Raw genomic sequence first — 56,981 nt, forward strand, 5'->3', positions numbered from 1 at the left:
TCGGTCTATGCCGGCTCGCCTGTCGCGGTGTTGCCGGTCCTCCTGCCGAACAGGCCCGACGTAGCGCCCATGGACACGAACGTCGTCGAGATTGCGCAGACCCTGGGCGAGGCGATGGCGGACCGCCGGGCCGTCGGCATGGACGAGCTGGTGCTGGCGCGGGCGCTGCTCGACCAGATCCCCGACATCCTGTTCATCAAGGACCAGAACAGCCGCTTCCTCCTGGCCAACCGCGCGCTCTGCCACGCCTATGGCTTCGCCGACCAGGGCGGGATCGTCGGCAAGTCGGATTTCGACCTGCATCCCGAGCCGGTCGCGCGCGGCTTCTTCGCCATCGAGCAGCAGATCATGGCGCGGGGCGATGCCGTGACGGATCTCGAGGAGTCCTTTCCCGACAGCCGGGGCGCGTGGCGCTGGTACCTGACCACCAAGCTGGCGCTGCGCGGCCGCGACAGGACGGTCGTCGGCCTGATCGGCATCGGGCGCGACATCACCGAGCGCAAGCTGGCGGAGCGCTACCGCTTCGAGCAGGGCGCCATCCTCGAGATGGTGGCCAAGAACGAGCCCCTGCCGGCGGTGCTGGAGCGGCTGGTGCTGTTCACCGAACGCCAGCTCGAGGGCATCCGCGGCTCGATCCTGCTGATGGACCGGGAGTCCGGGGTGCTGCGGGCGGGCGCGGCCCCGCGGCTCTCGCCCGACTATACCGCCGCGCTCGACGGCCTGCCGGTGGGGCCGGGCGTGGGGTCCTGCGGAACGGCGGCGTTCCGGCGCGAAACCGTCCTCGTGGCGGACATCGCCACGGACCCGCTCTGGGCGGGTTTCCGGGACCTCGCGGCGGCGCACGGGCTGCGCTCCTGCTGGTCGACCCCCATCCTGTCCCATGACGGGAGCGTGCTCGGCACCTTCGCCACCTATTCCGATCGGGTGCGCCTGCCGAGCGCGGCCGAGACCCACTTCATCGATGTGACGACGCGCATCGCCGGCATCGCGATCCAGCGCCAGGCCTCGGAGGACAGGATCCGCTTCGTCGCCCACCACGACGACCTGACCCGCCTTCCCAACCGCACCCTCCTCGAGGGGCGGCTGATGGCCGCCATCGCGGCGGCGCGGCCCGACGCCGGCGAGGTCGCCGTGGCCTTCATCGACCTCGACGACTTCAAGGTCATCAACGACGGGCTCGGCCACAGCGGCGGCGACGAGGTGCTGCGCGTCACGGCGGCCCGCATGGTCGAGGCGCTGGAGCCGCAGGACAGCGTCATCCGGCTCGGCGGCGACGAGTTCGTCGCCATCCTGCCGCACCGGCCCGGCGGCCCCCCGGCGCTCGAGCGGATCGCCTGCCTCAACGAGGCGATCTGCCGGCCCGTCGCCATCGCGGGGCGGGACGTGCGCATCACCTGCAGCATGGGGATCGCGCGCTTCCCGCGGGACGGCGCCGACCCCGAAACCCTGCTGACCAACGCCGACGACGCCATGTACGTCGCCAAGGAGGCGGGGCGGAACAACCGCAAGCTCTACGACATCGGCATGAACGCGGAGAAGCGCCACCGCGCCATGCTGAACGACCTCATGCACGGCGCCATCGATCGCGGCGAGATGCACCTCGTCTACCAGCCGCAGGTGGAGGTCCGCACCGGACGCATCTTCGCCGCCGAGGCCCTGCTGCGCTGGAACCATCCGGGGCTCGGCCTCATCCCGCCCTCCACCTTCGTCCCCATCGCCGAGGCTTCGGGCCTCATCGGGCGGATCGGCGACTGGGTCCTGGAAACCGCCTGCCGCCAGAACCGGGCGTGGCAGCAGGCCGGGGGCGAGGCCATCACGGTGTCGGTGAACGTGTCGGCGCGCCAGTTCATGGAACGGGACTGGGCGCAGACCGTCGGCCGCGTCCTCGCCGCGACGGGCCTCGACGCCCGCTTCCTCGACCTCGAAGTCACCGAAAGCATGCTGATGCGCGATGTCGGCCGCGCCGTCGCGACGATGCGCGAGCTGAAGGCCCTCGGCGCCCAGCTGTCGATCGACGACTTCGGCACCGGTTATTCCAACCTCAGCGCCCTCAAGCGCTTTCCGGTGGGCCGGCTGAAGATCGACCAGTCCTTCGTGCGCGACCTCGCCTCCGACGAGAACGACCGGGCCATCGCCTGCGCGGTCATCTCGCTCGGCCGCAGCCTCGGGCTGCGCATCATCGCCGAGGGGGTCGAGACCGAGGAGCAGGTCGCCTTCCTGACGCTGCACGGCTGCGACGAGGTGCAGGGCTATCACTTCGGCCGCCCCATGGAGGCGCGAGACCTCGCCCGCCTCCTGGGCTGCCGCGACGGGCCGGGGCGCCTTCCGGATCAGGACGGCGCGGCGGCGGAGGCCGGCGCCGGGCTGCGGCGGGCGCTCGGCCGGGACTGCGCCCTGCCGATGACCCCGTAGACGGCCGGCGTACCCGGCCGGCCGCGCCGCCGCGCCGTCAGAACCGGTGCGCCACGCCCGCGGCGACCTGCAGGTCCGGCGCGGCGCGGTTGAGGCCGACGAAGCCGCCGAGGTCGATCTGCGTGTCGGGCGTCACCAGATAGGCGATGGCGGTCTCGATGGTGGCGGTGTCGGGCGTCTTGCGGTCGCCGTTGACGACCGACGTCACCTCGAGGCTCGCCGTCAGCCCGTCGACGCCGGGCACGGGGTGGGACAGGTTGACGATGTTCGTCACGCTGGCGAAGGCCGGCCCGGTGCCGGCCCGCATGGCCTGGACCTGGCTCTGCAGCTCGAGCGTGAAGTCGTTCGGCAGCTTGAGCGAGAAGGGCGCCACCACGCCGCCGATCACCCGCTGGTTGCCGAAATGCGGGTCGCCGCTCGGCAGGGCGACGAACGGCGCCAGGGCGAAGGCCGCCCGGCCGCCGTCGTTGCCGAAGAGGTTGTAGCGGCCCTGGAGCGTCACGGCCCCGGTGCCGACGTCCCGCTCCTGGACGTGTCCGGTGCCGTCCGCCACGGTCCTGTCCGCCATCACGCCCGCCGTGAAGAGGTCGAACTCGAAGGACGGCGTGAGGCCGACGCGGATCTCGGGATCGGCGGCCTGCCAGGTGGTCGTGGTGGCGCCGTGGTCGCGGGACTGCAGGACGTTGGCGAGGTCGCTCTCGACTTGGATGCGGCCGGGGTCGAGGGTGAAGGGCGACAGGCTGTTCAGCGGCCGGTCCGGCGAGAAGCTGCGCAGCGCGGCATCGGGCGTCGGGTCGACGATGCTGTAGACGGACGTGTCGGCGGCGAAGGCCGGGCCCCCGAAGGCCAGCAACCAGGGGGCGAGCCATCGACCCGCCTTGGCTTTCTCACGCATGTTGTTCACCGGAACTCCGCCGCACTTCGTGGCGCGGCCGGACTATGGACGCCGGCAATGACGGATTCCAGCTCGAATCGAGGGCCTGTGCCAGCCAGCGTCGGGCTGTGGCCGGGGCGCGTCAGCACACATGCGCGTCGGGGACGGCGGCCCGGAAACGCCCGCTCCGAAACGACATCGCCCGCCACCGGGCGACCGGTGGCGGGCGATGCATGGGGTCGGACGCGTCCGGCGTCCGACCGCGGCGGGATCAGTACAGGCGAACGCGACGGCCGGCGTTGTCCCGGCTGCCGAGCGTGCCGGAGTCGAGGCCGGTGCCGGTCCCGAGGCCGGTGCCGGTCACGCCCGGCTCGGCGCGGGTCGGGGTTCCGCCGAACCCCGTGCCGGCGGGGCGGCTGTCCGGCGTAACGGCGTCGGCGACACGGGCGCCGGCCCGCTCCACGGCGTCCTTGGCGCGGGTCGCGCCGTCGGCGATCCGCTCGCCGGCGGTGCGATCCTCGGGCGCCCTGGCGAACGTCGTCTGCGGCCCGGCGGTCCAGCCGTCCTGGCCCCAGGCGGTGCGGCGCTCGTCGAGGTCCACGGCGCCGTCGACGTCGAGGATCTGGGTGGCGCGGTCGATCTGGGCCTCGTCGGCCCGCACCGTCACCAGCGTGCCGCCGCGGCGTACGCCCTCGGCATAGGCGTCGGCGTCGCCGTGGTCGATGCCGGCATCGGTCAAGGCGCCCACGAGGCCGCCGGCCGCAGCGCCGACGCCGGCGCCGACCAGGGTCGAGGCCAGCCAGCCCGCCGCCACCACGGGGCCGAGGCCCGGGATCGCCAGCATGCCGAGGCCTGCCAGCAACCCGGCGCCGCCGCCCAGGACCGTGCCGAACGAGGCGCCGGCGCCGGTGCCCGGATGGTCGCTGTATTGGCCGGTGTTGGCCTCGTCGTTGGAGACGATGGAGATGTTGTCGTGCGGGATGCCCGCAGCTTCGAGCTTGCCGACGGCATCGGCGGCGCTAGCGTAGCTATGGTAGAGTGCGGTCGCGGTTCTCGTGGCCATGATCAGTCCTCCAATGTCGACGGATGCGATGCGGCGCTCACTGCGCGCCGATGTTGCCCTTGTAGTCGAAGCCGATCTGCTCCTGCTTGCCGCCGCGGGTGGCGGTTCCGCGCCAGATGCCCTGGTCGTCCTTCTTGAGGTCCGACACGTCGGTGAAGCCCGCGCTGGAGATGCGGGACTTGGCCTGGCCTTCGGTGAAGCTGTTGGCACCCTTCTCGAGGGCCGTCATGGCGAGGACGTTCACGGTGCCGGACGCATTGACATTCGAGCCGGCATTGCCGGACCCGTTCACGGCTCCGTTGGAGGAGTTCGTCATCGTGCCGCTGCCCGGCGAGGCCGGGGTGGCGTTCTGCGCCAGCGCCGGGCCGGCGGCAAGCGTCAGAACGATCAAGGACGGTAGCAGCGCGCGCATTGTAAGTCTCCCGTGGTGACGTATCGGCAAAATCATCGAGGGCACCGGATGGTTCCGTATGAAGCAGCGGCTGCCCGGCCGTTAAGCAACAGGTCATTTTCAAGGCAGTCCGCGCCGTGACGGGACCGGCTTGTGCTCGGTCGGTCGGCCATGGGACGCGGCGGTTGCAGTCCCGGCCGTCCGGTGGCGGCGGGGCTTGCCTTTTGCGGGGTGCGGGACCCTTATCGGGTTGCAGGACCCCGTCGGGTCGCGGCGCCGCCCCGGGCGGACGGGCGGCGTGAGATCGAGGCCAGATGAAGCGGGACAGTGCGGGGGACGGCTCCACGGTGGACTACCGGCTCGACGAGCAGATCGGCTTCGTGCTGCGCCAGGTCGTCCAGCGCCATGCCGGCATCTTCGCGGCCGGCATGGACAGCGAGATCACGTCGACGCAATGGGCCGCCCTCGCCAAGCTGCACGAGCGCGGGCCGCTGAGCCAGAACCTGCTGGGGCGCATGATCGCCATGGACGCCGCGACCGTGAAGGGCGTGATCGACAGGCTGACGGCCCGCGGCCTGACCGCCACTCGCCCCGACCCGGTCGACCGCCGGCGGCACCTCGTCGCCCTGACGCAGGGCGGCGAGGCCCTGGTGCTGCGGCTCCTGCCCCGCGCCATCCGCATCACCGAGGACACGCTGGCGCCGCTCGACGGCGCGGAGCGCGTCGCCCTGGCGGGGCTGCTCGCCAGGCTGTGCTGACGCCCGGAGCCGTCAGCCGGCGACCACCTCGGGCACCGCCACGGCCGGCGGGGTGTTCCGGCTGCGTCCGGTGCGGACGAGCCCGTCGATCATCACCATGCCGATGCCCGGCAGGTCGCCGAGTTCGACCGCCTCGAGCAGCGTGCGGCCGGCGCCGTGCTGCGGCCGGTCGAGGAAGGTGAAGTCGGCGGCGCGGCCGACCTCCACCAGGCCGCAGTCCAGCGCCCGCATCCGCGCCGTGTTGCCGGTGCCGAAGCAGAACGCCACCTCGGCCGGCACCTCGCCGAGCGACGACAGCATGGCGATCATCCGCAGGATGCCGAGCGGCTGCACGCCCGAGCCGGCCGGCCCGTCGGTGCCGAGGATCACGCGCTCGAGCTGGCCCATCTCGCGCGCCGTCCGCAGCGTGTAGAGGGCGGCGCGCTCGTTGCCGTTGTGGACGATCTCGAGGCCGCGCCGGCAGCCCTCGCAGATGCAGCGGATCTCGCGGTCGGGCAGGGCGGTGTGGCCGCCGTTGACGTGGCCGACGACGTCCGTGTCGGCTTCCAGCACCACGGCGGCGTCGATGAGGCCCGAGCCCGGGATGGAGGGGCCGCCGGTGTGGATGGTCGACTGAATGCCGTACCGGCGCGCCCATCCCACCATGCGCCGCGCCGTCGGCCCGTCCTTGACGCCGCCGAGCCCCACCTCGCCGAGCAGCGTGACGCCCGCCTCGGCGAGGTCCTTGAAGTCCTGCTCCACCATGTCGGGCTCGATCACGGGCGCGCCGGCGTGGATCTTCATGCCGCCCGGCCGGAAGGCCGTGAACATGCGCTGCGCCGCGATCGCCATGGCCTTCAGGCCCACGACGTCGCGCGGCCGGCCGGGGGTGTGGACCTCGCCGGCCGAGATCATGGTGGTGACGCCGCCGTGCAGCGTCGAGTCGATCCAGTTGAGCTGGCTCTGGCGCGGCGTCCAATCGCCCGCCACGGGGTGGACGTGGCTGTCGACGAGCCCCGGCACCAGCCCGCAGCCGTGGGCGTCGATCACGGTGCGGGCGCCCTCGGCGTCGACGTCCTTGGCGCGGCCGACGGCGGCGATGCGCCCGTCCATCACCACCACCGTGTCGGCATCGAGGATCGGACGGGCGATGTCGCCGCTGAGCAGGAGGCCGATGTTGCGGATCACCACCTTGCCGGAGGCGGCGGCGGCGGGTGCGTCGTGGGCCATGATGCGGTCCTTAGTCTGAGGGGAATTCCACGATGGCGGGGTCGCGCGGCGCGTCCAAGGCGGCGCGCACCCGTGCCACGGCGGCGTCGAGGTCGGTCCAGGCGGGAGCGTCGGGCGCGAAGCGGGTGCGGAGGTAGCGCAGCAGCGCCGCGACCTGCCCGTCGGAATAGACGCGGCCGAAGGCCGGCATGGTGCCGAGGTCGGGATGCGCCGGGTCCATCAGGCCTTCCAGCACCACCCGCACCAGGTTGTCGGGCCGGGCGGCATGCAGGCTCGTGTTGAGCGCCAGGGCCGGCCGCACGCCGAACAGGGTCGGCCCGTCGGCCTCGTGGCAGGCCGCGCAGGCGCCGCGGTAGATCTGCCGGCCGAGCGCCGGGGCGCCCTGCGGCTCGGCGGCCGCGGCGGCCAGGAGGGCGGCGGCGCGGCTTTCGGGGGCGACCGCGGCCGGCGCCTGCAGCGCCGCGAGGTACTCCGCCATGGCACGGCGGTCGGCGTCGGGCAGGGCCGCGAGGCTCCGCACCACAGCCGCCATCGGGCCGGCCGCGACGCCGTGGGCGGGATCGTGGCCGGTCGACAGGTAGGCGTGGAGGGCGTCGGCGGTCCAGGGCACGGGCGCGGCGGCGAGGCCGGCCAGGGCCGGCGCGTCCCAGCCGTCGACGGTGCCGCCCGCGAGGTGGAGCGCGCCGCCGCGCTCGGCGCCGAGCGCGTTGCGCGGCGAATGGCAGGCCGAGCAATGGCCGAGCCCTTCGACGAGGTCCCGGCCGCGGTTCCACGCGGCGCTGCGGGCCGGGTCCGGCGCGGGCGGGCCGCCGCGCAGGAAGAGCCAGTTCCACAGCCGCATCATCCGGCGCTCGCCGAAGGGCGCGGCGAGCCGGGTCGGGGGTGGAACCTGCGCTTCGGCCGGCTCGGCCATCAGGAAGGCGTAGAGCGCCTGGATCTCGGCCTCGGGCGCCCTGGCGAAGCTCGTGTAGGGGTGGGCGGGGTAGAGGTTGCGGCCGTCGCGGCTCACGCCCTCCTGCATGGCGCGGGCGAAGGCCGGGTAGGACCAGGCGCCGATGCCGGCCTCGGCGTCGGGCGAGATGTTGGAGGCGAAGACCGTGCCGAACGGCGTGTGGATGGCCCGTCCGCCCGCCAGCCCCGTCCCCGACGGCCCGGCGTGGCAGACCGCGCAACCGCCGAGGGCGGCGGCGAGGCGCCCGCGCGCGATCGTCGCGGCCGAGAAGGCGGCGGGATCGGGCCGGGGCACGGCCGGGATGGCGGAGCGCAGCGGCAGGCAGGCGGCCGCCAGCGCGCCCAGCGTCGCGGCGCCGGCCGCCAGCAGCGCCGGGGCGAGGCGGGGACGCCAGCGCCGTCGCGCCGTCGGTTTCGCCGCCGCCGGCCCCGCCGCTTCCGGCCCCGGCAGCGGGTTCAGGGCGGCGCGGACCCGCTCGGCCGTGAAGGGCGGCTCGCGGAAGCGCACGCCGGTGGCATCGAAGATGGCGTTGGCGATGGCGGCGGCGCTCGGCACGGAGGCCGATTCGCCCACCCCGAGCGGCGGCTCCTCGGGCCGGTCCATCGTGACGACGTCGATGGCGGGCAGCTGCGCGAAGGTGAGGATCGGGTAGGCGCCCCAGTCCCGCGCCGCCGGCAGGCCGCCCTCGAAGGGTACGGCCTCGTGCAGCACGCGGCTCGTCGACTGCACCACGTTGCCGTGGATCTGGTGTTCGACCCCGGCGGGGTTGATCATCAGCCCCGAGTCCTGGCCCACCACGATCCGCTCGACCGCGACCTCGCCGCTGGCGCGGTTCACCGCCACGTCGGCCACCCAGGCCGACCAGGCGGCGGCCGTGCCGGGGAACTTGCCGTGCACGTAGACCGCATAGGCGAAGCCGCGCCCGCGCAGCCAGTCCCCATCCGCCGGCAGGGTTTGGGGAACCGCGTGGGGCTGCCAGCCGGCACGGTCGGCGACGGCGCGCACGAGGTCGACGGCGCGCGCGTCGCTGAGGTGGCGCAGCCGATATTCGACGGGGTCGACGCCCGCCGCCGTGGCGAGTTCGTCGATGAAGCTCTCGTGCGCGAAGGAATTCGGCAGCGCCGACACGCCGCGGATCCACGAAGCCCGGGCGATCGGCGGCATGTCGTGCACGGTGACGCGGGCATCGGCATAATCGTAGGGCGGCACGGCGGTGCGGTCCCCCATCTCGAAGACCTGCGGCACCGGCTCGGCGATGCCGGTCAGCAGCAGCGCCAGGGTCGGGGCGCCGTTGGACGGGTAGCGCGTCTCGAAATCGTAGGCGGCGGGAGCGCCCTCCGCCGTGAGGCCGCCCGCCACGTCCATCACCTGGGCGGTGCCCTTGGGCTCCCACAGGTGTTCCTGTTCGCGCGTCAGCTGCACCCGCACCGGCCGGCCGACGGCCCGCGACAGCAGCACGGCATCCGCCCCGACGTCGTCGGCGCAGTTGCGGCCGTAGCAGCCGGCCGCCTCGTGCCGGACGATTGCGATCCTGTCCTCGGCCACGCCCGTCAGCCGGGCGATGTCGGCGCGCAGCATCAGCGGGTTCTGGGTGCCGGACCAGAGCGTGATGCCGTCGGGCCGCACGTCGGCCACCGAGCAGGAGGGGCCGATGGAGCCGTGGAGCTGGTAGGGCCAGGTGTAGGTGCGGCGCATCGGCGTCGCCGCCCCGGCGAGCCCGCCCGCGACGTCGCCGCGGTCGAGCAGCACGCGGGGCGTCGACGGGTTGTCGCGCAGCGCGGCCTCGCCCGCCCCGGGATCGCGTCCCGGCGCGAAGCCGCGCCAGCGCGTCACGAGCGCTTCGGCGGCGCGCCCCGCCTGCTCCTCGCGCTCCGCCACGACGCCGACGAAGTCGCCCAGCACCACGACGGCGACCACCCCCGGCACATCCGCCACCGAGCTTTCGTCGACCGCGACGAGGCTGCGGCCGACGAAGGGCCCGTGGTCGAGCCCGGCATAGGGCGGGCGCACGACCCGGCCGTGCAGCATGCCCTCCACCCGCACGTCGTGCACGTAGGTGAAGGCGCCGGTCGCCTTGGCGGGGATGTCGCGGCGCGGCACCGATCGGCCGACCAGCCGGTGCTCGGCGGCGGGTTTGACCGCGCCCGCCTCGTCGAGCCGCAGGTGGATGCGCCGGCCGCGCAGCAGTTCGCCATAGCCCACGGCGGCATTGGCGCCCGGACGCCGCACGATCCCGTCCTCGACGGCGAGGTCGGCGACCGGCACGTCGAGGGCGGCCGCCGCCAGGGCCACGAGGTGGCGGCGCGCCTGGGCGGCGGCGCGGCGCAGCGGCACGGCCGTGACCTGGACGGTCTCGCTCGCGATGGTGGCGCCCTGGTTCGGCGTCCGGCCGGTGTGGCCCAGCACGACCGTCACGGCGTCCAGGGCGACGTCGAGCTCCTCGGCGACGATCTGGGCCAGGGCGGTGCCGATGCCGGTGCCGAGGTCGACGTGGCCGTTGTAGGCGGTGACGCGGCCCTCCGCGTCCACCGACAGGAAGAGCTCGGCCCCGTGCCCGGCGGGGTCCGGCGAGGCGGCCTCGGGCTCCTCGTGCAGCGGGCCGGCCGGATGGTCGCCGCGAAAGACGCGGAGCACGCCGGCGGGCGGGCGCGGGTCGGCGGGACCGCTCACGGGCGACGCCCCGCGTCGGCGCCCGCGTCGCCGGACGACCCCATCAGCTCGGCCGCGCGCCGCACCGCCTTCAGGATCTCCACGTGGGTGCCGCAGCGGCACAGGTTGCCGGAGAGTTCGCGGCGGATCTCGGCCTCGCCGGGCGAAGGGTTGCGCGCCAGCAGCGCCACTGTCGTCAGGATCATGCCGTTCAGGCAATAGCCGCATTGCGCCGCCTGCGCGTCGACGAAGGCCTGCTGCACGGGGTGGAGGCCCGGCGCCGAGGCGAGCCCTTCGAGCGTCGTCACGCGGCGGCCGCGCGCCACCGCGAGCGGCAGGATGCAGGCCCGGGCCGGGACGCCGTCGACCAGCACCGTGCAGGCGCCGCATTGGCCGAGGCCGCAGCCGTATTTGGCGCCGTTGAGGCCGAGGTCGTTGCGCAGCAGGTCGAGCAGCGCCACCGTGCCGGGCCGGGCGAACGCGACGGCGGTCCCGTTCACCTCGAGGGTGATGGTGCCGCTTTCGGGTGCCGTGCTGGTGGGAGCCATGCCGGTGTCGCCGCCGCCGATCGTTCGTACACCAACATCAAAGCACGCGCGGCGTCGCGGCAGAAGCCCCAATGTGACGCGGCGCGATACTGTGCAGTGCAGCGCCTCGACAATCATCGCGCTGCACAATCCATCGTCGGACTGCCTTGGCGATGGACAGGCAAGTCGAGGGCGCGCAAACGACTTGACAGCCGTGGCAGCCGGGGCGCAGCTTGTTCGCATACGAACGATTGCGCCGCTCACCGAGGAGCCGGTGATGTCCCTTGTGCCAGACAGCGCCGGCCCGGCCGCGGACAAGATCCGCTGCGACGCCTGCCCGGTGATGTGCTACATCCGGCCCGGCCAGCGCGGCGCCTGCGACCGCTACGCCAACGCGGCCGGCCTGCTCGTGCGGGTGGACCCGCATGTCGTGCTGGAACGGACGCTGGAGGACGGGGGCCGCCTCGTGCCCTTCGGCGCCGGGGCGCTCGACTGGGACGGCACGGTGGTGGGCCAGCCCCAGGCCTTCGTCACCGCCATCGGCGCCGGCACCACCTATCCCGACTACAAGCCCGCCCCCTTCATCGTCGCCTCCGAGGTCGAGGGCGTCGACATGGTCACGGTGGTGACGGAGGGGATCTTCTCCTACTGCGGCGTCAAGGTGAAGGTCGACACCGACCGCCACCTCGGCCCCGAGCGGGCGCTGGCCCGCGTCGACGGCGAGCCGGTGGGCCACGTCACGACGGGGGAATACGGCTCGCAGATGCTGTCGCTCGGCGGCGTGCACCACCTCACGGGCGGCTCGAAGCGGGAAGGCCGCACCACCTGCGAGGCCCTGCTGGCGCTGTGCAACGGCGAAGCCGTCACCCTCGCCATCGACGGCGGCGCCACCGTCGAGGTCCAGTCCGGCCGGCCGCCGCGGGTCGACGGCGCGCTGGAGGAGCGCATGCGCGTCGGCTGCGGCTCGGCGACGATCGGCATGTTTGCCAAGCAGTGGCACGGGCTCGTCGACGAGGTGGTGGTGGTGGACGACCACATCACCGGCGTCCTGTCCGAGCATCAGGCCGGCGTGCTCCTGGGCATCGCGCCGACCGGCATCAGGCTCAAGGGGCGGCGTTCGACGCCCGGGCGCTATTTCCAGGTCGCCCAGCCCGGCACCGGCTGGGGCGGGACCGACATCGCCGACCCGCTGCAGATCCTCGGCGGCTTCGACGCCCGGGCGGCCCGGCCCGGCCAAACCCTGCTGATGGTGTCGACCACGGGCGAACATGCCGGCTTCTACGCCCTCGACGAGGCGCTGCGCCCGGTCGAGCGCGACATGCCGGCGGCGCTCGCCGCCTCCGTGGCGCTGATCCGCGAGAACTGCGAGCCGGCCCTCGCCACCGTGCTGTTCATGGGCGGGGCCGGCGGGTCGCTGCGGGCCGGCGTCACCGAGAACCCCGTGCGCCTCACCCGCTCGGTCAAGGACGCCCTCACGGTCGTGACCTGCGGGGGGGCGCCGACCTATGTGTGGCCGGGCGGCGGCATCACCTTCATGGTGGACGTGTCGCGCGTACCGGCGGGCGGCTTCGGCTCGGTGCCGACGCCGGCCCTCGTGGCGCCGATCGAGTTCACGCTGCGGCTCGCCGACTATGCGGCGCTCGGCGGCCACATGGACGAGGTCCGGCCGCTGTCGGACTTCCGCGGGCCCGGCGTTCACCGCCGCCAGGTGCCGCACCGCGCCGGCGACCCCTGGCCGCTGTCGCCGGTCGCGCGCCCGTGAGCCGGCTCCGGGCCCGCATGCTGCCGGACGGGCGCCGCCTGCACCTCCAGGACGGGCCGATCGACCTCGTGATCCGGGCCGACGGCGCACCGGCGGCCGTGGCGGCGGCCGGTGCGGCGGCCATCGCCGCCCTCGACGGGCTGCTCGACGGGCTTTGTGCCGAGATCGCGGCGCTGCGGGCGCCGCCCGGCGCCGCCCATCCGGCCGGCCCGGTGGCGCGCCGCATGGCGGGCGCCGTCGCGCCCTTCGCGGCCGAAACCTTCATCACCCCCATGGCGGCCGTGGCGGGCGCGGTGGCCGATGCCGTGCTGGACGCCATGCTGCGGGCCGCCCCGCTCGACCGCGCCTTCGTCAACAACGGCGGCGACATCGCGCTCCATTGCGGGCCCGGCGCGAGCCTTTCGATCGGCCTCGTCGACCGGCCCGACCGGCCGAGCCTGTTCGGCCGCACGGCGGTCCACCACCGCGACGGCATCGGCGGCATCGCCACCAGCGGCTGGCGCGGGCGCTCCTTCTCGCGCGGCATCGCCGACAGCGTCACGGTGCTGGCCCGCACGGGCGCGGAGGCCGACGCCGCCGCGACGGTGGTGGCCAATGCCGTCGACCTGCCGGGCCACCCGGCCGTGCGGCGCGCCCCGGCCGACAGCCTCAACCCCGACAGCGACCTCGGCCCGCGCCTCGTCACGCGCGATGTCGGGCCGCTCGCGCCGGCGGAGGTCGCGGCCGCGCTCGCCGCCGGCGTCGCGCGGGCCGACGAACTCGTGGCGCGCGGCCTCATTGTGGGTGCGGCGCTGCAATTGCAGGGTATGGTCGACACGGCCGGCCGCCCCGGCATCTTCGCTCCCCCGCTGCCCGCCATCCGCCCGGAGGTCGCCCACCATGCCTGAGGTCGCGGTCCGCAAGAGGATCATCACGGTCGAGGAGGTGTTCCACGAGGGCGGCCCGCCCGCCGCCGTGCCGCTGAAGCGCGGCGCCATCGTCACCGTCATCGCCAACCCCTTCGCGGGGCGCTACGTGGCCGAGATCGCGCCCTTCATGGAGGACCTGAAGCCGCTCGGCGCCGCCATGGCGCGGGCGCTGGTCGACGCGCTCGGCGGCGATCCCGCCCTGGTGCAGGGCTACGGCAAGGGCGCCATCGTGGGCCAGGCCGGCGAGATCGAGCACGGTGCCCTGTGGCACGCGCCCGGCGGCTACGCCATGCGGGCGGTGCTGGGCGACGCCAAGGCCATCGTGCCCTCCACCAAGAAGGTCGGCGGCCCCGGCACGCGGCTCGACGTGCCCGTCACCCACATCAACGCCTCCTACGTGCGGAGCCACTTCGACGCCCTGGAGGTCGGCGTGCCGGACGGGCCGCGGGCCGACGAGATGGCGCTCGTGCTGGTGATGACCACCGGGCCGCGCGTGCACGACCGCGCCGGCGGCCTCGCCGCCGCCGACATCCAGGGCCGGGACGGGCTGCGATGAGCGCCGCCATCCGCAAGATCGTGACCCTGGTCGACGAGACCCTGGTCGAGATGGGCCGGCCCGTCGATCCGCCGGTGCGCCGTGCCGCCGCCGTGGCGGTCATCGCCAACCCCTTCGCGGGCCGCTACTCCGAGGACCTCGAGGCGCTCGTCGCCGCCGGGGAGGAGCTCGGCGACCTCCTGGTCCGCCGGGCGGTGGCGGCGCTCGGCCTGCCGGGCGACGCCGTGCAAAGCTACGGCAAGGCCGCGCTCGTGGGCGAGGACGGCGAACTCGAACATGCCGCCGCCCTGCTGCATCCCCGCATGGGCGCGCCGGTCCGCCGGGCGCTCGGCGGCGGGGCCGCGCTGATCCCCTCCTCGAAGAAGCGCGGCGGCCCCGGGGCGCCGCTCGACATCCCGCTCGGCCACAAGGACGCGGCCTTCGTGCGCAGCCATTTCGATGGGATGGAGGTGCGGGTCAACGACGCCCCGCGCGCCGGCGAGATCATGGTGGTGGTGGCGGTGACGAGCGGCGGCCGCCCGCATCCGCGGGTCGGCGGGCTGACGATCGACGGGATCAAGGGCGAGGACGGGCTGCGATGACGGGACGGGCACGCGTTTCACGACGGGCATCGGCGGCGGGCCTCGGCGCCCTGGCGGTCGGCCTCGGCTGGCTGGGCACGGCCGGCGCCGCGCTGGCGGCCGACATCAAGGTCGGCGAGATCAACTCCTACTCGGCCCTGCCGTCCTTCACCGAGCCCTACCGCAAGGGCTGGCAGCTCGCCGTCGACGAGATCAACGCCCACGGCGGCATCGGCGGCAAGACGCTGGTGGTGGTGTCGAGGGACGATGCCGGCAAGCCCGGCGAGGCCCTCACGGCCGCCAACGAACTCGTCTCGCGCGAGGGTGTCGTGCTGCTGGCCGGCGGCTTCTTCTCCAACGTCGGCCTCGCGCTCGGCGACTTCGCCAAGCAGCACAGGATCGTCTACGTCGCGGGCGAGCCGCTGACGGACGCGCTCGTCTGGTCGGCCGGCAACCGCTACACGTTCCGCCTGCGGCCCTCGAACTACATGCAGGCCGCCATGCTGGCCGAGGAGGCCGCGAAGCTGCCGGCCAAGACCTGGGCGTCGATCGCGCCCAACTACGAATACGGCCAGTCCGCCGTGGCGGTGTTCAAGAAGCTCCTGTCGGCGCGGCGGCCGGACGTGACCTGGGTCGCCGAGCAATGGCCGACGCAGGGCAAGATCGACGCCGGCCCGGTGGCCCAGGCCATCGCCGCCGCCAAGCCCGACGCCATCCTCAACGTCGAGTTCGGCCCCGACCTCGTGAAGCTGGTGCGCGAAGGCGACACGCGCGGCCTGTTCAAGGGCCGCAGCGTCGTGAGCTTCCTGACGGGCGAGCCCGAATACCTCGACCCTCTCAAGGACGAGGCGCCCGAGGGCTGGATCGTCACCGGCTACCCCTGGCAGGCGATCCACACACCCGCCCACGACGCCTTCCTCAAGGCCTACCAGGACCGCTACCACGACCATCCCCGGCTCGGCTCGGTGGTGGGCTACGCGCTGATCCAGGCCGTGGCCGGCATCCTACGCAAGGCGGATTCGACCGACCCCGAGACGATCGTGGCGGCCGCCGAGGGGCTCGGCTTCGACACGCCCTTCGGCCCGGCGAGCTTCCGCGCCATCGACCACCAGTCGACGCTCGGCGCCTTCGTGGGCACGACGGCGCGCCGGGACGGGGCCGGCGTGATGGAGAACTTCCGCTACGTCGACGGCGCCGCGGTGCTGCCGCCCGACGCCGACGTGAAGGCCCTCCGCCCGAAGGAGTGAGGCGCGTCCGCCCGTCGCCTGGCGAGGCGGCGGGCGCCCCCAGCCGACGCCCATCGCCCTCCCGCTTCCGGGCGGAGGGGCCGGCCCAGGACCGAAGGAGACCCGCGTTGGATTTCGTCTTCGCCCAGTTCCTCACGGGCCTCGCCGGCGCGGCGTCGCTGTTCCTCGTGGCGTCGGGCCTGTCGATCATCTTCGGCGTCACCCGGGTCGTGAACTTCGCCCACGGCGCCTTCGCTATGCTGGGCGCCTACGTGGCCTACACGCTGACGGCGCGGTTCTCCGGGCCTTTCGGCTTCTGGGGCGGCATCCTGGGCGCCTCGGTCCTGGTCGCGCTGTTCGGCGCCGTCATCGAGATGGCGCTGCTGCGCCGTCTCTACCGGGCGCCCGAGCTGTTCCAGCTCCTCGCCACCTTCGGCCTCACCCTCGTCTTCGAGGACCTCGTCGTGCTGGTCTGGGGACCCGACGACCTCCTCGGCCCCCGTGCCCCGGGCCTCGCCGGGGCGGTGGAGCTCTTCGGCCAGGCCGTGCCGAGCTACGACCTCCTGCTGATCGCCCTCGGCCCCATCGCCTTCGGGCTCCTCTGGCTGCTGTTCCACAGGACGCGCTTCGGCGTGCTGGTGCGGGCCGCCACGCAGGACCGCGAGATGGTGGCGGCGCTCGGCGTCGACGGGCGCTGGCTCTTCACCGCGGTCTTCACGCTCGGCGTCTTCATGGCGGCCTTCGGCGGGGCCGTGCAGTTGCCGCGCGACGCCGTCAACCACACGATCGACCTGCGCCTCATCGTCGACGTCTTCGTCGTCGTGGTCATCGGCGGCCTCGGCAGCGTCGGCGGGGCCTTCGTGGCGTCGGTGCTGGTGTCGGAACTCGACGCCTTCGGCATCCTGGTGCTGCCCGGCGTGTCGCTGGTGCTGGTGTTCGTCGTCATGGCGCTGGTGCTGGTGGTGCGGCCCTTCGGGCTGTTCGGCCGCGCCGAGGCGCCGAGCCGCGCCGTGCCGGAGCCGGGCCGCAAGCCTCCGGCCCCGCTGTCGGCGCCGGCGCGCCTCGCCGTCGCCGCGCTGGTGGCGGCGACCGCCACCGTGCCGCTCTGGGCCGGCGACTATCTCGTCACGGTGGGGTCGGAGATCCTCATCGTGGCGATCTTCGCGGCGAGCCTGCAGTTCATCATGTCGGCGGGCGCCATGGTGTCGTTCGGCCATGCCGCCTATTTCGGCCTCGGCGCCTACGGGGCGGCGCTGGCCGTGAAGCTGCTCGGCCTGCCGATGCTGCCGGCGCTCGCCTGCGGCATGCTGCTGGCCCTGGCGGGGGCGGCGCTGTTCGGCTGGTTCTGCGTGCGGCTGTCGGGCGTCTACTTCGCCATGCTCACCCTGGCCTTCGCCCAGATCGCCTGGTCGGTGGCCTTCGGCTGGACGGGTGTGACGGGGGGCGACAACGGCCTCCTCGGCCTGTGGCCGGACGGCTGGGCGGCCTCGCCGCGCGCCTTCTTCTGGCTGTGCCTCGCGGCCGCGGCGGCGAGCGTCGCGCTGATCCGGGCCCTGGTCTTCTCGCCCTTCGGCCTGGGCCTGCGTGCCGTGCGGGACTCGGCGTTGCGGGCCGAGGCGCTGGGTCTCGGCCGCGCCCCCGTGCAATGGGCGGCCTTCGCGCTGGCCGGCACCGTCGCCGGACTGGCGGGCGGCCTCTTCGTCTTCCTGAAGGGCAGCGTCTTCCCCGACAGCCTCGGCATCGGAACCTCGGTCGACGGGCTCGTCATGGTGCTGCTCGGCGGCATCGGCACGGTCTCGGGGGGCGTCGTCGGCGCTGTTGTCTACAAGGCCCTGTCGGTCTGGCTGATTTCGCAGACGGATCATTCCAAGCTCGCCCTCGGCCTCGTCATCCTGGCCCTGGTGCTGCTCTTCCCCGCGGGCCTCGGCGGGCTCGCCTCGCGCCTCGCGCCGCGCCGCCGGAGGGCTGCGGCGCCCGCGGTCCACCCTGCCGTCGGCGTCGGGGGTGCGCCGTGACGGGCCGCCCGGCGATGGACCTGCTGGCGGTCGAGGGCCTGGCTAAGTCCTACGGGGGCGTCGGGGCCGTGCGGGGCGTGTCCTTCGCGCTCGCCCCCGGCGAGGTGCTGGCGCTGATCGGACCGAACGGCGCCGGCAAGAGCACCTGCTTCAACATGCTGAACGGCCAGATCCGCCCCGATGCCGGCCGCATCCGGCTCGCCGGCACCGACGTCACCGGCATGGCGCCGCGCCGCATGGCGGGCCTCGGCGTCGCCCGCTCCTTCCAGATCGCCGCGACCTTCGGGTCGATGACGGTGCGGGAGAACGTGCAGGCGGCCTGCCTCGTCCACGCGGGCGGCATGGCCAGGCCCTTCGGCCGTGCCGACCGCCGCTTCCGGCCCGAGGCGGAGCGCTGGCTCGACCACGTCGGCCTGCTCGCCCAGGCCGACAGGCCCGCCGCCGAACTCGCCTACGGCGACGTCAAGCGCCTCGAACTCGCCATGGCGCTGTCGGGCGCGCCGCGGCTCCTGCTCATGGACGAGCCGACGGCCGGCATGGCGCCGAAGGAGCGCCACGGGCTGATGCGCGCCACCGTGGACCACGCGCGCCGCAACGGCATCGGCCTCATGTTCACCGAGCACGACATGGACATCGTCTTCACCCACGCCGACCGCGTCCTGGTGCTGAGCCGCGGCCGCCTCATCGCGGCGGGGCGGCCCGAAGCGGTGCGCGAGGACCCGGACGTGCGCGCCACCTATCTCGGCGGCGGCCTGACCTTCGCGGCGGCGCCCGGCCGGACGGAGGCGGTCTCGTGACGGCGCTGCTCGCGGCCGAAGGGCTGAACGGCTGGTACGGCCGCGCCCAGGTGCTGTTCGGCATGGGCGTCACGGTCGGGCCCGGCGAGGTCGTGGCGCTGCTGGGCCGCAACGGCGCCGGCAAGTCGACGACCTTCAAGGCCATCGCGGGGCTGCTCGACCGGCGCGAGGGGCGCGTCGCCTTCGCGGGCGAGGACGTGTCGCGCCTGCCGACCCCGGCGCTGGTGCGCCGCGGCCTCGCCTACGTGCCGGAGGACCGGCGCATCTTCGCCGACCTCACCGTCGAGGAGAACCTGTCGGTCGGCCGCCAGCCGGCGCGGGCCGGTTCCGCCGCCTGGACCCCGGAGCGGCTCTTCGCGCTCTTCCCCAACCTCGCCGAGATGCGCCGCCGGCGCGGCGGCGCCATGAGCGGGGGCGAGCAGCAGATGCTGTCGATCGCGCGATCGCTGATGGGAAACCCGCGCCTCGTGCTGCTCGACGAGCCCTCCGAAGGGCTCGCGCCCAAGATCGTCGAGGACCTGGCCCTCGCCATCCTGGAGCTGAAGCGCGAGGGGCTCGGCATCCTCCTGTCCGAGCAGAACCTGCATTTCGCCCGGCTCATCTCGGACCGCGCCGTGGTGATCGATCGCGGCCACGCGCGGCTTTCGGCCACCATGGCCGAGATCGCCGACGATGCCGAGGCCTGTGCCGCCTACCTGGCGGTGTGACGAGTGGGGTCGCCGCCATGTCCACGGGGTCGTCGAACGGGGCCGGGCGCGCCCGAGACGCCATCGACGACCGCGGCGTGGCGCCGTGGCGTCGGTATGCCTACAATTCGACCGTGATGGGAGACAGCGTGATGTCAGGATCGCAGTGGACTCGCCGTGATGTGGCCCGCGGGCTCGGGTTCGGCGTGGCGTCGGCCGCGGCCGCGACTTGGCCGGGCGGTGCCCGGGCCGCCGAGGCCAAGAGCATCACGGTCCTGAACTGGCAGGGCTACGGCACGGACCTCGCCGCGGGTGTGCAGCACTTCAAGTCCGCGACCGGGATCGAGGTCAAACACGACTATTACAATTCCGAACCCGAGATGCTGACCAAGCTGCGGACCAACCCCGGCGCCTACGACGTCGTGCTGGTCAACTCGGCCCGCGACGCGCAGGCCAAGGCGGACGAGCTGATCGACCCCGTCGATCTCGGCAAGCTGCCGAACGCCGCCGGGCTGGCGCCGGCCTTCAAGACCAACCCCAACATCGTCATCGACGGGCAGACCTACGGGGTGCCCTGGGTCTGGGGCATGAACGCCATCGCGGTCAGGACCGGCAAGGGGTTCAAGGTCGACAGCTACGCGGTCTTCGAGGAGGCCGCCTTCGCGGGGCGGGGCGCGCTCTTCGACGACGCCGTCACGGAGATCGCCGTCGCGGCGCTGATGCTCGGGCAGAACATCAACGATCCGAAGGACATGAAGGCCATCGCGGCCCGGCTCAAGAGCTTCAAGCGGGACGTGAAGCTCGTGTGGTCGAGCGAGGACGAGTGGAACAAGGCCTTCGCGGCCGGCGCCTTCGACGTGTCGGTGTTCTGGTCGGGCGCCGTGACCCGGGCCGTCAACCTGCACCAGCAGCCCGTGACCTTCGTGGTGCCGAAGGAGGGGGCGGTCGGCTGGCTCGACAACTTCTGCATCCCGGCCACCAGCACCGGCAAGGCGGCGGGCCTGCAGTTCATCGACTACATGGTGTCGCCGCAGTTCTACGCGGAATGGGCGAAATCCGGCGCGCCGGCCTCGGCCAATGCCGCCGCCATGGCGGCCCTGCCGGAGAGCGACCTCAACCGGCAGATCCACAAGCCCGAATACCTCGACAAGCTGCAGTTCATGGGCGCCCTGCCGGAGGACCGCCGCCAGGCCTTCAACGACCTTTGGGAGGAGGTGAAGGCCTTCTACGCCCAGTCCTGACATGTCGGCGCCCTCCACCCCGGAGGGGCGGCGCGCCCGCCCCTCCATCGCCAGCCCGGAGGGGCGGCGCGCCCGCCCCGCCATCGCCACCGCGGCCCTGCTGCTGCCGGCCTATGCCTGGCTGCTCGTCGCGGTGTTCCTGCCGCTCGGCGCCATGCTGTTCTTCTCGTTCCTGAAGACCAATCCCTTCGGATCGAAGGCGCCGCTGGTCTTCACGGGCGCGCATTACCTCGCCTTCGTGACGCGGCCCTACCTCGTCGACGTCGCCATCACGTCGCTGCGCCTCGGCTTCTGGACCACGGGGATCTGCGCCGCGATCGGCCTGCCGACGGCGCTGGCCATCGCCCGCGCGACCCGCGGCCGGGTGCGCCAGACCGTGTTCCTGCTCGCCATCCTGCCCTTCTGGACCAACGGCCTCGTGCGGATCTTCTCCTGGACGATGCTGCTGCGCCAGGGCGGCATCCTCGACGACCTCGTGCATCTCGTGCTGCCCGGGGTGGGCTCGGTGGGGCTGCTCTACAGCTTCCCCGCCATCGTGGTGGGCCTCGTCCACGCCTACCTGCCGTACATGATCCTCACCTGCTACCTCGCCGTGGCGGGCATCGACGACGCGCTGATCGACGCCGCCCGCAGCCTCGGGGCGCGCCTGCCGACCGTCTTCGCCACCGTGATCCTGCCGCTGGCGCTGCCCGGGCTGGTGTCGGGCTCCATCCTCATCTTCGTGCCCGTGATCGGCAGCTTCATGGAGCCCCGCATCCTCGGGGGGCGCATCGGCGTCACCATGGGCACCGTCATCGAGGACCAGTTCACCCAGGCCTACAACTGGCCGCTCGGCTCCGCCCTGTCCTTCACCATGCTGGGCATCGTGCTGGCGATCTTCGCGCTCTTCTCGAGCGTGCTGCGGGGGCGGCTCGCCCCATGATCTGGCTCGGCCGCGCCATCCTGGCCCTCGTCCTGCTCTTCCTCTACGCCCCCATCGCCGTTATGGTGCTGATGGGGTTCAACGCGTCCGACCTCTACGCGCTGCCCTTCGTGCCGACGCTGCACTGGTTCTCCGAACTTGCCGGCAACGACAGGCTCATCGCGGCGAGCCGCAACAGCGTGCTGGTGGCGCTCGTCACGGCGGTCGTGGCGACGGCACTCGGCACCCTGGCGGCCCTGGCCCTGTCGCGCCGCAGCTTCCGGGGCAAGTCGCTGCTGCGCCTGCTGCTGCTGCCGCCCATCGCCATCCCGTGGCTCATCACCGGCACCGCCATGCTGGTCTTCTTCTACTGGACGGGGATCGGCCGCGGCCTGCACGCCATGATCCTCGGCCACGTCGCGCTGGCCATCCCCTACGTGGTGCTGGTGGTGGGGACCGGGCTGGCCTCGCTGCGCGCCGACCTCGAGGAGGCGGCCATGAGCCTCGGCGCGACGCCCTTCGGCGCCTTCCGCTCCGTGACGCTGCCGCTGCTGGCGCCGAGCCTCGTCGCGGCGGCGCTCTTCGCCTTCGCGGTGTCGCTCGACCAGTTCGTGGTCTCGTATTTCCTGGCGGCGCCCGGCGTCACGACGCTGCCGGTCGAGATCTACACATCCATCCGCAAGGGCTTCACGCCCGAGATCAACGCGGTCTCGACGATCCTGCTCGGCGCCTCGGTGGCGCTGTTCCTGGTCTTTGCCGGGCTGACCCGCATCGGAGGCGAGCGTGAGCGGCGTTGAAGTCCAGGGCATCCGCAAGAGCTTCGGTGGCGCGCCGGTGCTCGACGACGTGGCCATGCGCTTCGCCGAGGGGCGCTTCACCAGCCTGCTCGGGCCGTCCGGCTCGGGCAAGACGACGCTGCTGCGCATCATCGGCGGCTTCGAGGCGCCCGACGCCGGCACCGTCACGATCGGGGGCGCCGACGTCACCCACACGCCGCTGTGGAAGCGCCGCATCGGCATGGTGTTCCAGTCCTACGCCCTGTTCCCCCACATGAGCGTCGCCGACAACGTCGCCTACGGCCTGCACCGCCAGGGCATCCGGGGGGCGGCGGCGCGGGCCGAGGTGGCGCGGGCGCTGGCCCTCGTGGAACTCGAAGGGTTCGACGCGCGCCGCCCGAAGCAATTGTCGGGCGGCCAGCAGCAGCGCGTCGCCCTGGCCCGCGCCATCGTGACGAAACCGCGCGTGCTCCTGCTCGACGAACCGCTGTCGGCGCTCGACCGCCGCCTGCGGCAAACCATGCAGGTGGAGCTGCGCCGCATCCAGCGCGACAGCGGCCTCACCACCATCTTCGTGACCCACGACCAGGAGGAGGCGCTGACCCTGTCGGACCGCGTCGCCATCCTCGACGGCGGGCGCATCGTGCAGGAAGGGCCGCCCGCCGAGGTCTACGAGCGGCCCGCGACGCGCTTCGCCGCGACCTTCCTCGGCGACGCCAACCTCTTCGCCGGCACGGTGCGGGACGGCGCCGTCGCGACGCCGTCGGGTCCCCTGCGCAGCGAAGCCCCGCTGCCCGCCGAGGGCGCCCCCGCCACGCTGGCGGTGCGGCCCGAGAAGGTCCTGCCGCTCCCGGCGGGCGCGGCGGAGCCGGCCGGCTTCAACGCCGTCGACGCCACGCTGCGTCAGACCGTCTATGCGGGTGCGACCTCGACCCTGCTGCTGGCGACGCGCGACGGCGACCCGGTGAAGTGCTTCTGCCAGAGCCGCGACGCGCCGGCGCTGGAGCCCGGCGCCGCGTTGCGGCTCGCCTGGTCGCCGACCCACACGCTCGTGCTGGGCGGGTGAACCCGTCCGCCCCTTCCACCGCAGAGGCTTTCCCATGCTCCGCCACGCCACCATCCCGCCCGAACGCGCCTGGTCGACCTGGTCGGGTCGGCCGGCCGAGATGGTGTTCCTGCCGCTCGGCGTGCGGCTGACGCCCCTGGCCTATGCGGGCAGCCGCAACGCCGCGACGCTGTTCCCGCCGGGCGACGGCATCCGCCTCGGCCGGCACGACCTCGCCGCCTCCGCCGTCGACCTCGACCTCACCCACGCCGGCACGACCCTGGCGCTCGCCTACGACAAGCCGGACCCGTTCCGTGTCGTGGGGCGCTGGCGGGCGCCGGTGCTGGGCGAATGGGGCCTGCGCTTCTGGGTGAACCTGTGCCTGTCGGTGGAGAGCGGCGAAGCCGTGTCCTACGACGCCGAGGCCGGCGCCGCCGTGGTGGCGGTGGGCACCCGCTTCGTGGCCCTGGTGTCCGAGGCCCCCGCCGTGCAGGTCACCGGCCACGCCAGCCTCGCCGCCGTGGCGGCCGACTACGAGGCGCATGGCTACTTCCACCTCGGGTCCCGCGCCGACGCCGCGCCCGTGCTGGCGCTGCGCTTCAACCTCGAGATGGCGCGGGACAACCGCTTCGCCCTCGCCGTGGCCGATCGGCGCGACCTCGCGGTGGCGCGGGCGCGGGACGCCCTGGCCGGGGCGCCGGCCGAGCGGATGCCACCGCCCCCCGCCCAGTCCGGTCGCCACGCCGGAGCGCTCGACGCGCTGCGCGACGTGATGGGCTGGAACACGGTGTGGGACGCCGTCAACGCGCGCCCCTACACGTCGATCAGCCGCAACTGGAACCAGGCCAAGTTCGGCGGTTTCGGCGTGTGGCTCGATGACCAGCTCTACGCGGCGCTGATGGCCGGCCTGCTGGCGCCCGAGGTCGGCCGCGAGAACCTGCGCGCCGCCCTGGCCAGCGCGACGCCGCAGGGCAACTTCGCCTGCCTGGTCACCGCCAACGACGCCTGGGTGGACCGCACGCAGCTGCCCGTCGCGAGCTTCGTCGTCTGGTCCCTGTACCTGCGCGGCCGCGACCGCTCGCTGCTCGCCCTCATGGCCGGCGCCCTCGCCCGCAACCACGCCTGGTGGTGGGCCGAGCGCGACCCCGGCGGGCGGGGCCTCGTCTCCTACGGCACCTCGGACGTCGGCGCGGGGCTCTACAAGGGCACCTCCTTCGGCGCCCGCAACGAGAGCTCGATGGACAATGCCTCCATCCACGACGAGGCGCGCTACGATCCCGCCACCCGCACGCTCGATTGCCTCGACGTCGGGCTGAACAGCCTTCTGGCGCTCGACGCTGAGATGCTGGCCCTCATCGCGGCCGAACTCGGGGACGGCGAAGCCTCGCGGGCCCATGCCGCCCGGGCCGCCGCCACGCGGGAGCTGATCCGCACCGAATTGTGGGACGCGGAACGCCGCATCTTCGCCAACCGCCTCTGGTCCGGCGCCTTCGTGCGCAGCCTCGGCCCGACGAGCTTCTACCCGCTCGCCGCCGGCATCCCGGACGCCGGGCAGCTGACGCACCTGCTCGCCCACCTCGCCGACCCCGGCACCTTCGGGGGCGAGCCCGGCATTCCGGGCGTGACGCGGGACGACCCCGCCTTCGGCGACAACACCTATTGGCGCGGCCGTGTCTGGCCGCCGCTCAACTTCTGGGTCTGGCAGGGCCTGCGACGCATGGGGCGGCGCGCCGAAGCGCGGGCGCTGGCCGAGCGCAGCTTCGCGCTCTTCGGCCGGGCCTGGGCGCGGCGCCTCTGCCCGGAGAACTACAATGCCGTGACGGGCGAGCCCTTGGACCAGCCCGACACGGACGGCTTCTACGGCTGGGGGGCGCTGATGCCGCTCATGGCGGTGGGCGACGTCACCGACGTGTCGCCGTGGTCGGGATGGGAGGTCACCAACGGCGGCGAGGACGTCGTGCTCGGCCCGGTGGAGACGCCGGCCGGCGCCGTCACGGTGTCGGTGTCGGGCGGGCTGCTGGTGCTTCGCCGGGGCGACGAGACCCTGCTGGAGACCGACCTCCCCGGCACGCTGTCCGACCTGTCCATCGCGCCCGGCCGCGTCGCTTTCGTGGCCGAGGGCGCCGGCACGGTGCTGCGCCTGCCCGCGGCGCGGGGCCGCGTGCTGCTGGCGCGGGCGGGCGAGCGCGACCTCGCAGCGTCGCCCGACGCTGCGGGATGGCGTTTCACCGGGCTCGACGCCATCCGGGGCCCGACCCGCGTCGAGGTGGTCTGGTCGGCGTGAGAGACTGTGGGGGGAGGCCCGTTGCCCGGACCGCGATGTCGACACGCTCACGACCGCGGACGGGTTGCCCCGCCGGGCCGCGTCACTGGCTGATGCGCAGCGCCCCGATGCTGGCGGCGATCTGATTGAAGGCCGTGATGAGCCCGTCAGAATCGTTGGCCACGAAGGCCTGCTTGCTGTTCGAAGCGCAGTTCTGCAACAGCTGGATGCCCTGGTTGTCGATCGGATCGGACGGCACGCTGAAGCCGACCGTGTAGACCGAGATGCCCGTCGCCTTGGCGTTGTTGCAGGCTTCCAGAGTCAGGGCGTCGATCGCGTTGCGCTGCTGCGTGCTCGACGTCACGTTCTGGTTGGCACTGGGCAGGTGCGCGGCCGGGGTGCTGTTGTCGGCATTGACGAGGTAGCCGTTGGAGAAGTACATCGTCTGATTGAAATTGTTGTAGGGGTTGTCGGGCCAGGAATTGGCGCCGTCGGTCATCACCACCATGACCTTGCTGGTCGTGGTGGCGGCATAGGCGGCGCCGTCGGCGAAGACGCTGATGGGCGACAGGGTGCGCCAGCCCCACTCGACACCCTCGTGGATGTTGGTCGAGCCTGCCGCCGTCATGCTGTTGATCAGCGTTTTCAACGCCGTCGCATCCGTCGTCAGCCGCTGCAGGGGTTTGCTGACGCATTGGAAGTTGGGCCCGTTCGGCAGGCCCGTGTAATTGTTGTAGGTGGTCGGGCGCGCGTTCTTGGCCGAAACGTATTTGCAGGCCTGGCTCTCGGCCGAGGCGAAGCTGTTCGAACTCGCCGGGCAACTGTCCTTGCCGTTGGAATCGTCGATGTAGCTGTTGAAGCTGTAATTTGTGTAGGCGCTCGATTGATTGCTGGCGGGGTTCCAGGCCGCGTAGCCGGAACTGCCGCCGCCGGGTTCGTCCGGCGCGAAGAGCGGGACGTAGAGCGTGTCCCAGGCCGGCTGGCCGTTGCCGGGATTGGGGGCGCCGTCCTGCACGTTCAAGGGATAGGGCAGGCTCTCGAAACAGCCGCCCCAGTCCCATCCCGTATAGGCTTTCTTGAGGGCGGCGAAGATCGCCAGGCGGCTCGTGAACCCGGCCGCCGTGGCGCTGCCCTTGTCGACGTTGGTCCAATGATATTTCGACCGGCCGGCCGTATCGACCCAGCTCGCCGTGGCGGTCGCGCTGGGGTCGACCGCCACGGTGGCGGCGAACGGCACGACCGAGATGCGGCTGTCGGGCGAGAAGGCCCCGTTCCCCTTCACGTAGTCGACGAAATTGTCGGCCGCCTGCTGCACGGCCTGGAGCTTCGACTGCGACCCGCTCGACTCGCTCATCGAGCCGGTATTGTCGAGGACCAGGGCGATCTCGAAGGTCTTGGGCAGGGGCGTCGCGCATTGCGACGACGCCGTCACCTGGGGCGACGACACGTGCGTGAAGGCGGGGAAGAAGGTCTTGGAGTTGATGTGGGTGACGAGCGTGATCTTGCGGGGCGAACTGGTCACGCCCAGCGGGTCGATGATGACGCCCGAGCCCGCCCCCATGTAGCCCGGCACGACGATGGCGGCCTGCCCCTGGAGGGCCTGCGTCGTCGTCGACTGGGGCGTCTGGCACAGGCCGAGGGCGGTCGCGTCCGTGGCGGCCTGCAGCTTCACCTGCAGGCGCGTCGCGACGCCGTAGTCGACCGCCGCCCCGGCGAAGGCCAGCAGGGGCAGGGTCGACAGGGCGAAGATCACGGCGACGTTGGCGCCGGTGGCGCCGGCGAGGCGACGGGCCGTGCGGCCCAGGATTCGGCGGCCCAGGATTCGGCGGCCCAGGGTCTTGCGGGTCACGGGCATGCGGCACCTCCCGGCATCGTCACCTCGGGTGTGGCGTTGATGCTCTTGTGGACGATGCCGTTGCGCACCGGCCACACGAAGCTGGCGTTCAACGGGATGGAATTGCCCACCCCCGAGACGAGCCTGACGAGCGTGGTTCCCAGCATGGGGGCGTAGGGCATGGTGACTTCGGCCATAACGTATCGGTTCCCGTTGACGTTGAAGCCAGGGGGGATGCTGAGGTCCCGGGCGACGCCGGTGGGGCGCGCCGAGGCGTTGTTGTCGCTAGACACGCTCGAGCAGACCCAAGGGCTCACCAGCGACGCGGCGGTGTTCACCGCCATGGCGCTGACCACCATCTTGGCGGTGCCGGCGCCGAAGGGGCGCAACACGGCCGTGGAGGCGGCCAGGATGTCGCTCATCGTGGCGGAAGCGATGGGGTCCGCCGTGTCGCCCTGCGAGGTCAGGTCCGCCACCGTGCGGGCGAGCAGCGTCACCTTGCGCCAGTTGTCGACCGCATGGGCCATCTCGGCAAAGCCGACCCAGAGCGTCAGCATGATGGGCAGGATCAGCGCGAACTCGACCGCCGATACGCCCGCCGCATCGCCGCACAGCCTCCGCAGCGCGGGCAGGCCGCGGCGGGCGCTGGTCTTGCCGCCGGTCGCGGGCGTCAGCATGGCGCCCCCGATCCGACCGAATAGGGCTCGGTCCGGAACACCGCCGTCGACATCAGCAGTTGCGAGCCGTCGGCGAAGCTGCTGAAGCCGAGGTTCAGCAGCCCGAAGAACACCGGGAACTTCGCCGCCGCCGTGGCCACCACGATGGTGCCGGGCCCCGGACAGGTGTAGTGCGTGCCGAAGCCGGCCGACCAGTCCCGCGTGCCCGAATCGATCGGGGCCGGCAGCTTGATCGAGGCGAAGTTGGTGCCGAGCGAGACGTCGAGCTTCACGCCGGAACAGTCGAAGACCGTCACGCTCCCCCCGGACCCGCACATGCTGGTCTTCAAGGCGGCCAGCAGCGTCCCGGCGGTGGCGGACTGGCTGTTGGTCTGCTGGAACTGGCCCGTGAACAGTGAACGCGCGGTCTTCTGGAACACGAAATCGAAGTTCTGCGCGGCCCAGATCGAGAACGCGACCTGCAGGATGGCGCCAAGCAGCGCCAGGAAAGGCACGCAGACGAGCCCGAACTCGACCGCGGTCGCGCCCCGCACGTCGCCGGCCATGCGTCCCAACAACGATCGGTAGTTACGTCGGGTCGCCATCCGGAGTCCGCTACTCACGATTTAATACTGATACTACCGGCGATTATTGGTGCGATATCTTGCGAAAGTGTTCCGAGTTGAACGACATGCACGCGTATCGCCATGGCGGCTGACGTCACATCGCCGCCGGCGTCGCCCGGGGTCGCCGGGACCCGCCACGCGCTCGGCACGGCCACGGCGATCGGATAGGATGCGCCGGGCGGACCAACCCAGCCCTTCAGAACTGGCGTGCGTCGGCCACGGCGCCACGCAGGCCGGGAGACGACATCCATGGGACAGAACACCGGAACCCGCATCGATTTCGAGCACCTCGTCGCCGCCGTCGCCGGGCGCCGCGGGGACGGCCGGCTGTTCGTGGCGATCGCGGGGCCGCCGGGCGGCGGCAAGTCCACCGTGGCCGAGGCGCTGGTCGCCCGGCTCGAGGCCGCCGATCCGGGGCGGAGCGCCGTCCTCCCCATGGACGGCTACCATTACGACGACCGGGTGCTGCTCGCCCGCGGCCTGCATGGCCGCAAGGGGGCGCCCGACACGTTCGACGTCGCTGGCCTGCGCCACATGCTGGGCCGGCTCCGCCGGGACGACGAGGAGGAGGTGGCGGTCCCGGTCTTCGATCGCGACATCGAGATCGCGCGCGCCGGGGCCCGCGTCGTCCCGCGCGGCGTCCGCACGCTCGTGGTGGAAGGCAACTACCTGCTGCTCGGCCAGGCGCCCTGGTCCAGCCTGCGGCCGGCCTTCGACCTCACCGTGCTGGTGGCGGTGCCGGAGGAGGAGCTGCGCCGCCGCCTGACGGCCCGCTGGCAGGGCTATCGGCTGTCCCCCGAGGCCGTGGCGGCCAAGCTCGACGGCAACGACCTCCCGAACGGCCGCCTCGTCATGGCCGACAGCGTGGCGCCGGACCTGCTGCTGGCCCTGTGAGGCCGCGTCGCGCCGGGCGCCGGTCCTCGACAAGGCGCGGCGCCTCCGCCACCCTGCGCCGCAACGCAACGGGAGCCACGGCGGCATGAGCACGGGAACGCAGGACTACGTCGGGGATGAGCGCAACGACGACGTGCTGGTGTCGGTGGACGGCGAGCTGGTGCACCGCGACCGAGCGATGGTGTCGGTCTTCGATTCGGGCTTCGTGCTCGGCGACGGCGTGTGGGAGGGGCTGCGGCTGATCCGGGGCCGCATCGCCTTCCTGGACGCCCACCTCGACCGGCTCTACGACGGCGCCCGCATGCTGATGATCGACATCGGCCTGACGCGCGAGGCGCTGGTGGCGCGGCTCTTCGGCTGCCTCGATGCTAACGGCATGGAGGATGGCGTCCACATCCGGCTCATGGTGACGCGGGGCAAGAAGCGCTCGCCCTACCAGGACCCGCGCCTGACGATCGGCGCCGCCACGGTCGTCATCGTGCCGGAATGGAAGCAGCCCAAGCCCGACGTCTATCGGCGCGGCATCACGCTCTTCACCGCCCACGTCCGCCGCACCGGCCCGGCCGACCAGGACCCGAAGCTCAACTCCCATTCCAAGATCAACGATATCCTGGCCTGCATCCAGGCCACGGCGGCCGGGGCCGACGAGGCCCTGATGCTCGACGACCGCGGCTTCGTGGCGACCTGCAACTCGACGCATTTCTTCATCGTGCGCAAGGGCGAGCTGTGGACCTCGGGTGGTGGCTTCTGCCTGCGCGGCATCACCCGCGACGCCGTGATCCGGGCGGCCCGCGCGGCCGGCGTGCCGGTCTTCGAGCGCGACTTCTCGCTCTTCGACGTCTATGCGGCCGACGAAGCCTTCGTCACCGGCACCTTCGCGGGCCTGACGCCGGTCTCGACCGTCGACGGCCGCGCGCTTCCGGCGCTGGGCGACCCCGATGACCTGTCGGGCCCGGTGACGCGGCGCCTGCGCGAGCATTACTTCGCGCTGCGCGAGGCCGAGGCCGGGGGCCGGGCGTGACGCCGGCGCCGGAAGCCGCCATGCGCATCGCCATGTGGTCGGGCCCGCGCAACATTTCCACCGCTATGATGCGCGCCTTCGGCAACCGCCGCGACTGCGCCGTGTCGGACGAGCCCTTCTACGCCGCCTATCTCGATGCGACGGGCCTCGTCCACCCGCAGCGCGACGACATCCTGGCGAGCCAGCCGCGCGACTGGCGGGCCGTGGTGGCCCGCGTCACCGGCCCGGCCCCGGGCGGGCGTCCGGTCTGGTACCAGAAGCACATGACCCACCACATGCTGCCGGGCTTCGGGCGGGACTGGATCGACGGCGTCGCCAACGCCTTCCTGATCCGGTCGCCCGAGGCCGTGCTGCTGTCCTACGTCGAGAAGCGCGCCGAGGTGACGCTGGCCGATATCGGGCTGCCGCAGCAGGCGGACCTCTTCGACCGCGTCGCCGACCGCCTCGGCCGGGCGCCGCCCGTGGTGGATTCGCGCGACGTCCTGTCGGATCCCGCCGGCACGCTCGCCGCCCTCTGCGTCGGGCTTGGCCTCGCCTTCGACCCCGCCATGCTGTCCTGGCCCGCCGGCCGCCGGGACACGGACGGCGTCTGGGCGCCCTCCTGGTACGACAGCGTCGAGCGCTCCACGGGCTTCGCCCCGCCGCGGCCCGAGCGCGGCTTCGACGACCTGCCCGACGCCCTGAAGCCCCTCGCCGCGGCGGGGCGGCCCCTCTACGAGCGGCTGGAACGGCACAGGCTGGGCGCGACCGGCGGCTGAGTCCCCCGTCGGCGACCTGTCCGGCGACCTCGGCTCGCAGGACGGGCCGCGCGGGACGGCGGGAAAGCGCGTAGAAGCACGGCTCCTCCCTTCCGAGCCGCCCGGACCCCCACCATGGACGAGACCGAAACCTTCGCCGTCGCCGGCCTCGCCGCGCCCCACGCGCTCGCCGCCGCGGCGGGGCGCGACGTGCTGGTCGAGGGCGGCAGCGTGGTCGAGGCCGCCATCGCGGCGGCCGCCGTCAGTGCCGTCGTGGTGCCGGCGCGCAACGGGCTCGGCGGCGACGCGCTCTGGCTGATCCGCGAACCCGGACCGCGCGGCCGCACCCGGGTGCTCGACGGGCGCGGTCGCGTGGCGGCGGCGGCGCGCCTGTCCTTCTACCGGGAGCGGGGCTTCGAGGCCGTGCCGCGCCATGGCGCCGAGGCCGTGGCCGCCGCGCCCGGCACCGTCGCGGCCTGGGCCGAGGCCCATGCCTTCTCGACGGCCACGGGCGGCCGCCTGCCGCTGTCGCGCCTGCTCGCCCCCGCCGCCGCCGCCGCCCGCCAGGGTTGGGACCTCTCCGTCCGGGATGCCGAGGCCCTGTCGGCGGCGGCACCGGTCCTGTCCGCCGTGCCGGCTTTCGCCCCGGCCTTCCTGGCCGACGGCAAGGCGCCCGAGGCCGGGAGCCGGAGCGGCAATGTCGCCCTCGCCGCCACGCTCGACCATCTCGGCGCGGCGGGGCTCGACGACGCCTACCGCGGCGATGTCGGCCGCGAACTCGCCGTGGACCTCGCCGCCCTGTCGAGCCCGCTCGGCCGGGCCGATCTCCGGGCCGTGGAGGTGCGCTGGCGCGACGCGCTCGACCTCGACCTCGGCCGCCACGAGCTGACGGTGCCGCCGACGCGGTCCGGCCTCTGGGCGGCGGTGGCGCTCGGCCTCTTCGCCGGCCTCGGCGCCGACGGTTTCGCGGCCGAGAAGCGCGACGGGTTCCCCCACTGGCACGGCACGGTCGAGAGCCTGCGCGCCGCCGCCGCCATGATCGATGCCGAGGATGCGGGAGGCCGCGACCCCGCGGGCCTGCTCGACGCCGAGCGCCTCGCCCGGGCCAGCCTGGCGCTGGACCGCGAGCGCGCCCGCCGCGTGGCGCCGCCCGTCGCGCCGCCGCTCGACGAGGCGGCGGTGTGGATCGGCGTGGTGGACCGCGACGGTGCCGCGGTGTCGCTGGTCCAGACGCTCGGCGGCGCTTACGGCTCGGGCGTGGTCTCGGGCCGCACCGGCATCCTCATGGGCAACCGCGCCGCCGCCCTGGCGATCGACCCCGACCTCGGCCCGGTGCTGCGCCCCGGCCGCCGCGTCCCGCTCCGCTCCTTGCCCGCGCTGGCGACGTCGCCGCGGGACGGGCGGGTCGCGGCACTCGGGGCGGAGGGGGACGGCGCGCCCGTCCTGCTCGTGCAACTGGCAGCCCTGTTGCTGCGGGGCGACGGCCTCGGCCCGGCGGCGGCGATGCCGCGGGTCGCGCTCGGCGCCGTGCCGGGAGAGGGCGACGCCGCCGTGCTCTTCGACGACGAGCGTCCGCCCGGCCCGGTCGCGCGGCTGCGCTCGGCCGGGCACGCCATGGTGCCGGTCGCGGCGTCCGGGATCGGGGCGTGCGGCGCCGTGCTGCGCGAGCCGACGGGGCGCGTCGCGGCGGCGTGGGACGATGGTGCCGTCTCGGGGATCTGAAGCGGACCCGGCAGCCCGCGTCAGGCCCTGGCGGGACCGACGAACACGTCCCGACCGTGGGACGACGGGACGCTCGGGATCGACACCATGGGCAGGCCTCGATCAGCCCATCCTCGAAGGGCCGGCGGCGTCGGGGAGCCGGGCCGCCGTGAGGACGTGCGGAACAACATCCCGCGCCGTGGACGTCGCGTGCACGGCGCCTCCCGGGCGACGGTTCACGACGGATCGATCAGGAAACGACCGCCTCCGACGAGGCATCCTCAAGCAGGTCGGAGAAGCTCCTGATCGTCACGGCATGATCGGGAAAGCGCGCCACGATCTCCAACTCGCCCCCTATCGCCTCGATGAACCGGCGCAGGGTGGTCACGTAGAGGTCTGCTCGCTGTTCGATCGTGACGGCGGCCGCTCGCTCGATCTGCAGGATCTGCGCGATCTCGAGCTGTGACAGTTCCATGGCACGACGAACCTCGGCGATGTCCATGTCCTCGTCGAGGCGACGGGCTTCGGCTTCGGCCTTGCCCCGGGCTTCGGGAGACATGCCGGCTCGAAGTTCCGCGTAGCGACGCCTCCCGGTCATCCCGTCTCTCCTTCTGGATCTCGAGCAAATGGGTATCGTAGAGCGTGTCGGCGACCGGGATCATACGCTCGTAGAAACGCCCGTCGCCCGTCTTGTCACCACCGATCAGCAGGATGGCCGTCCGACGGGGATCGAAAGCATAGAACACACGCAACGGCTTCCCGGCGACTTGGACGCGGAGTTCGCGGAGGCGCGGATGGCGAGAGCCCGCGACGCCACTTGAATACGGAAAGGGCAGATTGGGCCCGCGTTGTTCCAGCTTCCGGACGTGGGCGTCGACGCCGGTCTGCTCGCCTTCGGCGAGCGAAGCCCACCAGTTACCGAACTCGTCGGTGTATTCGATCTCCCAACCCATGCAGCCACTATCGTCGGTCGATGATGTCCCTGCAAGCGTCGCCTGCACAGGTCCATGCAAGCCGCCCTCACGCCGCCTCGCGTAGCCCCGCGCCGCTCGGCAGCAGGCTGGCCCTGACGATGTCGCAGAGGGCGGCGGCATTGTCGGAGCGGCCGGCGGGCGCGCGGAGCAGGCCGAGCCGGACGGCTGGAAGGTTCGGCAGGCCCGATTCCGGCCCCAGCAGCCGCTGCGTGGCGGAATCCACCACGACAGCGGGCAGCACCGTCACGGCCTGTCCGCTGCGCACGACGGGCGCGATGGCGGCGTAATTGGTCGACATCAGGAACATGCGCGACGCGATGCCGGCCTGGCCCAGCGCTTCCACCGCCACCTGCCGCCAGGCGCAGCTCGGCGTCGACAGCGCCAGCGGCAGCGGCCGCTGCTCCTCGACGGCGCCGGCCCGAAGCCCCGCCACCCAGCACAGCGGCTCCTCGCGCAGGATCTCGACGCCGTGGATCTCGTCGCAATCCGTCACGATGCCGACGTCGATCTCGCCGTTGCGCACCCGCTCGGCGACCTCGGTGCTGGGGTGGCACAGGACCGACATCTCGACCTGCGGGTGGCGGCTGGTGAACCGCCCCACGATGTCGGGCAGGAAGAGTTCGGCATAGTCGTCCGGGATGCCGAGGACGACACGCCCGCTCAGCCCCGTGGCGGTCAGGTCGGCGAGGGCGGCGGCCTCCACCTGCAGCATGCGCCGGGCATGTTCGACGAGGCGCTCGCCGTCGGCGGACAGGCGGGTGCCGCGGCCGTGCTTGACGAAGAGCGGCCGGTCGAGCCGCTCCTCCAAGCGCCGCACGTGCATCGAGACGGCGCTCTGCGTCTTGTTCACCCGGTCGGCCGCGCGCGTGAAGCTGCCGGTGTCGACGATGGCCAGGAAGGAGCGGAGCTGATCGGTGTCGAGCATGATCGATCCCAAAACGCGATCGAACGCATGAAAAGCATTCGTTGGACCTATGAGTGCTCCCGGCCCAGTCTCCCGTCAAGGGCGACCGCCGCGGTCGCCCGCATCGAGGGTCCCGCCATGCTGCTGATGATCCACAAGCCCCGCGCCACCACCGCCGAGCGTGCCCTGGCCGGCCTGTCCCGTGCAGCCTCCGCGCTGTTGGCGGGGATCGATGCCGTCGTGATGTGGCCGTTCCGGGCGGCCGAGAACCGCCGCGTGATCGAGACGCTCGGCGCCATGAGCGACCACGACCTGCGCGACATTGGCCTGACGCGCCACGACCTGCGCGACTCGCTGGCGCTGCCGCCGACCTCCGACGCCGGCACCTTCCTGGCCGCCCGCCGGAGCGCCCGAAGGCGGTGAAGGACTTTGCTTAACGGCATGCAATTTGCGAGCTTCGGGGCGTCGGCCGCATCGGCGGCGTCCCCCGGAGCTCCCCGTCTTGCTCGTACTCTTCGGTATCCCGATCCTGGTGATCGGTTTCGTGATCGGCTTGAACCCGCTGCTCGTCGTCGCCATCGCCGGCACGGCGACGGGGCTGCTCGCGGGGCTCGACCCGCTCGCGATCCTGTCGGCCTTCGGCAAGGCCTTCGTGCAGAACCGCTACATCGGCATCGTGTGGCTCGTCGTGCCGGTGATCGGCCTGCTCGAGCGCTGCGGCCTGCGTGAACGGGCCCAGATCCTGATCGCGCGCGTCCACGCCGCCACCACGGGCCGCGTTCTGCTCATCTACCTCGTGATCCGCCAGCTTTCGGCGGCGCTGGGCCTCACCTCGCTCGGCGGCCACGCCCAGATGGTGCGGCCCCTCATCGCCCCCATGGCCGAGGGCGCCGAGGAGCGCCACGGCCCGCTGACGGACGACACCCGCGCCCTCATCCGCGCCCATGCGGCGGCGGTCGACAACATCGGGGTGTTCTTCGGCGAGGACGTGTTCATCGCCATCGGCTCCATCCTGCTCATCAAGGCCTTCCTGGGGGACAACGGCATCCAGGTGCAGCCCCTCGACCTCGCCGTCTGGGCCATCCCCACCGCGGTCCTGGCCTTCGCCGTCCACGGCACGCGGCTCTACCTGCTCGACCGGCGCCTCGCCCGCGCCCGCGGCACGGCGCCCGGGATGTCGGCATGATCGGGCTCGACGCCGTCTATATCCTCGCCGGGCTGATGTTCGGCGCCTTCGCGCTCCAGCATGCGCTCGACGCCGCGGCGCCGCGGCGCTGGGCCAACACGGCCTTCTGGGGCGCCTATGCGGCGACCTTCCTGTTCGGCTCGGCCCTGCCCGATGCCGTGAGCGGGCTGCTGGTGCTCCTCATGGTGGTGCTGGCGGGCCTCGGGCGGATCGGCGGCGCCAGGGCCACGGCCGGCACGCCCGAGGAGCGGCGGGCGGGGGCGCTGCGCTTCGGCGACCGGCTCTTCGTGCCGGCCCTGGTCATCCCGGCGGTGGCGCTGCTCGGCACGCTGTTCCTGAAGGACGCGACGCTCGGCGGCCGTCCCCTCATCGACCCCAAGCAGGTGACACTGGTGTCGCTGGGCCTCGGCGTCATCGCGGCGCTCGCCGTCGCCTATGCGCTGCTGCGCCCGCGCCTCGCCGCGCCGCTGACGGAGGGGCGACGGCTCATCGACGCCGTGGGCTGGGCCGCGGTGCTGCCGCAGCTGCTCGCCGCGCTCGGGGCGCTCTTCCTCGTGGCCGGCGTCGGCAAGGCGGTGGCGGAGGTCGTCACCCATGCCATCCCGCTCGACAACCGCTTCGTGCTGGTCGCCGCCTATACGGTCGGCATGGCGCTGTTCACGGTGGTGATGGGCAACGCCTTCGCGGCCTTCCCGGTGATGACGGCCGGCATCGGCCTGCCGCTCATCGTCAACGTCATGCATGGCGACCCGATCGTGATGTCGGCCATCGGCATGCTGTCGGGCTTCTGCGGCACGCTGATGACCCCCATGGCGGCCAATTTCAACATCGTGCCGGCGGCCCTCCTGGAACTGCCGGACCGGAACGGCGTCATCAAGGTGCAGATCCCCACCGGGCTGATCCTGCTCGGCTGCAACACGCTGCTGATGTATTGGCTGGTGTTCAGGGGAGCGTGAGCGCGATGCGACAGGTCCTCACGGAAACCCGGGCGGCGGACTTCGCCCGGATCGCCCTCGGGCACGTGGAGCGCGAGTTCCCCAACAAGCTTGACCACGTGCTCGACGGGCCGGGCGACGCCCGGACACCCTCCGAGCTGCACCCGGTCTTCTACGGGTCCTTCGACTGGCACAGCTGCGTCCACGGCTATTGGATGCTGGCGCGCCTGCTCGCCCGCTTCCCCGGCATGGCGCCGGCCGGTGAGATCCGGGCCCTGTTCGACCGGCAGTTCACGGCGCCCAAGCTCGCCGCCGAACTGGCCTATCTCGACCGGCCCACCTCCCGCGGCTTCGAGCGACCCTACGGCTGGGCCTGGCTGCTCAAGCTCGCGGCGGAACTGCGGCGGCTCGACGACGCGCGGGACGGCGGCTGGGGCGTGGCCGTGGCGCCGCTGGCCGAAGCCTTCGCCGACCGGTTCCTGGCCTTCCTGCCCAAGGCCACCTACCCGATCCGCACCGGCACCCATTCCAGCTTCGCCTTCGCCCTGGCGCTGGCGCGCGACTATGCGGTGGCGACCGGGGACGACGAATTCCTGGGGCTGCTGTGGCAGAAGGCCGTCGACTGGTACGGCAACGACCGCGACTGCCAGGCCTGGGAGCCGGACGGCGACGCCTTCCTGTCGCCGGCGCTGATGGAGGCCGAGTGCATGCGGCGCCTGCTCCCCGAGGGGCAGTGGCGGCCCTGGTTCGACGCATTCCTGCCGGGGATCACCGCGCGCCGGCCCGAGACTCTGTTCCGCCCCGCCGCCGTCAGCGACCGGTCGGACGGCAAGATCGCCCACCTCGACGGGCTGAACGTCAGCCGCGCCTGGTGCTGGCGCGGCCTCGCCTCCGGCCTGCCCGAGGGCGACCCGCGTCGGGCCGTCATGGAGGAGGCCGCCGACACCCATCTCGCGGCGGCGCTCGGCGAGGTCGCGGGCGACTACATGGGCGAGCATTGGCTGGCGAGCTTCGCCGTGCTGGCGCTGGATGGCTGACGGGCCGAGGCGCGCCGTCGCCGGACCTCGGCGACCCCGCGGCCTCAGCGGAACGGCGGCTCGTCGAAGGCGCGGAGCTTGCGGGAATGCAGGCCCGCACGGTCGCCGCGCAGGTGGTCGAGGGTGGACAGGCCGATGAGCAGGTGCTCGCCGACGGCGCGCTCGTAGAAGGCGTTGGCGGCGCCCGGCAGCTTGATCTCGCCGTGCAACGGCTTGTCCGACACGCAGAGCAGCGTGCCGTAGGGCACGCGCAGCCGGTAGCCCTGGGCCGCCACGGTGCCGCTCTCCATGTCGACCGCGATGGAGCGCGACAGGTTGATGCGCCGCCGCTCCTGCGAAAAGCGCAGCTCCCAATTGCGGTCGTCGTAGGTCACGACCGTGCCGGTGCGCAGGCGGCTCTTCAGCGCGTCCGGTGCCTCGCCCGTCACGGCGGCGGCGGCGGCCTGGAGGGCGAGCTGCACCTCGGCCAGGGCCGGCACCGGCACGTCCGGCGGCACGAGCTCGTCGAGGATCCGGTCGCGCCGCATGTAGCCGTGGGCCAGCACGTAGTCGCCGATGGTCTGGGACTGCCGCAGCCCGCCGCAATGGCCCACCATCAGCCAGCAATGGGGGCGCAGCACCGCGAGGTGGTCGGTGATGTTCTTGGCGTTGGAGGGGCCGACGCCGATGTTGACCAGCGTCGTCCCGGCCGGTGCCCCGGCGGCGTCGCGCCCGACGAGGTGGTAGGCGGGCATCTGCGAGCGGTGCCAGGGCGAGGCGGCGATGACGGCGGCGGGGTCGGCCCCGGCCGCGTCGCCCCGCTCGACGATGACACCGCCCGGCATCACCAGGCGCTCGTAGCCGCCGTCGCCCCGGGCCAGGGCTTCGAGCCCGACGCGCACGAACTGGTCGACGTAGCGGTGGTAGTTGGTCAGCAGGATCCAGGGCTGGATGTTGCGCCAGTCCGAGCCCGTGTAATGCACGAGGCGGCGCAGCGAGAAGTCGATCCGAACGGCATCGAACAGCGCCAGCGGCCGGGCGCCGTCCTGCTCCTCCGGCGCCCAGAGCCCGTCGGCGATCTCGTCGCCGACGGCCGACAGCAGCGGCACGGGGAAGTGGCGGGCGAGGTCCGCCGGCGTGGCGCCCGAGCGCGCGAGGTCGGCGCCGGGTTCGACCACGTAGGGGTAGGGGATCTCCTGGGCGCTCGACCCGACCTCGATGGCGACGCCGTAGTCGCGCACCAGCGGGCGGAGCTGCTCGAGGAGGTAGGGCCGGAAGTAGTCGGGCTGGGTGATGGTGGTGGTGTAGGTGCCGGGCCCCTGCAGCTTGGCGGTGGCGCGCTTGATGCGCGGCACGGGGCCGTCCGGCGCGTAGGTGATGCGCAGTTCGGGATAACGGAACTGCATGCGCGTGCCCATGTCGGGCGCGACCCCCTCGTCGAGGAAGCGCCCGAGCGCCGTCCGCAGCGCCTCGGTGGCGCCGGCGTGGAGTTCGCCGAGGCGGTCCACGGCGGCCTCGGGCGACGCCATGGTCTCGGACGGGCGGAGTTCTTCGGTCTGCACGGTGTCTCCTGGCTCGGCGCCGCACCCGACCTTGGCACCGCGGGCGCCGAAGCGCAAAGCCGGGGATGCGGTGCAGCCGCGACCCGCCCCCCGCATCCGGGGGCCGCCGTCACACCTCCACGACCTCGCTGCGCTTGACGCCGACCGCGACCGCCAGGGCGGCGAGCCGGTCAGCCACGACCTCGCTGTCGGGCACGCGGGCGGCCCGGCCGACCTCCAGGGTCAGCCGGTCGGTGCCGACCCGCAGCCGCGAGCCCTCCAGCACGTCCGGCACGCCGGCCGAGAAGCGATAGGCCAGCGTCAGCGCCCGCCCGAGGATCATGGCGCGCCGCCTGACGGCGCGGGACAGGAGCTCGACGGCGGGCGACAGGGCAGGGTCGTCGGGCTTGCCGTTGTAGCGGGCGTGGATGGCGGCCGCCACGAAGGCCCGCTCGGGATGCTCGATGCCGATGAAGGGGAACTGCAGCAGCCGCCGGAACATCTCGCCGGCCCGGAGGTCGGGGTGGTCGCGCCAGCCCATGTCGGACAGCGCGCAGGCGGCGACCCGGAGCCGCGTCTCGGCCCGGGATTCGCCCGGGAACAGCCCGGCCGTCCAGGGCACCAGGCTGGCGGCGAAGCGCGGCACGCGCGCGGCCGGCAGGCCGATCAGCGCCGCGCCCTCGATCAGCGGGTCGCGGTAGCGCTCGGCTTCGGGGAGCTGCGCGTAGAGCCAGCCCTCGCGCAGGCCCAGCGCTGAGAACACCACCCGCTCGGGCGCGAGCCGCTTCAGCGTGCGGTCCAGCACCAGGGCGGCGGCCGGCAGGGTGCGGGCGCGGCGGGCCGGCACGCCGGCGAGGGCGGGCGACGGCTTGCCGTTCGGCGCCGGGCGCCACAGCGACCGGGCGAAGCTCCGGATGGCGGCCGTGTCGACCGTGTAGCCGTGCACCACCGGCACGGGGGCGGCGGTCGCCGCCATGTGGGCCTTCGCCAGCGCCCGCCAGCCGCCGCCCACCGGGTAGAACACCGGCCGGGTCAGGGCCGGCGGCAGGCCCTCGGCCAGCAGCGCGTCGACGGCGCGTTTGGCCGCCTCCGGCCCCTTCCCCAGCAGGGCCTCCACCGGCAGGGCGCCGAGCGGCAGGCTGACCCAGCGCTCGCCCACCGTGTCGTCGAGCGCTTCCGCCACTTCGAGGCTGCCCCCGCCCATGTCGCCGACGAGACCCACGGGGCGGAAGAAGCCCGAGATGACGCCGAGCGCCGCGTGGCGCGCCTCCTCGGCGCCGCTAAGGATGCGGATCTCGAGCCCGGTCTCGGCCGTGATGGCGTGGCGCAGCGCGTCCCCGTTGCTGGCCCGCCGCATGGCTTCGGTGGCGGTGGCGTCGATGCGCCGGACCCCCATGGCGTCGGCGATGGCGCGGAAGCGCCGCACGGCCTCGACGGTGCGGCGGAAGTTGTCCGGGTGGATAACGCCGGTCTGGGCGAGGCCCTCGCCGAGCCGGCACAGGCTCTTCTCGTTGAAGCGGGGCAGGGGCGCCCGGCCCATCCGCTCGTAGACGACGAGCCGCACCGAATTCGAGCCGATGTCGACGATGGCGTAGGGTCCGCCATCGGCACCCGCGACGCGCGCGGCGTCGAGGTCGAGCGGCCGCGCGACCCCCTCGCCTCCGCTTCCCGATTCCGCCGAGTCCACGCGCCCCTCCCGTCTCCGCCTCCCGGCAGCAATGCACATCCGGCCCGCGGGATCCACCGTGCTGGGCCGGGCGTGCCGCCGAGGGTGCGCCATGGCGTCCCGCCCGTCGCCGGGGCGGGATCGCGGCTCCGACGCCTGCGTTGAGAGGTGTCGCACGCGGGCGGCCGATGGGCGGAGACAGGGCATGGCGAGACCGATCGCGGGCACGACCGTGGTGGTGGTGGGGGCGTCGAGCGGCATCGGCCGGGCGGCGGCGCTGGCCTTCGCGCAGGCCGGCGCCGACGTCGTCGTGGCGGCCCGGCGCGGCGACCTCCTCGACGAGGTCGTGCGGGGCTGCGAGGCCGCCGGCGCCCGGGCCCTGGCGGTGCCGACCGACGTCACCGACGCGGGTGCCGTCGCGGCGCTGGCCGACGCGGCCGTCGCGCGGTTCGGCACGGTCGACACCTGGGTCAACGTGGCCGGGACCGGCGTCTTCGGCCCCTACGAGGCGGCCGATGTCGCGCTCCACCGGCGGACGATCGAGGTCAACCTGATCGGAGCCATGAACGGCGCGGCCGCGGCGCTGCCGGTGTTCCGCCGGCGCGGCCGCGGCGTGCTGATCTCCACCGTGTCGATGGGCGGCTGGTCGCCGGTGCCCTTCGCGCCCGCCTACACGGCGAGCAAGTTCGGCCTGCGCGGCTTCAACGCCAGCCTGCGCCAGCAGTTCGAGGCCCACGAGGACATCCACGTCTGCGGCGTGTTCCCCGCCATGGTGGACACGCCGGGCCTCCTGCACGTCGCCAACGTGTCGGGCAAGCGCATCGACCCCGGTCCGCTGCTCTACACGCCCGAGGACGTCGCCGCCGCCATCCTGCGCCTCGCCCGGCACCCGCGCGGCGAGGTGGCGGTGGGCTGGCCGGCCCGCGCCGGGCAGATGGCCTATGCGGTCGCGCCGCGGCTGACCGAACTCGCCGTGGGGGCCGTGTTCCGTCGCCTCGTCCGCCGCGCCGGCCCGGCGCCGCGCAGCGAGGGGGCGCTGCGGACCCCGGTCGCGGTGGGGCGCGAGGCCAGCGGCGGCGCGCTCGCCCGCAAGGGCCTGCCGCCCGCCGGCACGCTCAGCGCCGCCGTGCTGGCCGGCGGCCTCGTCGTGGTGGCGGGCGTCGCGTTCGCGGCCCGGCGGCGGAGCTGAACCTTGAAGGAGCATCGCATGCGCGCAACCCTGTCGGCGGCCCTGGTGGTCGTCCTGTCGGCCTTAGCGGCCGGTCCCGCCCTGGCCGACGACACGGGCTTCATCGCCGGGGGAAGGTCCGACCTGTGGCGGGCCTCGCGCCTCGTCGGCGTCGACGTCTTCGGCCCGGACGACAAGAAGGTCGGCGACGTGACCGACGTGCTGGTCGACCACGACGGGCGTGTCGCCGCGGTCGTGATCGGCATCGGCGGCGTCCTGGGGCTCGGCCGCAAGGACGTGGCGCTGCCCTACGCGGCGCTGCACTTCACCGACGCGCCGCGTCCAAACCTGCGGGCCTCCGCCTCCGGGGCGCCCAACGCCGCCTCCGGCATGCCCACCGAGCCCGGCCTGACGGCCGATTCCGCCATCCCGGTCGAGAGCCCGGCTGCGCAGGGCGAGGCGCCCGCCGCGAAGGGCGGCCCCGTCGGGACGACCGCCGGCGTGCCGGGCGGCGCCGTGACGGGGCAGGCGGCGACGCCCGTCCCGACCGGGCAGGGCGCGGCGTCGGTCGCCCGCACCACGGCCCGGCCCGACCATGCTCGGATCGACCTCACCTTCGACCAGCTGAAGGCGGCGCCGTCGTTCACCGTCGCACCGTGAGACGCGCCGTCAGGGTGCGTCCCGCGACGGTGCGACGACCTCGGCCGGCGTGACGGGATCCAGCCGGTGGTGGCTGAGGACCGGGCCATCTCGAACAGGCCGACATCCGCCGTGGCCGGGCGTAGGCGTCAGCTCCGGGCCGCCGCGGTCGCGGCCCCGGAGACGATCAGCGCGCCCCCGCCGGCACGCCGCGACCAGAGCGCGGCGCGCGGCGTCGAGAGCAGGCGGGCGGCGCGCGACGCCGCCAGGGCATAGACGGTGTCGGTGAGGCCGACGACGCCGCAGAAGGTCACGACCAGCAGCGCCGCCTGATAGCCGTAGGAGGCGTCCCGGTCGATGAACTGCGGCACGAAGGCGACGAAGAACACGATGGTCTTGGGGTGGAACGTGCCGACCAGCACATTGCCCAGGAAGGCCGCCCGGGCCCCGATGGGGGCGGCCGGGCCAGCCTCGCCGCCGTTCGCGCGGCCGCTGCGCGCCAGCGTGACGAGGCCGAGCCCGACGAGGTAGATCGCGCCACCCCACTTCACGGCCGAGAAGGCGCGGGCCGAGGTCGCCAGCAGGGCGCCGACGCCGAGCAGCGACAGCGACATCGCCAGGAAATTGCCGGCCATCATGCCGCCGACGGAGGCCAGCGCCACGCGCCGGCCGGCGCCGATGGCGTAGCCCACGATGCTGAGGACGCCCGGCCCGGGCACGAGCCCGAGCAGGGCGGAGGCGAGCGCGAAGGCGAGCCAGGCGTGGAAGGTCATGGGCGCGAGTCCTTGAGGGTCACGGCACCCATATTGCTGCCGTCGCCCGTCGGAAGCAACCCACGGTCGCAGTCGCGCAGCCGAACCCTCACACCGCTTCCTCCACGGTGTCGGAGGCCTCGCGCAGCTCGCCCTTGACCCAGATGCGCTTGATGCGGAGGTCGCCGCGCGCCGCGTGCAGGTCGTCGGGGATGTGGATGTGTCCGTTCTCCATCCGCAGGCCCAGGATCGCATAGGCGGCCGACAGCATGCGGGCCGCCGAGCCCGTGTACCAGGACCAGCCGCCGCGGCCCCCGTAGCTTTCGCCGTCGTAGATGTCGGCAGGCTGCTGGTGGGGGGCGAGGCCGTAGACGCCGAGCGCCTCGCCCTCGGTCTTGCCGAGCGGCGAGATGGCGCGCCAGCAGCGCATCGCGCGGGCCATGGCGTCGCGCGCGCCGTCGACGTCGCCGGCCTCGCGGGCGCGCCCGGCGATCGCCACCCAGGCGTCCACCGCCCAGGAGGCGCCGTGGGAATACTGGCCGCCGTTCTCGCGCACGCCGGGCGGATAATCGGCGATGCGGCCCGGATAGGGGTCGGAATCCTCGTCGAAGGGCGGCGTCACCAGCAGGATGCGGTCGGGCTTCTCCAGAGCGCCGAGCCCGTGCTCCAGGGCGCGGCGGCCCTTGTCGAGCGGCGCCGCGCCCGACAGCACCGGCCAGGCCGCCGCCATGATGGAGGGCGGGTCGAGCGGCCGGCCGTCGTCGACGAAATCGAAGACGTAATGGTCGCCCGTCCAGACGCCGTCGATGGCCCGCGCCAGCCGGTCCGCCTCGGCGCGGTAGCGGTCGCCCGCCGCCCGGCCGTCGCGGCGGTCTGCGACCGCGGCGAAGCGCCGGACGATGTCGAAGAGGAAGCAGGCGAGCCAGGTACCCTCGCCTCGTCCGCCCGGGCCGGCGGCGTCGATGCCGTCGTTCCAGTCGCCCGTGCCTATCAGCGGCAGGCCGTGGGCGCCCATGCGGTCGGTCGTGTAGCGGATGGCGCGCACGCAATGGTCGTAGACGTCGCCGGTCTCGCGCGACAGCCGGGGCGCCAGCAGCAGGTCCATGGCGCCGTCCGGCACGGGGGCGCCGTCGAGGTAGGGCTGGCGCTCGTCCAGCACCGACCAGTCCCCTGTGGCCTCGATGTAGCGCACCAGCACGTAGGGCAGCCACAGGTGCGGGTCCGAGGCGCGGGTGCGCTGGCCGAGGCCGACGCGCCCGTCGGCGGCGAGGTGCCACCACTTGAACACGTCGCCTTCCGGGAACTGCACGCCCGAATGGATGACGATCTGGCGCCGCGTCAGGCTGGGGTCGAAGAACAGGAAGGGCAGCACGTCCTGGAGCTGGTCGCGGAAGCCGAAGGCGCCCCCGCGCTGGTTCGGCCCCGTCCGGCCCCACAGGCGCGACGCCAGCGACTGGTAGGGCAGCCAGTGGTTCACCAGCCGGTCGAAGGCCGGGTCGTCGGTCTCGACCCGGATGGCGCCGATGCGCTCGGCCCACCAGGCCTCGGTGGCCTTGAGGGCGGCGCGGGCCGCCGCGGGGTCGCGCAGGTGCGAGGCGGCCGTGAGGGCTTCCCGCCGGGTGGCGAACTGCCCGAGCACGACCGACACGTCGACCGCGCCCCCGGCCGGCACCTCCACGACGCCCGAGAAGGCCGCGACGCGCCGGCCGTCGTCCTCCTGGGCCGAATCCGGCCAGCCGGTCTCGACCATCACGGCATCGGTGAGGTCGCGCCCCGGCGAGCCGAGGAAGCGCGTCCGCACCGTCTCGGTCATGGCGGCGGTGAGGCTCGTCGCCGCGAAGGCCCAGCCGTCCTGGAAGTCGTTCTGCGGGTTGCTGAAAAACAGCGCCTCCGTGCCCTCGTCGCGGACGGCGTCGATGACCCCGAGGCTGTCGCCCGGGCTCTGGTCGAGCGCGATCTCGAGGTAGGGGACGACGCGATAGCGCTTCGCCGCGCTGCCGTGGTTGCGGATCGTGAGCAGGCGCACGTCGGCCGGCGCGTCCGGGAAGACGAAGACCGTGAGGGACAGGTCGAGGTCGCCGCGCCGGTTGGTGAAGGTGGCGGCGCCGAGCCGGTATTCCACGGTGTGGACGGCGTCGGGGCGGCGGAAGGGCACGAAGCCCGCCGCGTCGGCCTCGCCGCTGTCGAGGTCCACCACGGCGATCATCTGGCCGGGCTGCAGCGTGGCGCCCGATTCGAGCCGGAACGGCGTGATGGCGTTCTGCCGCTCGTTGCCCTTGAACGTGTGGATCTCGCCCTCGTTGGACACCACGGTGCCGAAGCCCATCGGGTTGGCGAGGACGTGGGCCCAGGGGCGCGGCGTCGCCGGGGTCAGCACGAGGTGGGTGTCGGCCTCGAAGCGGAACGGCCAGGTTTCGGCTGGCAGGGCGGGGCCGGGCGCGATGAGGCGCTTGCGGCGCAGCAGCGCGCGGAACGCCATGGCGTCGAGCGCCGGCCGCTCGAAGGCGCGGGCGATGCGCAGCGCCGCTTCCCATTCGTTGCGGGCGCGCCCGGTGACGAAGACGACCTCGATGCGCCCCTTGGCGGGGAGGTCGACCGCCACCGTCAGGCTCGCGGCGGGGTCGAACGTGTAGAGCGATCCCTCGTCGTCCACGTCGCGCCGCCCGTCCGGCGCGAGGCCGCGCGGGTCGCGCAGGCCGCCGGGGCCGATGAAGCGCGTGCGCGAGTCCTCGTAGCCCAGCAGCCGGACGTCGCCATCGGCCCGCACGGCGTGGAACACCGTCTCGTGCGACATGCGGTGGGTCGCGGGGTCGCGCAGCAGGCGGTTGCGGGCGAGGACGGCGCCGAGCGCCGCGACGAACCAGCTTTCCACGTGCAGGGCGTTGAAGTCCGGGTCACGCAGATAGGCGCCGAGTTCGTGGACGGCGAGTTCGCGGTAGCTCGTGAGCTCCAGGCGCCGCGGCTCGGTCCCGGTGTTGGTGAGGACGAGCCGGGTCCATTCCAGCGGCTCCCCGTCGGCGAGCGTCACCCGCGCCTCGGCCAGGATGCCGTCCGCCGAGTTGCGCATCGCGATGGTGGCGGGATCCGGCTGGCTGACGGCATAGTCCGGGCCGGCGCGGCGCATCGGCTGAAAGCCGAGGCTCCAGGGTCGGTTATGGGCGGCGTCGCCTTCTGCGTTCCCTGTCGCATCCTTGATGAACAGGAAGGGCCCGCGCAGGTCGAGCGGGTCGAGCGGCTGGCGGGTCACGTCGATGGCGTGGCTCCCCCGCGCCATGGCGGTGACGGCCGTGTAGCCGCGCCCGTCGGCGCCGATCTCGGTCGTCATGGCGCCGTTGGCGAGGCTGAACAGCTTCGGGCCGCCGATCAGGCGCGCCGGCGTGCCGGGGCGGAGCGGCGCACCGGAGGCGCGGGCCCCGTTCCAGCGGCGCGCGATGGCGCGGAAGGCGAGGCCGGCGCAGAACAGCGCCACGACATAGACGGCGACGATGCTCCACACCGCGCCGGCGACCGGCGGATGCGTCCTGCCGATCGTCTCGGCCCCCGTCCAGGCGCGGTCCCAATCGGGCCCGTGCGGGATGTAGAAGGGGATCAGCAGCGGCGCCCAGGTGGCGAAGCGCCGGATGCCTTCCGGGATCACGCGGGTGCGGCCCGCATGGCCGGAGAAGCGCGCCGCCACCTCGTCGAGCCGGTCGCCGCCGATGAAGGTGAGGTTGACGAGGGTGGCGACGCGCAGGCCCATGTGGTCGAACCAGATGAGCACCCGCATCCAGTCGTAGGCCAGGAGGCCGGTGAAGACCGCGACGCTCCAGTCCTTGAAGCTGCCGGCCGGCAGGAACAGGTCCGCCACCGTGGCGGCGCCGGTGCGCACCGCGCCGTCCTGGTTGTACCAGGCGGGGTCGGGCGACTGGCGCAGGAAGGAGTTGATGACGGGCGCCATCCACAGGCCCCAGCGCAGCACCCGCACGGCCTGCTCGACCAGCCCCTCGAAGCCGCGGGCGCTGACGAGCTGCTTCAACGGCGCCAGCGAGCGCTGGAACACCGCCGCCAGCACGAAGAAGTTGATGGAGAACAGGGGCGCGGCGATGCCCCAGTTGATCACCCCCGACAGCGATTCGTTGAAGAACAGCCTGACGCCGTTGCCGCTCGGGCCGAGGTCGATGGTGCCGAACTTGTTGAACAGGGGATAGATCGGGAAGGGCTGGACGGGGCGTCCCGAGCGGGCGTAGCCGAGGTCGGCATAGGCCCAGAACTTGGTCGCCACCACCTCGACCTGCGCGGCGTCGAAGTACCAGGCGATGGCGCCGGCCACGACGCCGCCCAGCATGGCGCCGAGCGCGTAGACCTGCCAGTTGGCCATGACGGTGCGGCGGCCGCGCGCCACGGCGAGGCCGTCGCAGGCGAGGTCGACGCCCGCATAGGCGAGGGCGCCGAGCGCCAGGCCGGCCACGAAGCGGGCGATGCCGGCCCCCTCCGGCAGGCCGGTGGCGAAGGCGAGCGCGATGCCGAGCCCGACTAGCCCGCCCCGCAGGAACAGCCGCGGGCTGCGATAGGCGCGCCGCAGCCGGCCGAAGAACGGCGGCGTGCCGTCGGCGCTGGAGATGACGGTGAGGGCGAGCGGGAACAGCAGCGCTCCCCCGACGAGGCCGGGGCCGAAGGGGAAGGCCCGGGCCAGCCCCGGCAGGCCGGGCACCGACAGCACGGCCGCCCCCACCACCACGATGGCGATGAACACGGCGCCGTAGATCAGGCCCTTGGTGGCGCCGGAGCGCCATTGGCCGTAGGCGGTCGCATAGGTGGGCGGCACGCCGTTGAGCGCGTCGATGGCGAGGCCCGTGACGATGTAGACCACCGCCCAGAGGCCCGACTGCGCCAGCGCTGCCGCCCCGATGGCGACGAGGCCCTGCAGGGCGGGCGCGCCGCCCAGCATCACGGGAAGGTCGGCGAGGTGGGGCGCCATCACGGCATGCAGCGCGGCGCCGAGCAGCAGGGCGTGGAAGCGCCAGGACCGCGACGGCCGCCCCGAGACGAGGATGCGGAAGATGCCCAGCGCCGCCTCGCAGAAGGCGAAGAGCACGAGCCAGCGCCCGACCACGAGGTCGACGGGTTCGGGAACGGCGATGCCGAGCGTCCAGGCGGAGCCGAGGTCGTGCATCATGCCGCCGTTGCCGAGCGACAGGACGAGGTTGAACAGCAGCGGCAGCACCAGCAGGGCGACGCGCTCGCGCGTGGCCGGGTCGCGGCCCGATTGGACGACCAGCGCCATGCCGGCCGCGGCATAGATCAGCGCCGCCGTCGCCGACCCGACCGGCGTCAGCGCGAGCACGTCCGCCCAGCGGGTCGGCAATTGCCAGATCCGCATCGCCGGGTCGCGCGCCAGGGCGAAGAGGGCGAGCACGACGAGGTCGGCGGCGACCGCGACGGCGCGGTTGGGCAGGCCGGCGAGCGACCGCGCCAGTGCCAGGGCGCCGGCCCCGCACCCGGCCGCCAGCGGCACGGCGAGGGCGGCCGGCAGCGGCAGCAGCACGGCGGCCAGGGCGACGAGCAGCAGCGCCGCGCAGCCCGCCTTCTCGGCGGCGCGGGGCCGGCCGAGCGTCGGCGCCAGAACGGGCGCGGCCGGGGCCGGCACCGACATGGCCGGCGCGGCGGCCGTCGCCGCCATGGCCGCAGCGGCGGCCGTCGCCGCCATGGCCGCAGCGTCTGTTCTCGCGTCCATCCACCCTCCAGAGGCGCGCATCCCAGCGCGCGTCGACCCGCCCCGCCAATGCCGCGGGGTCCGCCGTCGCCGGCCGATTCGGACCGCCATGCCGTCCTAAGGCCGAAGCGCCCGCGGCGCGAGGCGAAAGCGCTGCGGCCCGGTCGCGGGATCCGCCCGGGCCGGTCCCGGCCGAGGGAGGCGGGCGGGCGAAAGCCCCGCAGAGGCGGCCGATCCCGGGCGGCCCTGCCGCAGCCGCAGGGGTGGGATGCGTCCGGAGCGCGACATCCTGCCACGAATTCGTCTCGCCCTTGCCTTATCGAGAGGGCTCTCGGGGGAAGATCGGACACGGACCACCGTCCGTCGACTTCGCCTGCCCGAAGCGGCGGCTTGAGGCCGCCGGCCGCGGACCCACCGACGCTGCCGCGCCGGTCCGGGCGCCCGCGGCACGCAACCGAAGGTCCGATCCATGACGGCGCAGGCCGCAACCACAGCACCCGCCGCGACGCCCGCGATGGGCTTCAAGCAGTTCGTCGCCCTCATCGCGGCCCTGATGGCGGTGAACGCCCTGGCCATCGACTCGATGCTGCCCGCCCTCCCCGCCATCGGGCGGAGCCTCGGCATCGAGGACGAGAACCAGCGGCAATGGATCGTTACCGCCTATCTCCTGGGCTTCGGCGCCGCCCAGATCGTCTATGGGCCGCTGGCGGACCGGTTCGGCCGCAAGCCCGTGCTGCTCGGCGGCATCGCCGCCTATGTGGCGTTCAGCGCGCTCGCCGCCTTCTCGACCTCCTTCGCCATGCTGCTCCTGGCCCGCGCCCTCATGGGCGTCGGCGCGGCGGCGACGCGGGTGCTGGCGGTGTCGGTGGTGCGCGACTGCTACAGCGGGCGCGACATGGCGCGCGTCATGTCGCTGGCCTTCATCGTGTTCCTGGCGGTTCCGATCCTGGCGCCCTCCATCGGCCAGATCATCATGCTGTTCGGGCCCTGGCGCTGGGTGTTCGGCGGGCTCGGCGTCTTCGGCGCCGCCGTGATGGCCTGGACGGCCCTGCGCCTGCCCGAAACCCTGCACCCGTCGGACCGGCTGCCCTTCTCGCCGGGCCGCGTCGCCGGCGCCTTCCGCATCGCCCTCACCAGCCGCATCGCCGTCGGATACATGCTGGCCATGACGCTGGTGCTGGGGGCCCTGTTCGGCTTCATCAACTCGGCCCAGCAGGTGTTCGCCGACACGCTGTCGGCGCCGAAGCTGTTCACCACGGTCTTCGCCTTCATCGCCGGCTTCATGGCGCTGTCGTCCTTCCTCAACGCCCGCATCGTCGGACGGCTCGGGCCGCGGCGCGTGTCGCACATGGCGCTCTGCGGCTTCATCGCGGTCTCGGCGATCCACGCGCTCGTGTCGGTGTCGGGCCACGAGACGCTGGTGAGCTTCGCCGTGCTGCAGGCGGGCGTGATGTTCTGCTTCGGCCTCGTGGCGTCGAACTTCGGCTCGCTCGCCATGGAGCCCCTGGGCCATGTCGCCGGCACGGCCTCCTCGGTGCAGGGCTTCGTCACCACCTTCGGCGGGGCGCTGCTGGGCTTCTTCGTCGGCCAGCATTTCGACGGCACCACCGTGCCGCTGTCGATCGGCTTCGCCGGCTACGGCATCCTGGCCCTGGGCGTCGTGCTGGTGGCGGAGCGCGGCCGGCTGTTCGGCGGCTCGCAGGCGGCGGCCCCGGCCGGCGCCGTGGATGCCGCCCTGCACTGACGGCGGCATCATGGCGGCCATGCGGCGCCGGGCCTGCCGCCCGCGCCGCGTTTCGGCCATATGGGACCTATGGGAGGGGGCGCCGAGCGATCCGCGCCTCCGGCCCGCGGGAGCCCATGCCGAGGACGGCGAGGCGGCCCGCGGACGGCGGCTGAACGGTTGGTCCCATGCCCGCGTCCGCGTCCCCCCTCGTCATGTCCGATCGGAGCGCCCTGTCCCGTTCCGGGCTGCTTTACCGCACCCGGCCCGTGCGCCGTTCGGACGAGGCGGCCCTGCGCGACATGTTCCTGCGGTGCTCGGCCGACGACCTGCGGCTGCGCTGTTTCGGCATCTCCAAGACCTTTCCGGGCGTGTTCGCGGCCCACCTGGCCCGGCTGTCCGGTCCCGATGAATTCGCCATCGTGGCGGTTCTGGAGAGTGGGGAGATCGGCGGGGTCGTGCATGCCGTCGGGGTGGGGAGCGCCGAGGCGGATTACGACATCATGGTCCGCACCGACCTCAAGGGGCAGGGCATCGGGACGCGCCTGATGCGCGAGATGCTGACCGAAGCCGGGCGCTCGGGTTTCCAAGCCGTCCACGGCGACGTCATGCTGGGCAACCGCGCCATGCTGCTGCTCGCCGGCGACCTCGGCTTCCGCCGCGTCGCCACCGACGGCGGCGTCGTGCGGATCCGGGCGACGCCGCAGCGGCCCGGCCCGGCGGCCGCCGCCGCCGCCTGAACGGCGCCAGTCCTTCCCCGGAGCGTCAGACCGTCGGGGCGGCGCCGCAGAGCCGGTCCGCCGCCGCGAGCGCGTCGCGGACCCGGCCACCGGCCGTGGCGCCGGGGAGGGCGGCGGCGTCGCGCGCCACGGCGACCAGCCGCTCGAGGGCGATGCCGGTCTGCACGCCGCGGCGGGCGAACATCCAGGCGAGGTCCTCCGTCGCGACATTGCCGGTGGCGCCGGGCGCGAAGGGGCAGCCGCCGAGCCCCGCCACCGAGGCGTCGAAGACGCGGATGCCGCGCTCGAACGCGGCGTGGACGTTGGCGGTGCCGAGCCCGTAGGTGTCGTGGGCGTGGAAGGCGAAGCGCGTTCCGGGAAAGCGGGCCAGGGCGGCGGCCGACAGCGTCGCCACACCGTCGGGGTCGGCCCGGCCGGTCGTGTCGCAGAGGCAGACCTCGGCGCCGGGCAGCACCGGCACCAGCCGGTCGAGCAGGGCGAGCGTGGCGGCGGGGTCGACCCGGCCCGCGAAGGGACAGTCGAAGGCGGTGGCGAGGTTCAGCCGCATCCGGGTCCCGGCCGGCAGCGCGGCGGCGAGGCGCCGGTAGTCCTCGGCCGACTCGTCCGGCGAGCGGCGCACGTTGGAGCGGTTGTGCGGCTCCGACACCGACAGCACGTAGGCGAGGAAGCGCGCCCCGGCGGCGAGGGCCTCGCGCCCGCGGCGCTCGGTCGGCACCAGCACCTGCGCGACGAGGCCGGGCAGCCCCCCGCAGCGGCGCAGCACCTCCGGGGTGTCGCCGAGTTGCGGCAGGGCCGCGGCGCTGACGAAGGAGCCGATCTCGATCCGCGCCAGCCCGGCGGCATGCAGCCGCTCGACGAGGGCGATCTTGGTGGCGGTCGGCACGAAGGGGCCGATGCCCTGCAGCCCGTCGCGCGGGCCGACCTCGACGATCTCCACGGCCTGCCCCATCACACCACCCCTTCCGCCCGCAGCGCCGCCACGGCAGCCTCCCCGAGGCCCAGTTCGCCCAGGACCTCGCCGGTATGCGCCCCCACGGCCGGGCCGGGCCAGCGGATGGCGCCCGGGTCGTCGGCGACGTGCGGCACGACGCCCGCCTGGAGCACGGGCCGGCCGAAGGCCGGGTCTTCCACTTCCCGCACCATGCCCCGGTGCCGGAACTGCGGGTCGGCCGCGACCGCGGCGGCCGAGGCGATCAGCGTCGCCGGGATGTCGGCGGCTTCGAGCCTCCGGTCGCAATCCGCGGCCGTCAGCGTGCCGGTCCAGGCGCCGATCAGCCGGTCGAGCTCCTCGACGTTGGCGAGCCGCGCGGGATTGTCGACGAAGCGCGGGTCGGCGGCGAGTTCGGGCCGCCCCATCAGGGCGGCGAGCCGGGCGAAGAGCGGCTGGGAGTTGGCCGCGAGGACGATCCACGTCCCGTCCGCGCAGGGATAGGCGCTGGTCGGGGCGGCGGTGGGGATGCGCGAGCCGGCGGGCTGGCGCACCGTGCCCAGCACCCCGTATTCGGGCAGCAGCCCTTCCATCATGGAGAGCACGGAATCGGTCAGGGCCACGTCGAGCGTGCGGCCCCGCCCGTCGCCGACCCGGGCGGCGTCGCGGCGCCACAGCGCCGCCATGATGCCGAAGGCGCCGTAGAGCCCGGCGAGGCTGTCGCCGATCGAGATGCCGATGCGAATCGGCGGCAGGTCGGTCGTGCCGGCCGGGTGGTTGCACAGGTGCCGCAGCCCGCCGAGGGCCTCGCCGATGACGCCGAAAGCGGCGCGGTCGCGGTAGGGCCCGTCCTGTCCGAACCCCGAGATATGCGCCACGACGAGGTCGGGCCGCCCGGCCCGCAGCGCGGCGTCGCCGAGGCCCATCCTGTCGAGCTGGCCGGGGCGGAAGTTCTCGACCACGACGTCGGAGCGGGCCGCGAGGTCGCGCACGATGGCGGCGGCCTTGGGGTGCTTCAGGTTCAGCGTGATCGAGCGCTTGTTGCGCCCGTGCATGGACCACCAGGGCGCATGGCCGTCGACCAGCTGCCCCCACTGGCGCACCGGATCGCCGCCCGGCGGCTCCACCTTCACGACATCCGCCCCGAGATCGGCGAGGAGCCGCGTGCAGAAGGGCGCCGCCACGAAGTGGCCGAGCTCGAGGACGCGGAGGCCCGCGAGGGGGCCGGCGGCTGGGGATGTCTGGCTGGCGATGTCGGACATGCGGCTCCTCCGTCCCGGCGCGAGCCCCGCGCTTTACGCCAGTTGCGGGCGTCGGCAAACCTCGCAAGCGGCCCAGAGGAGCCCGCCTCGTCCCCGCCGCGCTGCGACATCTCTGCCGATCCGCCGCGGGTGCTTTCCGGTTTAAGCCAAAAACATTCATATCGCGCCCGGCATTGCTCGAATTGCGCTCAATGGTTCCTGGTCTCGACCATGGGTGTCAACTATATCAAACGATGTTATCCGTTCTTTAATCCGTATGTCTCAAAAGGAGTGCAGTTGGATCGGCGGAGATGCAGTGACTAAACCTGAGGTTTGCGCTTTGCGCGGATCTGCCGAGTTTGTACAGACTGCAAATCCCTTGGAGACGTTACGTATGTTCAGGTTGGTGGGATCCGGAGCCAGCAAGGCGAGCAACATCCTGGCCGCGCTCGACAGGTCTATGGCACGCATCGATTTCGATCCGACCGGCAACATTCTCGACGCGAATACCAACTTCTGTTCGGCGCTGGGCTATGATCTGTCCGAGATCCGCGGCCGCCACCACAGCCTCTTCGTCGATCCGGAGCAGGTGAGCGGCCACATTTACAAGGAGTTCTGGGCGAAGCTCGGCCGAGGCGAGTTCGATGCCGGCGAATACAGGCGCATCGCCAAGGGCGGGCGTGAAGTCTGGATCCAGGCGTCCTACAACCCCGTGCGCGACGCCCGCGGCGCCGTGGTCCGCATCGTCAAGCAGGCGGTCGACATCACGGCCGAGAAGCTCCGCACGGCCGAGGTCGGCGCCAAGCTCGACGCGATCGGCCGCGCCCAGGCCGTGATCGAGTTCACCGTCTCGGGCGAGATCCTCACCGCCAACCAGAACTTCCTCGACACCGTCGGCTACCGGCTGGAGGAGATCCAGGGCCAGCACCACCGCATGTTCGTCGAGCCGGACTATGCCCGCTCGCCGGACTACGAGGGGCTGTGGAGCCGGTTGCGCCAGGGCGAATACGTGGCGGCCGAGTTCAAGCGGATCGGCAAGGCCGGTCGGGTGATCTGGATCCAGGCCTCCTACAACCCGATCTTCGACCTCGGCGGCAAGGTGACCAAGGTCGTCAAGTTCGCGACCGACGTTTCCGACCGGGTGCGGGCCGTCGAGGCCATCGCGGCGGGGCTGAAGCAGCTGTCGGACGGCGATCTCGATTGCGGCATCGCGGCCGCCCTGCAGCCGAGCTTCGAGCCGCTTCGGATCAACTTCAACGACTCGGTCGTCAAGATCAGCCAGACGCTGCAGGGCATCAGTGCCCGCAGCGCCACCATCCGGTCCGGCACGCGGGAAATCTCGACCGCCGCCGACGACCTCAGCCGCCGCACCGAGCAGCAGGCGGCGAGCCTCGAGCAGACGGCGGCGGCGCTCGACGAGATCACCGCCACGGTGCGCAAGACCGCCGAGGGCTCCAAGCACACGCGCTCGGTCGTCGGCACGGCGCGCAAGAACGCCGAATCCTCCGAGCAGGTCGTGTCGCAGGCGGTCGAAGCCATGAACGGCATCGAGAAGTCCTCGCGCGAGATCAGCCAGATCATCGGGGTGATCGACGAGATCGCCTTCCAGACCAACCTGCTGGCGCTCAACGCCGGCGTCGAGGCGGCGCGGGCCGGGGACGCGGGCCGGGGCTTCGCCGTCGTGGCGTCCGAGGTGCGGGCCCTGGCCCAGCGTTCGGCCGATGCCGCCAAGGAGATCAAGCGGCTGATCTCGAGTTCCGGCCGCCACGTCGAGCAGGGCGTGGCCCTGGTGGGGCAGGCCGGAGCGGCCCTGAACGTCATCGCCGGGCAGGTGACGGAGATCGACGCCATCGTGGGCGAGATCGCGTCCTCGTCGCAGGAGCAGTCGAACGCGCTCGAGGAGGTGAACGTCGCCGTCAACCAGATGGACCAGGTGACGCAGCAGAACGCCGCCATGGTGGAACAGACCACCGCGGCCAGCCAGGCCCTGGCGGGCGACGCCGATGCCCTGTCCGAGCTCGTCGGGCGCTTCCGCCTGGCGGGAAGCGCCGGGATCGAGGCCGTGCCGACGCGGGCCAGCGCCAGGCCCCGCGCCGCCTCGGCGCCCGTCCCCGCCCTGCGGTCCGTCGGGCGCGGCGGCGCCGCCCGCAAGCCTGCCGCCGCGGCCGCGCCGGCGGACTGGGAAGAGTTCTAAGCCGACTCCCGCGGCATGGCGGAGTTGCGCGACTGACGTTTCTGGACGGCGAGGCCTCGATCCGCCGCTCCACCACCTCGACGAGGAACCACCCGTCGAGGGTTTAGGGTGAAGCGCTGGAAGACCGCGGCCCCTTCGGCGTCCCGGTCGTCGGGCACGCGGTAGGCGCCCAGCCGGTCGAGGGACTCGTCTGCCGGCACGAAGCGGGCGTCGAGGTCGCCGTCGTAGGTGTCCGGCATGGACATAGCGTCGGGTGCGTTCGCGGCGAGGTGCGCCGCGGTCGCGGCGATGTCGGCCGTGCCGACGGCGATGTGCTGGACGCCCGAGCCGAAGGACTCCGCCAGGAACCGCGCCGCGCCCGTGTGCCGGCTCGGCGAGCCGTCGAGCACGAGCGACAGCGAGAAGTCGCGGTGCTCCAGCACTCCGTGTGTCTTGGATCGCCTCGGCGGATCCAGGCGACGAAACCGCTCTCGATGCGGAGTTGGATCGCATTCGCCGAGGGCGAAGGCGCTTGGGCTGGAGCGGGTGAAACCGGGGTGGCGCCGGGCAGGGGAGCGGTCCCGGTCTCGCAGGCGGGGCTCGGCGGATTTGCATCGGCACCTGCCGCAGCATCGCGTCCCGCCCCTGCACGGGATCTGCACG

45 protein-coding genes and 2 pseudogenes are annotated in these 56,981 nt (G+C 73.2%); 28 read left to right on the forward strand and 19 right to left on the reverse strand.

Annotated features, from left to right (window positions below; all coding sequences use genetic code 11):
* The first annotated feature begins 69 nt into the window (after positions 1 to 69).
* Positions 70 to 2,412 (forward strand): EAL domain-containing protein, encoded by a 2,343-nt coding sequence (locus tag D3272_RS19875; protein WP_129220960.1) that lies wholly within the window; start codon positions 70 to 72, stop codon positions 2,410 to 2,412.
* Positions 2,413 to 2,449: 37 nt separating this feature from the next.
* Here D3272_RS19875 and D3272_RS19880 read toward each other — a convergent pair whose 3' ends face one another.
* The 3 genes from D3272_RS19880 to D3272_RS19890 form a co-directional block, all read right to left on the reverse strand.
* Positions 2,450 to 3,307: a transporter gene (locus D3272_RS19880; RefSeq protein ID WP_129220961.1), complete on the reverse strand. Its 858-nt coding sequence runs from the start codon at positions 3,305 to 3,307 to the stop codon at positions 2,450 to 2,452.
* Positions 3,308 to 3,557: 250 nt separating this feature from the next.
* Positions 3,558 to 4,349: a general stress protein gene (locus D3272_RS27720; RefSeq protein ID WP_207210262.1), complete on the reverse strand. Its 792-nt coding sequence runs from the start codon at positions 4,347 to 4,349 to the stop codon at positions 3,558 to 3,560.
* Positions 4,350 to 4,386: 37 nt separating this feature from the next.
* Complete coding sequence (locus tag D3272_RS19890; protein ID WP_129220962.1) at positions 4,387 to 4,761, reverse strand: hypothetical protein; 375 nt, start codon at positions 4,759 to 4,761, stop codon at positions 4,387 to 4,389.
* A gap of 293 nt (positions 4,762 to 5,054) precedes the next feature.
* Between D3272_RS19890 and D3272_RS19895 the strand changes: the two genes are divergently transcribed.
* Positions 5,055 to 5,498, forward strand: coding sequence for a MarR family winged helix-turn-helix transcriptional regulator (locus D3272_RS19895; protein ID WP_129220963.1), 444 nt, complete (start codon positions 5,055 to 5,057; stop codon positions 5,496 to 5,498).
* Positions 5,499 to 5,510: 12 nt separating this feature from the next.
* Here D3272_RS19895 and D3272_RS19900 read toward each other — a convergent pair whose 3' ends face one another.
* The 3 genes from D3272_RS19900 to D3272_RS19910 are packed head-to-tail and all read right to left on the reverse strand — an operon-like array spanning position 5,511 to position 10,856.
* Positions 5,511 to 6,707 carry an amidohydrolase family protein gene (locus D3272_RS19900; RefSeq protein ID WP_129220964.1) on the reverse strand — a complete coding sequence of 399 codons (1,197 nt, stop codon included), beginning with the start codon at positions 6,705 to 6,707 and terminating at the stop codon, positions 5,511 to 5,513.
* 10 nt (positions 6,708 to 6,717) lie between these two features.
* A complete protein-coding gene (locus tag D3272_RS19905; RefSeq protein WP_428978006.1) occupies positions 6,718 to 10,329 on the reverse strand; it encodes a molybdopterin cofactor-binding domain-containing protein in 3,612 nt (1,203 codons plus the stop codon).
* Positions 10,326 to 10,856, reverse strand: coding sequence for a (2Fe-2S)-binding protein (locus tag D3272_RS19910; RefSeq protein WP_129220965.1), 531 nt, complete (start codon positions 10,854 to 10,856; stop codon positions 10,326 to 10,328). The genes D3272_RS19905 and D3272_RS19910 overlap by 4 nt, the downstream gene beginning before the upstream one ends.
* Before the next feature lie 256 nt (positions 10,857 to 11,112).
* Here D3272_RS19910 and D3272_RS19915 point away from each other — a divergent pair, with 256 nt between their 5' ends.
* The 13 genes from D3272_RS19915 to D3272_RS19975 all read left to right on the forward strand — a co-directional run bounded on the left by D3272_RS19915 (position 11,113) and on the right by D3272_RS19975 (position 25,592).
* Complete coding sequence (locus D3272_RS19915; RefSeq protein ID WP_129220966.1) at positions 11,113 to 12,597, forward strand: 6-hydroxynicotinate reductase; 1,485 nt, start codon at positions 11,113 to 11,115, stop codon at positions 12,595 to 12,597.
* Positions 12,594 to 13,484: an FAD:protein FMN transferase gene (locus tag D3272_RS19920; protein WP_165361431.1), complete on the forward strand. Its 891-nt coding sequence runs from the start codon at positions 12,594 to 12,596 to the stop codon at positions 13,482 to 13,484. Before D3272_RS19915 ends, D3272_RS19920 begins: the two co-directional genes overlap by 4 nt.
* Complete coding sequence (locus D3272_RS19925) at positions 13,477 to 14,061, forward strand: amino acid synthesis family protein (protein WP_129220967.1); 585 nt, start codon at positions 13,477 to 13,479, stop codon at positions 14,059 to 14,061. The genes D3272_RS19920 and D3272_RS19925 overlap by 8 nt, the downstream gene beginning before the upstream one ends.
* Positions 14,058 to 14,642, forward strand: coding sequence for an amino acid synthesis family protein (locus tag D3272_RS19930; protein WP_129220968.1), 585 nt, complete (start codon positions 14,058 to 14,060; stop codon positions 14,640 to 14,642). The genes D3272_RS19925 and D3272_RS19930 overlap by 4 nt, the downstream gene beginning before the upstream one ends.
* The gene (locus D3272_RS19935; protein WP_129220969.1) at positions 14,639 to 15,868 is read left to right on the forward strand and encodes an ABC transporter substrate-binding protein; all 1,230 of its coding nucleotides are present in this window, start codon (positions 14,639 to 14,641) and stop codon (positions 15,866 to 15,868) included. The genes D3272_RS19930 and D3272_RS19935 overlap by 4 nt, the downstream gene beginning before the upstream one ends.
* Before the next feature lie 107 nt (positions 15,869 to 15,975).
* Positions 15,976 to 17,862 (forward strand): ABC transporter permease, encoded by a 1,887-nt coding sequence (locus D3272_RS19940; protein WP_129220970.1) that lies wholly within the window; start codon positions 15,976 to 15,978, stop codon positions 17,860 to 17,862.
* Positions 17,863 to 17,876: 14 nt separating this feature from the next.
* Positions 17,877 to 18,659: an ABC transporter ATP-binding protein gene (locus D3272_RS19945; RefSeq protein WP_129221026.1), complete on the forward strand. Its 783-nt coding sequence runs from the start codon at positions 17,877 to 17,879 to the stop codon at positions 18,657 to 18,659.
* 62 nt (positions 18,660 to 18,721) lie between these two features.
* Positions 18,722 to 19,366 (forward strand): ABC transporter ATP-binding protein, encoded by a 645-nt coding sequence (locus D3272_RS19950; RefSeq protein ID WP_129221027.1) that lies wholly within the window; start codon positions 18,722 to 18,724, stop codon positions 19,364 to 19,366.
* Between the two features lie 17 nt (positions 19,367 to 19,383).
* The gene (locus D3272_RS19955; RefSeq protein ID WP_245496688.1) at positions 19,384 to 20,586 is read left to right on the forward strand and encodes an ABC transporter substrate-binding protein; all 1,203 of its coding nucleotides are present in this window, start codon (positions 19,384 to 19,386) and stop codon (positions 20,584 to 20,586) included.
* A gap of 1 nt (position 20,587) precedes the next feature.
* Entirely contained in the window at positions 20,588 to 21,508 is a 921-nt protein-coding gene (locus D3272_RS19960) for an ABC transporter permease (protein WP_245496689.1), read from the forward strand.
* Entirely contained in the window at positions 21,505 to 22,284 is a 780-nt protein-coding gene (locus D3272_RS19965) for an ABC transporter permease (RefSeq protein ID WP_129220971.1), read from the forward strand. The genes D3272_RS19960 and D3272_RS19965 overlap by 4 nt, the downstream gene beginning before the upstream one ends.
* On the forward strand, positions 22,271 to 23,329 hold the full coding sequence (locus D3272_RS19970; RefSeq protein WP_129220972.1) for an ABC transporter ATP-binding protein: 1,059 nt from the start codon (positions 22,271 to 22,273) through the stop codon (positions 23,327 to 23,329). The genes D3272_RS19965 and D3272_RS19970 overlap by 14 nt, the downstream gene beginning before the upstream one ends.
* 34 nt (positions 23,330 to 23,363) lie before the next feature.
* Positions 23,364 to 25,592 carry an MGH1-like glycoside hydrolase domain-containing protein gene (locus tag D3272_RS19975; protein WP_129220973.1) on the forward strand — a complete coding sequence of 743 codons (2,229 nt, stop codon included), beginning with the start codon at positions 23,364 to 23,366 and terminating at the stop codon, positions 25,590 to 25,592.
* Between the two features lie 82 nt (positions 25,593 to 25,674).
* On the opposite strand, the gene D3272_RS19980 is transcribed toward D3272_RS19975, so the two are convergent.
* The 3 genes from D3272_RS19980 to D3272_RS19990 are packed head-to-tail and all read right to left on the reverse strand — an operon-like array spanning position 25,675 to position 28,666.
* Positions 25,675 to 27,426, reverse strand: a complete 1,752-nt coding sequence (locus D3272_RS19980) for a TadE/TadG family type IV pilus assembly protein (RefSeq protein WP_129220974.1) — start codon at positions 27,424 to 27,426, stop codon at positions 25,675 to 25,677.
* The gene (locus D3272_RS19985) at positions 27,417 to 28,082 is read right to left on the reverse strand and encodes a TadE/TadG family type IV pilus assembly protein (RefSeq protein WP_129220975.1); all 666 of its coding nucleotides are present in this window, start codon (positions 28,080 to 28,082) and stop codon (positions 27,417 to 27,419) included. Before D3272_RS19985 ends, D3272_RS19980 begins: the two co-directional genes overlap by 10 nt.
* Complete coding sequence (locus tag D3272_RS19990; RefSeq protein ID WP_129220976.1) at positions 28,076 to 28,666, reverse strand: TadE/TadG family type IV pilus assembly protein; 591 nt, start codon at positions 28,664 to 28,666, stop codon at positions 28,076 to 28,078. Before D3272_RS19990 ends, D3272_RS19985 begins: the two co-directional genes overlap by 7 nt.
* Before the next feature lie 270 nt (positions 28,667 to 28,936).
* Here D3272_RS19990 and D3272_RS19995 point away from each other — a divergent pair, with 270 nt between their 5' ends.
* The 4 genes from D3272_RS19995 (at position 28,937) to D3272_RS20010 (ending at position 33,061) form a co-directional block, all read left to right on the forward strand.
* Positions 28,937 to 29,581 (forward strand): nucleoside/nucleotide kinase family protein, encoded by a 645-nt coding sequence (locus D3272_RS19995; RefSeq protein ID WP_129220977.1) that lies wholly within the window; start codon positions 28,937 to 28,939, stop codon positions 29,579 to 29,581.
* A gap of 85 nt (positions 29,582 to 29,666) precedes the next feature.
* Positions 29,667 to 30,602, forward strand: coding sequence for an aminotransferase class IV (locus tag D3272_RS20000; RefSeq protein ID WP_129220978.1), 936 nt, complete (start codon positions 29,667 to 29,669; stop codon positions 30,600 to 30,602).
* A gap of 20 nt (positions 30,603 to 30,622) precedes the next feature.
* On the forward strand, positions 30,623 to 31,360 hold the full coding sequence (locus D3272_RS20005) for a sulfotransferase-like domain-containing protein (RefSeq protein WP_129220979.1): 738 nt from the start codon (positions 30,623 to 30,625) through the stop codon (positions 31,358 to 31,360).
* A 114-nt stretch (positions 31,361 to 31,474) separates the two neighbouring features.
* A complete protein-coding gene (locus D3272_RS20010; RefSeq protein WP_129220980.1) occupies positions 31,475 to 33,061 on the forward strand; it encodes a gamma-glutamyltransferase in 1,587 nt (528 codons plus the stop codon).
* Positions 33,062 to 33,290: 229 nt separating this feature from the next.
* Here the strand turns inward: D3272_RS20010 and D3272_RS28025 are convergent, their stop codons facing one another.
* The 3 genes and pseudogenes from D3272_RS28025 to D3272_RS20020 form a co-directional block, all read right to left on the reverse strand.
* On the reverse strand, positions 33,291 to 33,638 hold the full coding sequence (locus tag D3272_RS28025) for an XRE family transcriptional regulator (RefSeq protein WP_165361432.1): 348 nt from the start codon (positions 33,636 to 33,638) through the stop codon (positions 33,291 to 33,293).
* A 49-nt stretch (positions 33,639 to 33,687) separates the two neighbouring features.
* Positions 33,688 to 34,134 (reverse strand): annotated as a pseudogene (locus D3272_RS28030) (type II toxin-antitoxin system RelE/ParE family toxin); the annotation flags it as partial.
* Positions 34,061 to 34,939 (reverse strand): LysR substrate-binding domain-containing protein, encoded by an 879-nt coding sequence (locus D3272_RS20020; RefSeq protein ID WP_129220982.1) that lies wholly within the window; start codon positions 34,937 to 34,939, stop codon positions 34,061 to 34,063. The pseudogene D3272_RS28030 and the gene D3272_RS20020, both read right to left, overlap by 74 nt.
* Positions 34,940 to 35,056: 117 nt before the next feature.
* Between D3272_RS20020 and D3272_RS20025 the strand changes: the two genes are divergently transcribed.
* The 4 genes from D3272_RS20025 to D3272_RS20040 all read left to right on the forward strand — a co-directional run bounded on the left by D3272_RS20025 (position 35,057) and on the right by D3272_RS20040 (position 38,076).
* On the forward strand, positions 35,057 to 35,341 hold the full coding sequence (locus D3272_RS20025) for a DUF1127 domain-containing protein (protein ID WP_165361433.1): 285 nt from the start codon (positions 35,057 to 35,059) through the stop codon (positions 35,339 to 35,341).
* A 79-nt stretch (positions 35,342 to 35,420) separates the two neighbouring features.
* Positions 35,421 to 36,104, forward strand: a complete 684-nt coding sequence (locus D3272_RS20030; protein ID WP_129220984.1) for a DUF969 domain-containing protein — start codon at positions 35,421 to 35,423, stop codon at positions 36,102 to 36,104.
* Entirely contained in the window at positions 36,101 to 37,060 is a 960-nt protein-coding gene (locus D3272_RS20035) for a DUF979 domain-containing protein (RefSeq protein WP_129220985.1), read from the forward strand. Before D3272_RS20030 ends, D3272_RS20035 begins: the two co-directional genes overlap by 4 nt.
* A gap of 5 nt (positions 37,061 to 37,065) precedes the next feature.
* Positions 37,066 to 38,076, forward strand: coding sequence for a DUF2891 domain-containing protein (locus D3272_RS20040; RefSeq protein WP_129220986.1), 1,011 nt, complete (start codon positions 37,066 to 37,068; stop codon positions 38,074 to 38,076).
* 44 nt (positions 38,077 to 38,120) lie between these two features.
* Here D3272_RS20040 and D3272_RS20045 read toward each other — a convergent pair whose 3' ends face one another.
* Positions 38,121 to 39,617, reverse strand: coding sequence for an AMP nucleosidase (locus D3272_RS20045; RefSeq protein ID WP_129220987.1), 1,497 nt, complete (start codon positions 39,615 to 39,617; stop codon positions 38,121 to 38,123).
* 109 nt (positions 39,618 to 39,726) lie between these two features.
* Entirely contained in the window at positions 39,727 to 41,283 is a 1,557-nt protein-coding gene (locus tag D3272_RS20050; protein WP_165361434.1) for a Ppx/GppA phosphatase family protein, read from the reverse strand.
* Positions 41,284 to 41,467: 184 nt separating this feature from the next.
* On the opposite strand from D3272_RS20050, the gene D3272_RS20055 reads away from it, so the two are divergent.
* Both D3272_RS20055 and D3272_RS20060 read left to right on the forward strand, forming a co-directional pair.
* Positions 41,468 to 42,451 (forward strand): SDR family NAD(P)-dependent oxidoreductase, encoded by a 984-nt coding sequence (locus tag D3272_RS20055; protein ID WP_129220989.1) that lies wholly within the window; start codon positions 41,468 to 41,470, stop codon positions 42,449 to 42,451.
* Positions 42,452 to 42,469: 18 nt separating this feature from the next.
* Complete coding sequence (locus D3272_RS20060) at positions 42,470 to 43,090, forward strand: PRC-barrel domain-containing protein (protein ID WP_129220990.1); 621 nt, start codon at positions 42,470 to 42,472, stop codon at positions 43,088 to 43,090.
* Positions 43,091 to 43,218: 128 nt separating this feature from the next.
* Here the strand turns inward: D3272_RS20060 and D3272_RS20065 are convergent, their stop codons facing one another.
* Both D3272_RS20065 and D3272_RS20070 read right to left on the reverse strand, forming a co-directional pair.
* The gene (locus D3272_RS20065) at positions 43,219 to 43,842 is read right to left on the reverse strand and encodes a LysE family translocator (RefSeq protein ID WP_129220991.1); all 624 of its coding nucleotides are present in this window, start codon (positions 43,840 to 43,842) and stop codon (positions 43,219 to 43,221) included.
* Positions 43,843 to 43,930: 88 nt separating this feature from the next.
* Positions 43,931 to 49,534: a GH36-type glycosyl hydrolase domain-containing protein gene (locus D3272_RS20070; protein ID WP_129220992.1), complete on the reverse strand. Its 5,604-nt coding sequence runs from the start codon at positions 49,532 to 49,534 to the stop codon at positions 43,931 to 43,933.
* 442 nt (positions 49,535 to 49,976) lie between these two features.
* Here D3272_RS20070 and D3272_RS20075 point away from each other — a divergent pair.
* Positions 49,977 to 51,257: pseudogene (locus D3272_RS20075) on the forward strand (multidrug effflux MFS transporter); the annotation flags it as partial.
* A gap of 167 nt (positions 51,258 to 51,424) precedes the next feature.
* Positions 51,425 to 51,976 (forward strand): GNAT family N-acetyltransferase, encoded by a 552-nt coding sequence (locus tag D3272_RS20080; protein ID WP_129220994.1) that lies wholly within the window; start codon positions 51,425 to 51,427, stop codon positions 51,974 to 51,976.
* Positions 51,977 to 52,001: 25 nt separating this feature from the next.
* Here the strand turns inward: D3272_RS20080 and D3272_RS20085 are convergent, their stop codons facing one another.
* Together D3272_RS20085 and D3272_RS20090 are read right to left on the reverse strand one after the other, a co-directional pair.
* A complete protein-coding gene (locus tag D3272_RS20085) occupies positions 52,002 to 52,925 on the reverse strand; it encodes a hydroxymethylglutaryl-CoA lyase (RefSeq protein WP_129220995.1) in 924 nt (307 codons plus the stop codon).
* A complete protein-coding gene (locus D3272_RS20090) occupies positions 52,925 to 54,166 on the reverse strand; it encodes a CaiB/BaiF CoA transferase family protein (protein ID WP_129220996.1) in 1,242 nt (413 codons plus the stop codon). Before D3272_RS20090 ends, D3272_RS20085 begins: the two co-directional genes overlap by 1 nt.
* A gap of 439 nt (positions 54,167 to 54,605) precedes the next feature.
* On the opposite strand from D3272_RS20090, the gene D3272_RS20095 reads away from it, so the two are divergent.
* Positions 54,606 to 56,339, forward strand: coding sequence for a methyl-accepting chemotaxis protein (locus D3272_RS20095; RefSeq protein ID WP_245496690.1), 1,734 nt, complete (start codon positions 54,606 to 54,608; stop codon positions 56,337 to 56,339).
* On the opposite strand, the gene D3272_RS20100 is transcribed toward D3272_RS20095, so the two are convergent.
* Complete coding sequence (locus D3272_RS20100) at positions 56,336 to 56,761, reverse strand: hypothetical protein (protein WP_129220998.1); 426 nt, start codon at positions 56,759 to 56,761, stop codon at positions 56,336 to 56,338. The two genes, D3272_RS20095 and D3272_RS20100, sit on opposite strands and share 4 nt — an antisense overlap.
* Between the last annotated feature and the right edge of the window lie 220 nt (positions 56,762 to 56,981).

The sequence above is a fragment of the Lichenibacterium ramalinae genome, assembly GCF_004137085.1.
GTDB classification, from domain to species: domain Bacteria; phylum Pseudomonadota; class Alphaproteobacteria; order Rhizobiales; family Beijerinckiaceae; genus Lichenihabitans; species Lichenihabitans ramalinae.

Excerpts from the sequence above, each read along its gene's own strand:
- D3272_RS19875 (WP_129220960.1), top strand. The coding sequence starts at position 70 with ATGGACACGAACGTCGTCGAGATTGCGCAGACCCTGGGCGAGGCGATG.
- D3272_RS19880 (WP_129220961.1), bottom strand. The coding sequence starts at position 3,307 with ATGCGTGAGAAAGCCAAGGCGGGTCGATGGCTCGCCCCCTGGTTGCTG.
- D3272_RS27720 (WP_207210262.1), bottom strand. The coding sequence starts at position 4,349 with ATGGCCACGAGAACCGCGACCGCACTCTACCATAGCTACGCTAGCGCC.
- D3272_RS19890 (WP_129220962.1), bottom strand. The coding sequence starts at position 4,761 with ATGCGCGCGCTGCTACCGTCCTTGATCGTTCTGACGCTTGCCGCCGGC.
- D3272_RS19895 (WP_129220963.1), top strand. The coding sequence starts at position 5,055 with ATGAAGCGGGACAGTGCGGGGGACGGCTCCACGGTGGACTACCGGCTC.
- D3272_RS19900 (WP_129220964.1), bottom strand. The coding sequence starts at position 6,707 with ATGGCCCACGACGCACCCGCCGCCGCCGCCTCCGGCAAGGTGGTGATC.
- D3272_RS19910 (WP_129220965.1), bottom strand. The coding sequence starts at position 10,856 with ATGGCTCCCACCAGCACGGCACCCGAAAGCGGCACCATCACCCTCGAG.
- D3272_RS19915 (WP_129220966.1), top strand. The coding sequence starts at position 11,113 with ATGTCCCTTGTGCCAGACAGCGCCGGCCCGGCCGCGGACAAGATCCGC.
- D3272_RS19925 (WP_129220967.1), top strand. The coding sequence starts at position 13,477 with ATGCCTGAGGTCGCGGTCCGCAAGAGGATCATCACGGTCGAGGAGGTG.
- D3272_RS19930 (WP_129220968.1), top strand. The coding sequence starts at position 14,058 with ATGAGCGCCGCCATCCGCAAGATCGTGACCCTGGTCGACGAGACCCTG.
- D3272_RS19935 (WP_129220969.1), top strand. The coding sequence starts at position 14,639 with ATGACGGGACGGGCACGCGTTTCACGACGGGCATCGGCGGCGGGCCTC.
- D3272_RS19945 (WP_129221026.1), top strand. The coding sequence starts at position 17,877 with ATGGACCTGCTGGCGGTCGAGGGCCTGGCTAAGTCCTACGGGGGCGTC.
- D3272_RS19950 (WP_129221027.1), top strand. The coding sequence starts at position 18,722 with ATGGGCGTCACGGTCGGGCCCGGCGAGGTCGTGGCGCTGCTGGGCCGC.
- D3272_RS19955 (WP_245496688.1), top strand. The coding sequence starts at position 19,384 with ATGTCCACGGGGTCGTCGAACGGGGCCGGGCGCGCCCGAGACGCCATC.
- D3272_RS19960 (WP_245496689.1), top strand. The coding sequence starts at position 20,588 with ATGTCGGCGCCCTCCACCCCGGAGGGGCGGCGCGCCCGCCCCTCCATC.
- D3272_RS19965 (WP_129220971.1), top strand. The coding sequence starts at position 21,505 with ATGATCTGGCTCGGCCGCGCCATCCTGGCCCTCGTCCTGCTCTTCCTC.
- D3272_RS19975 (WP_129220973.1), top strand. The coding sequence starts at position 23,364 with ATGCTCCGCCACGCCACCATCCCGCCCGAACGCGCCTGGTCGACCTGG.
- D3272_RS19980 (WP_129220974.1), bottom strand. The coding sequence starts at position 27,426 with ATGCCCGTGACCCGCAAGACCCTGGGCCGCCGAATCCTGGGCCGCCGA.
- D3272_RS19985 (WP_129220975.1), bottom strand. The coding sequence starts at position 28,082 with ATGCTGACGCCCGCGACCGGCGGCAAGACCAGCGCCCGCCGCGGCCTG.
- D3272_RS19990 (WP_129220976.1), bottom strand. The coding sequence starts at position 28,666 with ATGGCGACCCGACGTAACTACCGATCGTTGTTGGGACGCATGGCCGGC.
- D3272_RS19995 (WP_129220977.1), top strand. The coding sequence starts at position 28,937 with ATGGGACAGAACACCGGAACCCGCATCGATTTCGAGCACCTCGTCGCC.
- D3272_RS20000 (WP_129220978.1), top strand. The coding sequence starts at position 29,667 with ATGAGCACGGGAACGCAGGACTACGTCGGGGATGAGCGCAACGACGAC.
- D3272_RS20005 (WP_129220979.1), top strand. The coding sequence starts at position 30,623 with ATGCGCATCGCCATGTGGTCGGGCCCGCGCAACATTTCCACCGCTATG.
- D3272_RS20010 (WP_129220980.1), top strand. The coding sequence starts at position 31,475 with ATGGACGAGACCGAAACCTTCGCCGTCGCCGGCCTCGCCGCGCCCCAC.
- D3272_RS28025 (WP_165361432.1), bottom strand. The coding sequence starts at position 33,638 with ATGACCGGGAGGCGTCGCTACGCGGAACTTCGAGCCGGCATGTCTCCC.
- D3272_RS20020 (WP_129220982.1), bottom strand. The coding sequence starts at position 34,939 with ATGCTCGACACCGATCAGCTCCGCTCCTTCCTGGCCATCGTCGACACC.
- D3272_RS20025 (WP_165361433.1), top strand. The coding sequence starts at position 35,057 with ATGCTGCTGATGATCCACAAGCCCCGCGCCACCACCGCCGAGCGTGCC.
- D3272_RS20035 (WP_129220985.1), top strand. The coding sequence starts at position 36,101 with ATGATCGGGCTCGACGCCGTCTATATCCTCGCCGGGCTGATGTTCGGC.
- D3272_RS20040 (WP_129220986.1), top strand. The coding sequence starts at position 37,066 with ATGCGACAGGTCCTCACGGAAACCCGGGCGGCGGACTTCGCCCGGATC.
- D3272_RS20055 (WP_129220989.1), top strand. The coding sequence starts at position 41,468 with ATGGCGAGACCGATCGCGGGCACGACCGTGGTGGTGGTGGGGGCGTCG.
- D3272_RS20060 (WP_129220990.1), top strand. The coding sequence starts at position 42,470 with ATGCGCGCAACCCTGTCGGCGGCCCTGGTGGTCGTCCTGTCGGCCTTA.
- D3272_RS20065 (WP_129220991.1), bottom strand. The coding sequence starts at position 43,842 with ATGACCTTCCACGCCTGGCTCGCCTTCGCGCTCGCCTCCGCCCTGCTC.
- D3272_RS20070 (WP_129220992.1), bottom strand. The coding sequence starts at position 49,534 with ATGGACGCGAGAACAGACGCTGCGGCCATGGCGGCGACGGCCGCCGCT.
- D3272_RS20080 (WP_129220994.1), top strand. The coding sequence starts at position 51,425 with ATGCCCGCGTCCGCGTCCCCCCTCGTCATGTCCGATCGGAGCGCCCTG.
- D3272_RS20085 (WP_129220995.1), bottom strand. The coding sequence starts at position 52,925 with ATGGGGCAGGCCGTGGAGATCGTCGAGGTCGGCCCGCGCGACGGGCTG.
- D3272_RS20090 (WP_129220996.1), bottom strand. The coding sequence starts at position 54,166 with ATGTCCGACATCGCCAGCCAGACATCCCCAGCCGCCGGCCCCCTCGCG.
- D3272_RS20095 (WP_245496690.1), top strand. The coding sequence starts at position 54,606 with ATGGCACGCATCGATTTCGATCCGACCGGCAACATTCTCGACGCGAAT.